Below are 55,167 nucleotides of genomic sequence, written 5' to 3'. Positions count from 1 at the left end.
AACAGTCGCTTCGTCTACACCGGCACCCAGTATTTCGACACGCTGTCGCCCCGGCGCCAGCTTCCCGAGTGGACGCGCTTCGATCTCGGTGTGCGCTATGCCTTCGATAATCCGGGCGCCGCCGGGAAGCTCCTGGTGGCCCGGCTCAACGTCGAGAACGTGCTCGATCGCAGCTACTGGGCCGGCGGCACGAACACCCTCCTCAACCTCGGCGCCCCGCGTTCGTTCCGCCTGTCGCTGACGGCGGACTTCTGACGGCGGCTTACGACTCGCCGGTGGCGCTCGGTGCGGCGCTGCCGTCGTGCGGCAGGCCGATCGCGTGGTAGCCGGAATCGACGAAGTGGACGGTGCCGGTGACGCCGGCGCTGAGGTCCGACAGGTAGTAGAGCGCGGCGCCGCCGACATCGCTCAGCTCGACGTTGCGGCGGAGCGGCGCCGCGTCGCGCGACACGCGATAGACGTAGCGCGCGCCGCCGATCACCGCGCCGGCCAGGGTGCGCATCGGACCGGGCGAGATCGCGTTCACGCGCACGCCCTGCGGGCCGAGATCGGCCGCTAGGTAGCGCACGCTGGCCTCGAGCGCGGCCTTGGCCACGCCCATCACGTTGTACGACGGCATCACGCGCGTCGAGCCTTCGTAGGTCAGCGTGATCATGCTGCCGCCCTCGGTCATCAGCGGCAGCGCGCGGCGCGCGATCTCGGTGAAGGAGTAGCAGGAGATGGTGAGGCTGCGCTGGAAGTTGGCCTTGCTCGTGTCGACATAGCGGCCTTTCAGCTCCTCCTTGTCGGAGAAGGCGATGGCATGGACCACGAAATCGAGGCGGCCCCATTCCTTCTTCAGCGTCTCGAACAGCCGGTCGAGGCTCGCCTCGTCTTCGACATCGGCCTCGACGATCACCTTGGCCCCGAGCTTCTGGACCATCGGCAGCACCCGCTTGCCGAAGGCCGCACCCTGATAGGTGAAAGCCATCTCAGCGCCCGCGGCGTGCAGTGCCTGGGTGATGCCCCAGGCGATCGAATGACTGTTGGCCACGCCCATGATCAGGCCACGCTTGCCGGCCATGAGTTTGGGGACGTCAGGCAGCGACCTGGCGACGGGATCGTTGGGCATGTATCCGCCTCAGTGATCGTAGCGGGAGAACAGGAGGCAGGCGTTGGTCCCGCCGAAGCCGAAGCTGTTCGACATGACGGTCTGAAGACCGGCCTTGTCGATACGCTGGCGGGCGATGGGATAGCCTTCCGCACCGGGGTCGAGATTCTCGATGTTGGCCGACGCGGCGATGAAGTCGTGCTTCATCATCAGCAGCGAATAGATCGCCTCGTGCGCGCCGGTCGCACCCTGGCTGTGGCCGGTCAGCGACTTGGTCGAGCTGACCGTGGGCAACTTGTCGCCGAACACGGAACGGATGGCGTCGAGTTCGGTGATGTCGCCGACCGGCGTCGCGGTGCCGTGCGTGTTGATGTAGTCGACCGGCATGTTGCGCCGGGGCGAGCCGGGGAAGCCTGCAAGCGCGAGCCTCATGCAGCGCAAGGCGCCTTCGCCGGAGGGCGCCACCATGTCCGCACCGTCGGATGTGGCGCCGTAGCCGATCACCTCGGCATAGATCTTCGCACCACGCGCCTTGGCCGTCTCCAGCTCCTCCAGCACCACGATGCCGCCGCCGCCGGCGATGACGAAACCGTCGCGGTCCCTGTCATAGGCACGGCTCGCCCGCTGCGGCGTGTCGTTGAATTTCGACGACATGGCGCCCATGGCGTCGAACAGGACCGACAGGGTCCATTCCAGCTCCTCGCCGCCGCCCGCGAACATGCGGTCGGCCTTGCCGAGCTGGATCGTCTCCACGGCATTGCCGATGCAGTGCGCCGAGGTCGAGCAGGCCGAGCTGATCGAATAGCTCGGGCCCTTGATCTTGTAGGCCGTGGCGAGGTTGGCCGAGACGGTGCTCGACATGGCGCGCGGCACCTGGAAGGGACCGACTCTCTTGGGGCCCTTCTCCCTGGTGGTGATCGCCGCCTGCACGATCGCGCCGGTCGTCGGTCCGCCCGAGCCCGCGATCAGGCCGGTGCGCTCGTTGGAGATCTCGGCTTCGCCGAGACCGGCGTCGGCGATCGCTTCCTTCATCGCGAGCCAGGCATAGGCTGCGCCGTTGCCCATGAAGCGCATGAGGCGGCGGTCTACCAGTTCCTCGACATTGAGCTTGAGCGTGCCGGCGACCTGGCTGCGGAAGCCGAGCTCCTTGTATTGCGGCATGAACTCGATGCCGGACTTGCCTTCCTTCAGCGACTGCGTGACCTCGGCGGCGTTGTTGCCGATCGGCGAGACGATGCCCAGGCCCGTGACGACGACGCGCTTCATCAGACCGCCGCTCCGGCCGGCATCGGGCCGTCCTTGACCAGGCCGACCTTCATGTCGGTCGCCTCGTAGACCGGCTGTCCGTCGGCCGTCACGAACCCGTCGCCGACGCCCATGACCAGGCGGCGCAGGATCAGGCGCTTGGGATGCACGTGATAGGTCAGCTTCTTCACGGTCGGCACGATCATGCCGGTCAGCTTGACCTCACCCACGCCGATGGCCCGGCCGCGGCCGGGGGCCTTCATCCATCCCAGGAAGAATCCCAGCATCTGCCAGAGCGCATCGAGGCCCAGGCAGCCCGGCATCACCGGGTCGCCCTTGAAGTGGCAGGCGAAGAACCAGAGGTCCGGCTTCACGTCCAGTTCGGCCACGATCTCTCCCTTGCCGTACTTGCCGCCGGCGGCGTCGATCTTGACGATACGGTCGAACATCAGCATGGGCGGCAGCGGCAGCTGGGCGTTCCCGGGGCCGAAAAGGTTGCCCTTGGCGCATTCGATCAGGTCTTCGAAGGTATAACTATGCTTCTGCTCGTGCTCGCTCACATTCACCGTCCCACAGGCCGCCCCGAAGGGGCTTCGGGGCCAGAATAAGGATGCCGGACGCCCGGCGCAAACCGGCGAATCGAGCCGGAGAAGCCCTTTCCTTGTCTTCTTCTCCTGCTTACATAAGATTGTCACCATGTCAGGCAATAGCCCCGATTTTACCGTCAGCCTCCGCGCAGCAGGCCTGCGGCCGACGCGGCAGCGCGTGGCGCTGGCGCGCGTGCTGTTCGAGGGCGGTCACCGTCACGTCACTGCAGAGAGCCTGCATGCCGAAGTGAAGGCGACCCGCATGCCGGTCTCGCTGGCAACGGTCTACAATACGTTGAACCAATTCCGCGATGCCGGGCTGTTGCGCGAGGTCGTCGTTGCACCCGGCCGATCCTATTTCGACACCAATACCGGCCACCATCATCACTTCTTCGTCGAGACCGACGGCGAATTGCATGATTTTCCGTCCGATGAGGTGACCGTTGCCGGCCTTCCGGCTCCCCCCGAAGGCACGAAACTCTCGCGGGTCGACGTCATCGTCCGCGTCCGCCGTTAGTGGCGATTGCGACGCGTTTGCAATAACTTAGAACGTTTCTAAGGTTCTTGACGCCGCCGCGCGCGGCCTCCTAAATCCCCCCCGTGAGATTGGCGGATGGGCCGATCGCAAAGGGAGTAAGAACCATGGCGAACCTCAAGGGATCCAAGACCGAAGACAACCTCAAGGCCGCTTTCGCCGGCGAAAGCCAGGCCAATCGCCGCTATCTGTATTTCGCCCAGAAGGCCGACGTCGAAGGCTACAACGACGTCGCCGTCGTCTTCCGTTCGACCGCCGAGGGCGAGACCGGCCACGCGCACGGCCATCTCGAATTCCTCGAGGTGAGTGGCGACCCTGCCACCGGCCTGCCGATCGGCCCGACGGGCAGCAACCTCAAGGCCGCGATCGCCGGCGAGACGCACGAGTACACCGACATGTACCCGGGCATGGCGCGCACCGCGCGCGAGGAAGGCTTCGCCGAGATCGCCGACTGGTTCGAGACGCTGGCGAAGGCCGAGAAGAGCCACGCCGGCCGCTTCCAGAAGGCCCTCGACACGATGGGCTGAGCCCGACAGGCTCGTTTGAAGGGGACCCCGCGCGGGTCCCCTTTTTCTTCCGCTCCTCTTCACAAAGCGAACGACCATGCGCGAAGGCAGCCTCGAAGCACCGATCCGCCACGACCTCGACTGGCAGAATCCCTGGTTCTGGGACGAAAAGGCCCTCGAGAAGGAGATGGAGCGCGTCTTCGACATCTGTCACGGCTGTCGCCGCTGCTTCAATCTCTGCGATTCCTTCCCGCGCCTGTTCGACCTGATCGACAACGGTCCGACCGGCGAACTCGACGGCGTGAAGAAGGAAGACTATGCCCAGGTCGAGGAAGCCTGCACGCTCTGCGACATGTGCTTCATGACCAAGTGCCCCTACGTGCCGCCGCACGAATGGGCGCTGGATTTCCCGCACCTGATGCTGCGCCACCGCGCGGTGCAGGCGCGAAAGAAGGGCGTCAACTTCGTCGACAAGCAGCTCGCCGACACCGATCGCAGCGGTCGCCTCGGCACCTTCCTGGCCTCGGCGGTCAACTGGGCGAGCGATGAGCACAATACGGTGACGCGCCACAGCATGGAGCGCTGGACCGGCATCCATCACGGCGCCCGCCTGCCCCGCTATGCCGGCGAGACCTTCGAGATCCGCGCCCGCCGCGAAGGTGTGGAGCTGAACGAGGCGGCGCCCGCCTTCGGCAAGCGCAAGGCCGTCCTCTATGCGACCTGCTTCGTGAACTTCAACAACACCGACATCGGCGCCGCCGCGCGCGCCGTGCTGGCCAAGAACGGCGTCGAGACCGAGGTCGTGCACCCGGCCTGCTGCGGCATGCCCAAGCTCGAACTGGGCGACATCGAATCGGTCGCCAACGCGGCCAGGGAGGTTTCGGCCGCCCTGCTGCCGTGGGTAGACAAGGGCTACGACATCATCGCGCTTACGCCCTCCTGTGCGCTGATGCTCAAGTTCGAATGGAAGCTGATCTGCCCGAAGGATCCGGCGATCGAGCGCCTGTCCAACGCCACGTTCGACCTTTCCGAATATGTCGTCGACATTGCCAAGAAGCATGGCCTGGCGCCGGGCCTGGAGCCGCTGGAGGGCGGCGTCAGCGTCCATCTCGCCTGCCATGCGCGGGCGCAGAACATGGGCGCCAAGGCTGCCGAGATGCTGCGCCTGGTGCCGAAGACGCGTGTCGCCGTGATCGAGCGCTGCAGCGGCCACGGCGGCATCTGGGGCGCCCGGACCGAGAATTTCGAGACGGCGGTGAAGGTCGGCAAGCCCGCCGCACAGGCCGTACTCAAGAACGACACCAGCTTCGTCGCCTCGGAATGCCCGCTGGCGGCCGATCACCTGATGCAGGTGATGGAGATGACGGCGGGCGACACGGCGCCGAAGCCCTCGCGGGCCAGTCATCCCATCGAACTTCTGGCGCAGGCCTACGGGCTTGCCGGGACGGACAAGTGATGCCGCGCAAGATCGACGCCTCCGACATCATCCCGATCGGCGAGTACGCCAAGCTGCGCGCCGAGCGGCGCCGGCAGATCTCGGAGATCAAGAAGAACCGCCGGCTCGAGGTCGGGCCGTTCGCGACGTTCTACTTCGAGTCCTTCGATACGATGCTTCACCAGGTGCACGAGATGCTCTTCATCGAGAAAGGCGGCGCCGAGCAGCTCCCCGACGAACTCGCGGCCTACAATCCGCTGATCCCCACCGGCAGCGAGCTGGTCGCCACGGTGATGTTCGAGATCGACGATTCGCTGCGGCGCGCGCGCGTGCTCGGCATGCTGGGCGGCGTCGAGAACAAGGCCTTCATCCGGGTGGGCGGCGAGACGATCCGCGGCGTGCCGGAAGACGACCAGGAACGCTCGCGCGAGGACGGCAAGGCTTCGTCCGTGCAGTTCATCCGCTTTCCCTTCACGCCGGCGCAGGTCGAGGCGTTCAGGAGTGGCACCGGCGATGTCGTCGTCGGCTTCGATCACGCCAACTACGGCCACATGGCCGTGATGCCCGCTCCCGTGCGCCAGGCGCTTTCGGCGGATTTTGCCTGAGCCCCGGCGATTGAGCTCTTGCGGCCTTCGTCAGTAATTCATCGGCAGGACCAGCACGACCGGATCGCCGCGCATGCCGTCCGGCACCGGCGGCAGCGGCATGGCGCGCCGGATCGCCGCCATCTCGGCATTGTCGATCAGCGGCCAGCCGCTCGAACGATCGAGCCTGATGTCGAGCAGTTCGCCGGCCCGGTTGATCGTGACGCGCGTGACGACACGACCATGCTGCCGGGCGGCGCGGGCGGCAGCGGGATAGTTGCGATGGGGATCGATGTGGCGGTAGACGCGCGACAGATAGTCGTTGCGGGCGCCGCCATCGCCCATCGCCTGGTCGAAGGAACTGGTCGAGGGTCCACCGAGGCTCGAGGTCTGCGGCGGATAGTCCTGTAGCCGCGCGCCCGGCGCCTGGGCCGTGCGCGGCGTGGTCGACGGGCGGGGGGCCGGGCGGACCGTACGAGGCGGCGGCGTCGCCAGTGAACGCTCCACGGTCACCTGCGGTTTCCACGAAGAGGCATCGGTCTGCCAGGCGGCCTCGGCCTCCGCTTCGGAGGGTGGCTCCGGGGCGTCCGCTGTTTCGGCCGGGGCTGGTGCGGGCTCTGGTGCCGGCGCTGGCTCCGCGACCTCCTCGCGGCGAGGCGCGGGCGCGGGAACGGGCGCCGGGGCCGGCTCGGCGCTGCGGGGCGGCGGCGGAACCGGTGCTGGTTCGAGAGGCGGCGAGGGTTCGGCGGGCGCGACGGTAGCCTGCTGCGAGGGCTCGGGCGCCGTTTCGGTTTCGGCCGGAGCCGGTTCGACGAGCCTCGTTTCGGCTTGCACGGGCTCCGGCGGTACGGTCTCGGCCGCGGGAGGCGCGGGCGCCGCCGCGCTGCCGGCCGACAGGGGCTGCGATTCGATCGAGACCATGATCGGCGTTTCCGCATGGTCGAGACGGCGCGACGGCGCGGCCCACCACAGGGCTGCGGCGACGAGCACATGCAGGCCGATCGCCAGGGCAAGCGCCGCCGGCGACATCCGCCCGGACTGCGACCGGAGGAAGCTGTCGTGAATCACGGCACCGCAAGTTCTACGTCCGGCCGGCACCCTCGGCCAGCCGGATCGGCGGTGGAGCCGGCGCCCTCAGCGTTGCTCGTTGTAGCGGAAGCTGACGGGAAGCTGGAACGTGTGCTGGTCGCCCGGGATGTCGGCGGGCAACGGCGGATAGGGGCTGGCACGCCGGATCGTTTCCACTACGCCGGCATCGAGCGAGGCAAGGCCGCTCGATTTCTCCAGGACCACGTTGAGCAGCTGTCCCTGGCGCGAGATCGTCACGCGCGTCAGCACAGTGCCTTCCTCGCGGATCGTGTTGGTGTTCTTCGGGACATAGGGGAACTGCGCGATCCGGCGCATCACCTGCCAGAGATACTGCTCCTGCGCCCGCCTCTGCCCGTAGCTGTCGGCGGGATTGCGGAAGACGGGCGCGGGCTGAGCGGCCGCCTGCGAATCCGAGCCCCGCGGCGCCGGCTTCTGCGGCTGAGCCGCGAGCGGGGAAGGCCGAAGCTGCTGCTGCTGCTGGGGCGGCGCGGGTTGTGGCGGCCGATGGGCTGGGGCGGGCGCTGGTGGGGGCGGCGCCGGCCGCGCAGCCTGTTGTTGCGGCGGTGCCGGGCGGGGAACCGGCAGAGGCTTCGGTATGTCCCGCTCCGTCACGGGGGGTGGTGGCGCGTCGAGCGGCGGCAGGGCCTGCTCCAGCGACGGCGGAGGCGGGGGCGGCGGCTCGGGTTTGGCCAGCGCCTGTTGCTGGGGCGGTGGAGGAGGATCCGGCTGGGCGAGCGCCTGCTGCTGCGGCGGCGGCTCCTTCGGCTCCTCCTTGGCCTCCTGCGGCTTGTCCTGCTCGGGCTTCGGCTCCTCGGGCTTGGGCTCCTCCTTCGGGCCCGCCTCCTGCACCTTGTCGGGGGTGGGCATGTCCGGCGCTTTCGGCTCAGGCTTCTCGACGCCGGCGACGTCGCGCGGGTTCGTGCTCGGCTCGGCGGGAGGCGGCGGTAGGCCGAGACGCGTCGGCGGCGCCGAAGGCCGCGGCGTGGGCGTCGGCGCGCTGGCCACGGGCGCGGGCGCAGGCGGCGGTGGAGCGGGTGTCGCGGCGGGCTCCGGCGTCGGCGCGGTCTTCTCCTCGGCGACCGCGGGCGCAACCTCGGGTGCATCCATCGTGACCTCGATGGCGTCCTCGAAGCGATCGACCGGTCGCAGCGGCGAGATCCAGAACAACGCCAGCGCCGCCCCGACATGCAGCAAGGCCGCCAGCGCCAAGGCTGACGGCGGCATGTGCTCGAAGCGGGAGTAGGTGAGACTGACGTCGTGGGTCACGGTGACCCCGTTCTACGGGGCGGCCGGGCGGGCCGCTAGTTGATCGGTTCGGATTTGTAGACGCCCCACATGCCGCTCCGTTCGATCCAGCCGCTGACGCCGGAAACCCTGACCCGGCACCAGTCGCCGGCACAGGAGCGGATCTCGCCCATGACCTCCGGCTCGAGCTTCGCAACGACCTCGGCCGACGCAGCCGGCGTCTTGTGGAGGCTGGCGGTTTTTGCCGAGATGATGAAGCTGCGCTTGCCGCTGAGCAGGCTCTGGTGGACCCAGCCACTGGCTCCCTGCCAGTCGCGGATTTTGCGCCAGTTCTCGTACTCGGCGACGATCTCGACCGGCATGGCCTTGCGTTTGAACATCCAGTCGACGGGATAGCGCGCGCCCGGCCCGGTGCGGACATTGACCTCGTCCGACCGCAGGGATGCGAAACGCGGGATCGGCAGGCCGGAGCCCTTGCGCTGGGTGGAGGTCGGCTTGTCCGGGGCGGCGAGGGCTGCGCCGCCGCCGGCCGGAGGCAGGGAAAATGCCGCCAGAGCAACAGAGAAGCCGCAAAGCAGGACGGACGATCGAATTCCCATCGCCGCCTATATACCTGAAATCTTCATATCGAGCGACAAGCAGCTGAAAAGGCGCGACTTTCCGACATGTGAGCAGACGGGGCGGTTTGCTGGACAAAATGCGCGCGGACTTGGTAATCGGGCTTAGTCCCTGTCTCGAGCCAGCGCCGGTCCCAATATCACATGCCGTCCACTCCCAAGACTAAGCCGCTGGTGATCGTCACCCGAAAGCTTCCCGACGCCATCGAGACGCGTCTGATGGAGCTTTTCGACACGCGCCTGAATGCTGATGACAAGCCGCTGACCGGCGCCCAGCTGGTCGAGGCCGTGAAGGCCGCCGACGTGCTGGTGCCGACGGTGACCGACCGGATCGACGCCCGCGTGCTGTCGCAGGCGGGGCCGAAACTGAAGCTGATCGCCTCGTTCGGGACCGGCGTCGACCATATCGATCTCGACACCGCCCGCCAGCGGGGCATCACCGTCACCAACACGCCGGGCGTGCTGACCGAAGACACGGCCGACATGGCGATGGCGCTGGTGCTGGCCACGGCGCGTCGCGTGGGCGAAGGCGAGCGGCTGGTGCGCAGCGGCAAGTGGTCCGGCTGGAGCCCGACCTCGATGCTGGGCGCCCGTCTGCAGGGCAAGCGCATGGGCATCGTCGGCATGGGCCGCATCGGCCAGGCGCTGGCACGTCGCGCGCGCGGCTTCGGCCTCGCCATCCACTATCACAACCGCAAGCGCGTCCACGGCGAGATCGAGCGCGAACTCGAGGCGACCTACTGGGAGAGCCTCGACCAGATGCTGGCGCGCATGGACATCGTGTCCGTGAACTGCCCGCACACGCCCGCGACGTTCCACCTTCTCTCGGCTCGTCGCCTCAAGCTGATGAAGCCGACATCGATCCTCGTGAACACCGCGCGCGGCGAGGTGATCGACGAGAACGCGATGGTGCGCATGCTGAAGGCCGGCGAAATGGCCGGCGCCGGCCTCGACGTCTACGAGAACGAGCCGCAGGTGAATCCGAGGCTGCTCGAAATGGATCGCGTGGTGCTGCTGCCGCACATGGGCTCGGCCACGCTCGAGGGCCGCATCGAGATGGGCGAGAAGGTCCTGATCAACATCAAGACCTTCGCCGACGGCCACAAGCCGCCGGACAGGGTGCTGGCTACGATGTTCTAAAAGAAGCTCCGTCGTCTCGACCGGAGCACCGAAGGTGCGGAGTGGAGAGACCTTCTCTCCACCAAAAGCCAGCAAATAGCTGAAAGAAGGTCTCTCCACTCCGCGCTACGCGCTCCGGTCGAGACGACGGAATTTTTTGTTCCAGATCATAAATCCCCCTCGACCATCTCTCTCGCGCGGTTGTCGATCAGGACGTCGCGCGTCGCGCGGCCGACCTGGGCGCCGATCAGGATGGTGAGCGAGGTCCAGTACATCCAGACCATGATGGCGGCGAAGCCCGCCGTGGCGCCGAACGCCGAGGTGAGCTGGGTCACCTCGAAGTAGAAGACCAGCGCGCGGTTGCCGGCCGCGAAGAGCAGGGCGTTCACCAGGCCGCCGACCAGCGCGTACCGCCAGGGCACATGGCCCGTCGGCAGCCATTTGTAGATCAGCGTGAAGAAGCCCGAGAGCAGGCCGTAGTGCACCGAGGTCGAGATCGCCGGGCCGATCCAGACGCCCAGGATGGGAAACCTTTCCAGCACGCCGGCATAGGCCGAGATCAGCACGCTCGCCAGGATCACGGCGATCAGCAGGACGCCCAGCACGATCATCAGCAGCACGGCGAGCAGCCGCGACTTCAGGCCGGCCAGGACCGGATGCACCGTCGGGTTTTTGCCGTCCCGCCAGATCGCGTCGATGCCGTCGTCCAGTTCCACGAAGACGCGGGTGCCGGTGTAGAGCAGCACGGCGGCACCGGCGAGGGCGGCGATGCCGCCGCCGCGGAACAGGTCCTCCGAGGCGAAGCGGCGGATGGTGCGCAACTGGTCCTGCGCCACGACGGTACCGAGCGCGTCGAAGATCGCCTCCTGCGCCATGAACCTGCCGACGAACGGCTCGGCGATGGCGATCGTGAAGATCATGATCGGGCCCAGCGCGAACATCGTATAGAACGCCATCGCCGCGGCCGAGGTCGAAAGCCGGTTCGCGAAGTAGCCGTAGCCGGCCTCGTAGGCGATACGCCAGAGCATTTGGATCATGGGTCAGCGCAAATGGGCGATGGCGTTGGCATAATACGCGAGGACCGGCCGTTCGGTTGCCACGACCGAGAAGAGCCCCGCGCCGCTCTCTTCTACCAGATGGCGCAGCGACAGCATGCGCAGGCCGACATGGAAGGCATAGTCGCGGTCGCCGCGCGGCAGGTAGAGTTTTGCGCCGCGCGTCTCGAAATGCACGATCAGGTCCGACGCCCGGACCTTGAGTTCTAGTTCGTCGAGCGGCCCCTCGGCTTCGAGCAGGATCGTCGCCATCAGCGACACCGGCAGAACGGGAACGAGACGGGCGATCTCTCCCATCACGTCGCTCGCCAACCGGCCGATCACCTCGAAGCGCCGCTCCTTGTCGAGCGTGCGGAGGTCGCCGCCGTTCGGCCCGCCATGGGCGGCCAGCCAGCCGCGTGCCGAGATGGGGCCGCCGAAATTCACGCAGGCATAGCCGAAGCGGTGCCATTGCCCACGCAGCATCAGCCCGAGCTGGCTGGCCCAGAAGATCAGCGCCGTGCGCACGGCGAACCACGCGCTGCGCCGGCCCGCCTCGCGGTCGAGCGAGCGCAGCAGCGTCCGATCCTCCAGCACGCGGTCGTAGTTCAGCGCCACCGGCACGAAGACGATGTCGTGCGTGCCCTTGGGATCGAACGATTTCAGCATGTAGTCGAACAGGCCGAGCTTGGGTTCCCGCAGACGGCCATCGCGCGACAGGCCGCCTTCGGGATACATCGCCTGCGCGACGCCAGCTTCTGTCGCCATGTGGACGTAGCGTTCGAGCACGCGCCGGTAGATCGGGCTGTCGGAATTGCGGCGCACGAAATAGGCGCCCATCGACCGGATGAGCTGCTGCAGCGGCCAGATCCGCGCCCATTCGCCCACCGCGTAGGACAGGGCCGTGCGCTCGGCCGCGAGGAAGGCCACCAGCACGTAGTCCATGTTGCTGCGATGGTTCATCACGAACACCACGGTCGTGTCGGGCGACACGCCGGCAAGGGTGCGTTCGTCGGCGTAGCCCAGGCGCACGCGATAGAGAAACCGCGCGACGGCGCGGGCGATCGAATAGCCGACCCGGAAATAGATGTAGGCGTTGAAGGTCGGCACGATCTCGCGCGCGTAGCGATGGACTTCCGTCATCGCGACCTCGCGCGGCACGTCGTGGGTGCGCGCATGCTCGTTGGCGGCGGCCACGACCTGCGGATCGTAGATCAGGCGGTCGATCAGGACCTGCCGCTTGGTGAGCTGGAACGGCTTGATCTCGACGGCGAGGCGGCGGTTGACCCGGTCGATCAGCCGGTTGAGCCGGCGCCGCAGGAACCAGCGGCCGCTCGGAATCAGCAGCCGGTCGAGCAGCGACCACAGCGCGAAGGCTGCGATGGCGACGAACAGCCAGAGCGGGAGGGTGACGGGTTCGCCCATTTCCGTCTTCCCGCGGACCCCCGTCAGTACTGCTTGAGGCCGACGCCGGCGATCGCGAGCAGGATCGATGCGACGCCCAGGATGATACAGGAGGCGACTGTCCCCACCAGGCGACCCTTCGGAATCAGGCCCAGCATGCCGCCGGCATGCAGGACGCGCGCGGCCAGCAGCAGCACCGAAAGCGCCGCCACGGTGCGGAAGCCGTAGAAGTCGCTGGCCATGTAGATCATCAGCAGGGTGATCGGCGCGAACTCCATCAGGTTGCCGTGCGCCCGCACCGCCGCCTGCATCTCGGCGTCATCGCCGTCGCCCAGGTTGATCCCCTTGCGGCCGCGCATCAGGCCGACATGCACCGTCAGCGCAGCCGCCAGCAGGCCCAGCAGGCCGGCGCAGACGAAAAACACGGGCACGGGCGGCCTCCCCTCGATCTGTCGGCATTCTATGGCCATATTGGGCGGAGACCAGCGGGCGAAAGCAAGAGGAGCCGGACCATGTGGCGAATTCTGCGCCGGAAGACCGGGATGCCGACGGCCGACCGGGCCCTGCCGGGCCGTCCGTTGCCGGACTTCGAGATTCCCGTCATGCATTACGTCAACGGCAATCGCATCCAGGCGCCGTTTCCCGGCGGCCTCGAGCAGGCGATGTTCGGACTGGGCTGCTTCTGGGGCGCCGAGCGCGCGTGCTGGGAGGCGCCGGGCGTCTACGCGACCGCCGTCGGCTATGCCGCGGGCCTCACGCCCAACCCGACCTACGAGGAAGTCTGCTCGGGATATACCGGCCACAACGAGGTGGTGATGGTGTGGTTCGATCCGCAGAAGACCTCCTACGAGGCGCTGCTACGTCTCTTCTGGGAGAGCCACGACCCGACCCAGGGCATGCGCCAGGGCAACGATGTCGGCACCCAGTATCGTTCGGGCATCTACACCTTTTCGGACGCACAGAAGATTCAGGCCCAGGCGTCGCGCGCGGTCTTCCAGAAGGAACTCGCCCGCAAGGGCTACGGCACGATCACGACCGAGATCGTCGATGCCCCGGTGTTCTTCTACGCCGAGGACTACCACCAGCAGTATCTCGCCAAGAACCCCGGCGGCTATTGCGGCTTGGGCGGCACCGGCGTGTCCTGTCCCATCGGTCTGGGCGTCGCAGCGGAGTAGGGAAGTGACCTCATCACTCCTCTCCGCCACGAAGTGGGGGAGAGGAAGGGGCCCATTGCGCAGCAATGGGAAGGTGAGGTGGTGCGCGATACGGACTCGGCGAAGCGATTGAGGGGACACCTCTCCCTCCCCACGCTTCGCGCGGGTCCCCTCCCTCTCCCCACGCTGACGCGCGCGGAGAGGGCGCTTCAACACGGACGGCTACACCGGCATCGCCTTGTTCTCGTAACCGAACTCCTTGTCCAGGGCGGCGATCTGGCGGCGGAAGTCGATGCGCATCCTCGCCTTGTCGCTTTCGTCGAGCCACGAGCCTTCGAGCGAATTCAGGCTGAACAGACGGGCCTTGTCGGGGCCCCAGCCGATCGTGCCGAACAGGGTCGTGAAGCCGTGGCCGAGATTGGTGCCGAACATCGCCGGATCGTCGGTGTTGATCGTGACGTTCAATCCGGCCTCGACCATGCGGCGGATGCGCTGCGGCCGGTGGGGGCGGTTGTGCAGCAGGCTGGTCCAGGCGCAGGGCGTGAAGTAGAGCCCGTCCTTGCGCGCCTCGTTCATCACATAGTCCGAAGCCAGCATGTTGTAGCCATGGTCGATGCGGTCGCAGCGCAGAACGTCGCGGCAGATCAGGTAGTTGGTCGGCGGCGCTTCGAGCGGCGTGAGATAATCCTCGCAGCAATGAGCCGTGCAGCGCAGCCCGGCCTTGCGCGCCAGCGCATAGGCCTCGGCGAACGTCGCGGGCGGGCCGACGCTTTCGTTGCCGTCCAGCCCGATGCCGATCACCAGCTCGTGGCGGTGCGCCAGCGCCGTCTCCACGATCTCGACGGCCTGGGCGGGCGAGTTGATCGAGCGGTCGATGCAGCAGATCAGCCGGGCGGAGATGCCGAAGGAGCGGCCGACCCGCTCGACGCCGTCGGCCATGCCAGCCACCATCGACGGATAGTCGATGCCGTTGGGATAGAAGTAGTCGGGATTGAAGAAGAACTCGACGTGCCGGAGGTTGCCGTCGCGGCTGGCGTCCTCGCAGTATTCGTAGATGGCGCGGCTGAAATCCTCCGGCGTGCGCAGCACCGAGGCGGTGAGGCGCAGGATTTCGAGGAACCCGTCGAAATTGGGCCACTGGTAGAGCTGCTCGGCCGGGCGCGGCAGCGGCAGGCCGTATTTCTTCGCGAGCTCGGCCACGGTCGTGGCACGCAGGGTGCCGGCGAGATGGCAATGCAGCTCGGCCTTGGGAATGCGCCGCAGGTAATCGTCGGCAACCGCTTTCGCCATGGGGGCGATCCTCACTTCTTCTCGATGTTGTAGAGCAGCATGACCGGCGACTTCAGGACGCCTTCGAGGTTGTTGCGCCAGGCCGACGGAGTCGTGAACTGCGCCAGCGGCAGGTAGAGGACCTGTTCGTAGGCGCGGGCCTGGATCTCGTTGGCGATGGTCTTTCGCGTCGCCTCGCCCGGCGCGGTGGCGAAGCGCAACCGCAGCTCCTCGGTCTTCTCGTCCTTCGGCCAGCCCCAGGCGGAAGCCGGCGGGCCCGAGGCGACAAGGAACGGGTTGCTGAGCGGATTGCCCTGGTCAGGCACAGAGTTCGTCGTGTGGGCGAGATTCCAGCCGCCCTTGTCGACCGGTCCGGTGTTGAGCCGGCGCGTCGCGAAGGTCTGGAAATCCATCGACACCATGTCGACCTTGAAGCCGAGATCGACCAGCACCTGGCGCGTGACGTTGCCCAGCGCCGCGATGCCCGGCGCGTTGGCGACATGCAGCATCACCAGCGGCTTCGAGAAGTCGACATTGGCTTCCTTCAGCATCGCCTTCGCGGCGGCCATATCGAAGGAGGGGATGCCGGCCTTGCTCTCGTAGGGCATGTCGCAGCCGAACACGGCGGCGCAGTCGGTGGCGAACTTCGGATCGCCCGCGACGACGGCGGCGTACATCGAACGGTCGACGGCGCGGGCGATCGCCTGGCGCACCTTGAGATTGTCGAACGGCGGCTGCAGGTGGTTCATGCGCATGATGGCCTGGAAGCCGTACTTGCTCACGACCTCCGCCTTCGCCCCGGATTTCGCGTCGAACAGCGGCAGCAGGTCGGCGGGCACGCGTTCGAGGTAGTCGACCTCGCCGCGAATGAGGGCGCTCACCTGCGTCTGGGCGTCGGGCATGCCCAGCATCTCGACCCTGTCCATCTTCGCGATCTTGCCGCCCGAGGCCCAGTTGGGCGGCTCGCTGCGCGGCTTGTAGTCGGCGAACTTGTCGAGGACGATCTTGACCCCGGGCTCGTGCAGGTCGGCGCGGAACTTGTAGGGACCGGAGCCCACGATCTCCTTCACCTGCTCACTGCCGGGGGTCCTGGCGATGCGCTCCGGCATCATGAAGGGCACGGGCGCGCCGATCTTGGCCAGGCTGTCCAGCACCAGCCCGTAGGGCTCCTTCAGCACCAGCTTGATCGTATTGGCGTCGGTCGCCTCCAGCGAGGCGGTGAACTTCGCCAGGGTCTGGCCCATGCTGTCGCGCGAGCCCCACCGCTGGATCGAGGCGACGCAGTCCGCCGCGGTGACCGGCTGGCCGTCATGCCATTTCAGGCCGGGCCGCAGCACGAAGGTGTAGGTGAGCTTGTCGGCGCTGATCGTGTAGCGCTCGACCATCTGCGGCTTCGGCTCGAATTTGTCGTCGACCGCAAACAGCGTGTCGTAGATCAGGTAGCCCAGGTCGCGCGTCGTGAAGGACGTGGTGAAATGCGGGTCGAGGACGCGGCTCAGCGTCTCTGGCGCCACCTTGAGAGTCTTGGCTTGTGTCTGCGCCTGCGTGGGAAGGGCGGCCAGAAAGGTGGAGGCGGCAAGTGCCGCCAGCGACCAGGAGCGAAAATGGGTCATGCAGAGGTTCCTCGATTCGGACGCCGGCGGTGCACGCGTCATGCCACGCCGGTGGTCCCGTTCGGCCCGTCAGCATGAAGGCCAGGCCGCGGTGCTGAAAAGCATTAGATTCGGGACGGAGTGTGCGGTTTTTTCGTACGGTCGGACGCCGCCGGCATCAGCCGCGGCCGCGTCCCGTCCTTGTGGCGCCGACTTCCCGCAGGCTGCCGGTCCAGGCGCGGCGTACTGGCAGGCCCTGCAGTTCTTCGCGCAGGAATTCCGCCAGCATGATTGCGACCGGAGACGGCTTGGCATGGCGCGGCGCGATCAAAGAGAGGTGCGAGCCGCGGACGTGGCGGTCCGTCAGCGGGATGTGCACGAGGTCGCGGTCGGCCAGGTCCGCGCCGATGTCGGGCAGGCTGAGCAGCGCGATCTGGCGGTGCTCGCGTACCAGCATTTTCATCACCTCTACCGAGTTCGTCGTCACGACGCCGGCGAAATGGACCTTGGCGCGCTCCAGCGCGGTTTCGAGGATGCGGCGCGAGGTGAGCGAGGAATCGGGAAAGACGAAGCTGTAGTTGGCGCACTCGGCGAGCCGGATCGACTTGCGGCCCGCCAGCGGATGATCCCGCGCCACGACGATTCCGGAGCTCGGCGGAATGGAGGCCAGCACGCGGATCTCCGGCAGCTTCGGCACGGCGTAGCAGATGGCGAGGTCGAGCTTTCCCGCGACCAGCCGGTCGACGATCTCGGCCGTGCCGCCCATCAGCACGTCGAGCGAGACCAGGGACTGGCGTTCGCGCATATGGCTCATCAGGCGCGACACGACGGTGCGCGAGAAGCTTTCCATGAGGCCGAGCGAGGCATGGCCGCGCACCATGCTGCGCAGCTGGCCGATATGCTGCACCAGCTGGGCATGGTCGTGCTGCCAGCGCTGGATCTCCGCCGCCACCATCTGGCCGGCGGGCGTCAGCCGCATGCCGCGCGGCAGGCGCTCGAACAGGGCCGCGCCGTACTCGGCCTCGAGGTTCAGGATCTGCCGGTTCACCGCCGAGGGCGAAAGATTGAGCCGCGTCGCCGCGCGCCGGATCGAACCGGTCTCCGCGACAACGAGCAGCCACGATGCCGCCGGCGCGATGATCGGCACGGCGCCGCCTATCCGGCCGCGAGCGGTCGCAACGCCGCGACGAAGCGGTCGAGTTCCTCGTCGGTGTTGTAGATGTGCACCGAGGCGCGCATCACGTCCTTGAGGCCGCGTCCCTTGAGGTCGAGGCGGGACGAGAACTGCGTCGAGACCGAGACGTTGATGCCCTGGTCCCGCAGCAGCTGCTTCAGCGCGACATGCTCCTTGCCGGCGACGGCGAAGGTGACGATGGCGCCCTTGGTGACGCCGAGATCGGCCAGGGTCACGCCCGGCACCGACTTCAGCCGCTCGCGCAAGCCATCGGCCAGGTGGCGCAGGCGCGCCCAGATGGAAGGCATGCCGAGTTCGTTGGCCTGGTCGGCGGCGACCTTGAGGCCGATGACGCCGGCGAAATAGCGCTCCCAGTTCTCGAACCGCTTGGCGTCGCCCATCACCGTGTAGTCGTTGTCGCCGGTCCAGCGCGCCGCGTGATTGTCGAGGAAGATCGGCTCGATGTGGGAGGTGCTGCGTGTGCGGGCGTAGAGGAAGCCCGTGCCGCGCGGGCCGCGCATGTACTTGCGTCCCGTGGCCGAGAGGAAGTCGCAGCCGATCTTCTTCACGTCGATCGGCATCATCCCGACCGACTGGCAGGCGTCGAGCAGGTAGAGGATGCCGGCATCGTTCACGATCTTGCCGACCGCTTCGGCCGGCTGCACCAGCCCGCCCTGGGTCGGGATGTGCGAGATCGAGACCAGCTTCGTGCGCTTGTCGATGGCACGTTCGAGCGCGGCGAGGTCGATCTGGCCATGCCTGTCGTCGGGCACGACCACGATCTCGGCGCCGGTCTTCTTCGCCACCTGCAGGTAGGAGATGTAGTTCGACGAATATTCGCTGACGCAGGTCAGGATGCGGTCGCCCGGCTTGAAGTCGAGCGAGTAGAAGGCGAGGTCCCAGGCCCGCGTGGCGTTCTCGACATAGGCGATCTCCCCGGGCTCGGCGCCGATCAGCGTGGCGATCGACGGATAGAAGCCGTCGAGCACGGGGCGCGCCCGGTCGGCCGCCTCGTAGCCGCCGATCTCGGCCTCGAGCCGCAGATGGTCGAGGGTGGCGTCCAGGGTGCGGCGGCTGGGCAGCGAGGAGCCCGCGGCGTTGAGGTGGAGGACGTGGGCGCAGCCCGGCGTCTCGGCGCGGATGCGCTGGACGTCAAGAGGGGCGACGTCGAGCCTGGGGGTGTCGGGGCCCATGTCAGAACTTTCCCTGTTCCTTCAGGACTTCTTCGGCGACGCGCAGCGCGTCGATGGCGGCCGGAAAGCCGCAATAGGCGATGGCGTGGGTGAAGATCTCGCGCAACTCGGTCTTGGAGCAGCCATTGTTCAGCGCACCCACCAGGTGGATCTTGAGCTCGTGCGGGCGATTCAGCGCGCAGAGCATGGCCACGGTGATCATGCTGCGCTGCTTGCGGTCGAGCCCGTCGCGGGTCCACAGCGAGGCATAGGCGAACTCCTCGGAGAAAGCGCGGACCGGCCCCCAGAAATCGTTGTTGGTCGCATCGCGCCTGGCGAGATAGGATTCGCCCAGAACCTCGGACAGGACCTTTCGTCCTGTATCGCTGAGCGTCTTGTGAGCCTGCTGTTCGGTCATGCCGTCATCCTCCTGGTTCAGCCGTTTCCTGCCTAAAGCGACGCCGGAGCCCGAGCAACTGACCATTGCTCATGATGGCGAGATGCTTTCCGTCACCTTCGTGCGCAACGCGCGTGCGCGTCGCGCCTCGCTGCGGGTCGATCCGGCCAACCGGCGCATCGTGCTCACGGCGCCGCTGCGCATGGCGCGGGGCACCGCCGTGGGATTCGCCGAGACGCAGGCCGGCTGGATCGCCGCGCGTCTCGACCGACTGCCGGCCCGGCGGCCCTTCGTCGACGGTGCGGAAATCCCGCTGTTCGGCGTGCCACACCTTCTGCGCCACCGGCCCGACCTCCGCGGCACGGTCTGGCGCGACGGCGGCGAGATCCATGTCGCGGGCCGGCCCGAACACCTGTCGCGCCGGGTGAAGGACTGGCTGGTCGGCGAGCTGAAGAAGGAGCTGGTGCCGCGGGTCCATGCCAAGGCCGCGCGGGCCGGGCGGCCGGTGAAGCGCATCTCGGTGCGCGACACGCGTTCGCGCTGGGGAAGCTGCGGGCCCGATGCCTCGCTCTCCTTCTCCTGGCGGCTGGTGTTCGCGCCGCCCGACGTGCTCGACTATCTGGCCGCCCACGAGACGGCGCACCTGGTCCACCTCAACCACAGTCCTCGCTTCTGGGCGCTGGCGCGGGCCCTGTCCGACGGGCCGATCGAGGCGCCGCAGGCCTGGCTCCGGAAGAACGGCGAGACATTGCTGCAGTACGGCGGCTGAGCCCCCCCCCCCCGCAGAGCCCGGCGCGCTTCAGGCGTCAGGCGGGCGACCGGTCGCGAAAGACATAGATCGGGCTCGACCAGATCAGATGGCCGTCCTCCTGCGTCAGGCACGCGTAGAGGGCATTGTCACCGGTAGGCTTGAGGGCGATGCGACGGGACAGCTTGACCTCGCGATATGGGTTCTCATCGGGCAGTCGGAAAATGCGGATGCGCCGCCGGATGCCGCCGGCATCGAACACCATGTCCTCGTGGCCGATGTCGGCGACGGAGATCTCGCACTTCACCAGCGGCGTTTCGATGCGCAACGTGCCGGCACGCGGGTCCGTCAGCCAGGCATCGAAGCCGCCGAACCCGCCGGTCGTCAGCGCCGTCCATGACAGGGCACCGGGGGCCGTCTGTTCGATCTTCCGGTCGAGATTCCACATGTTGATCGGCACGAAACGCTCGAAGCTGTTGCCTTCGAGCGTGCAGCCGCCGTCCCAGATGGTCTGGCGCCCGCGTCCGCGATACTCCGAGCCTTCCCAGATCACCCGGATGCGCCGGCCGAGGGCCGTAGCCTCGTAGGGCCGCCATGTCTCCAGGACCTCGAGTCCGTTGCGGATTTCCAGCCGCTCGATCGGGGCCGACGCGTGGGCCTCGATGGTGAATTCGACGGCCGCGTCGGTCGATTGCACGATGTCGCCCATCATCGCCTCTCGGCCGCGCGTGTGCTGCGCTGCGCCGAGATTCGGATCGTCAGTGTAGAGCATCGCCTCGGAGTCGAATGCGGCGCGGACGTCCAGCACCATGCGGCAGCCGGTGGTGGCGTAGTGATGACGCCGGCGCAGCGCGTCGAACAGGCCGGCACGCGTCAGGTCGGTGGCGAGCAGGCACGACAGGCCACCATAGGCGCCGAACAGCGAGGCACCGGGGTGGCTTGCGCCTTGGCGCCCCTTGTGGCCGTCGGAATTGGCGAGAATGCCGATGCGGTAGCCCTGCTCCAGCGCGTCCTGGACGAGCCATTCGAAAGTGCCCCAGTCCGAGTGGACCTCGACGGAGCGTTCTATCCGCGCATCATGGGCCATCTTGATGTCGGCGTAGCGGCCGCCGATGTGGGCGAAGACGACGCAATCCTCGTCCTTGAGCGCCTGGAAGAGCTGCTCGGCGCTGTTGGAATCGCTCTTCAGGTCAGAGGTGTCGTCCACCAGCGCGTGCGACGAGCGATGGATCTGCCGGCCCTCGTGCATGAACATGACGTTGCGGTCGCCGCCCAGGCCAGTGTTGCCCGACCATTCGTAGCCCGGGAAGATGATGAAGCGGCCGTCTTCGTTGTATTCGCGCGTCAGCTTGTTGAGCTCATTCCAGAACGGCGTGGTGATCTGGAAGTCGTTGCCCTGATGGCTCATGCCGTCGAGGAATGCCCGGTCGCGCGCAAATTCGATCAGCTCGCGGGCCGAATTCGTGCCGATGGTCTCCTCGGACTGGCCATGCAGGTCGCACCAGTACGATCGGAGCGGCGCGTCGGCCGCGATGCGCAGCGGGTTGCTCCGGCAAAGCACGCGGCCGGCCGAGTCGAGCACGTCGATCAGCAGGTCGCCCGGCTTTTCCATCGACAGACCATCGATCGACTTTGCCGCCTCGCCGCGGCTCATCGAGAAGCGCTCCGGCAGGCCGCGGACCGGGAGATTGGCGCGCAGCGAGAAGGTGCCCTCGACCTGGTCGCTGGGATTGCCCCATTTGTCCTCGCCCTTGAAGCCCAGCCGGAAGGTCTCGCCGCTCCTGCGCAAGGTCGGCAGCAGGGCCTTCCATGTCACCGCGGGCCCGGCCACGACGGGGAAGGTCGGCTGGATCGGCAGCTCGACGTAGTTATAGGTCGCGAAGGCATCGACCAGGACGCGGAATTCGAATGTCGATTCGACGAAGGTCTGCATGCGCATGCCCGGCGAACCCTGTCGGCGGTCGCCGAAGCGGACAGTGATGGTGTCGCCTTCGTTCAGGAAGCCGCGAATCACCCGAATGAAGAGGGTCTTGTCCCACGGCCGGATGTTCATTTTGGGGTCGTAGCGCACGTCGAGCACCGCGCCGTTCGATGCTTCCACGGTGGTGTAGTTCGCTGCCGTCGGATCGCTCCACTGCGGCTTGCCTATGTCGCCCGCGAAGCGCTGGACGATCTTGATCGAACCGGTGTCGTCGATGCCGAAGTATCCCGCCGTATAGACCAGCGTGAACGACTGGAAGCTGCCGGCCTCGACCGCGTCGGTGGGCGAAAGGATGGCCGAGCCCATGCGCTCGGGCTGATAGGTTGAGTGCGGCATGTTGATCCTCGGCAATGATGGACCGGGCAGCCGCCCAGCCGGTTGTCGCGGGAAACTACAATCTCGAGTTCATGGATGACAAGACGTATTAAGTCGTCTTATAGTTAATCTGAAGAGGTTCCATGCGCCCCCAGCCGACCCGACCATTTTCGTGGATCAAGCCCGAGCGGAACAGCCCCGTGCCGCTGCAGACGCAGATCGCGCGTTGGCTCGAGCATCTCATCGTGTCGGGCAGCCTCCGCGCAGGCGATCGATTGCCCGCCGAAGTCACGCTCGTCGAGCGCCTCGGCGTAAGTCGTGTAACCGTACGACTGGCGATGGACGAACTCGTGTCGCGCGGTCTCGTCTCGCGCGCCCATGGAAAAGGAAGCTTCGTGTCACCGGCCGTGGTGCGGCACGACATTCTTTCGGAGCAGGGCTTCTTCGACATTCTGCTGACGAAGGCGCCCAGGCCGGAAGTACGGTTGATCGCCTTCGAATCCGCTGTGCCGCCGCCAAAGGTGGCGAATCTTTTCAGGCTGGCACCGGGCACGCACGCCGTGAAGCTCGATCGGCTCTACTTGTCCGCTGGTCGTCCGATCGTGCTTGCCGCCAACTGGCTCACCCCTGACGCGGCATCGCTGGTGCCCGCCGACATAGAGTCGATGTCCACCGCCGCCGTCCACAGCGTCTTGCTGCGCCATCCGATCGCATCCTCCACCAGCGCCATCGGCGCAGAGCTTGCGGGAGCCACCGTCGCGCGCTGCCTGGGCGTGGGCGCCAGGAGCGCCGTCCTGGTGCTGACGCGTACGCGCTTCGACGCCCAAGGCCAGGCGCGCGAACACAATCGCTTCACGGTCGATCCGTCGTCCTACGAATTCACCTTCACGACCAAAGGCGACGTCTCGCTGGCAGCTGAATTGCGGGCCGTTGCGGCCTGACTGGCAAAAAACGCAAAGGGGCAACGATATGGAGATGCGCATGCGCTGGACACGGTTGCTCCCCATCCTGCTGTCGGCGGCCGCCTTGCTTATGGGGCAGGGTGCTGCGGCACAGTCCACCTCTTCGCAAGTCACGGCACTGGTGGTGCCTTTTGCTCCGGGCGGCGGGCATGACAGCACAGCCCGGATCCTCGCCCCGCGCCTGGCCGAGCGTCTCGGGCACTCCGTCATCGTGGAGAACCGGCCCGGCGCTAACGGAATGGTCGGCGCCGACTACGTAGCCCGCGCCAAACCCGACGGCAGGACGATCCTGCTCGCCTCGCCCGCCGAGATCGTGATCGCGCCGAGCGTCTACAAGAAGATGAACTATGATCCCATGAAGGATCTTGCGCCGGTGACACTGGCCGCCACGACGCCGGTCGTCATCGTGGCGAACCCCTCGCTCGGTGTACGCACGCTGGCCGACGTGATTGCGCTGGCCAAGCGCAAGCCGGAAGGGCTGGCCTACGGCACACCGGGCGAAGGCAGCTCGCAGCACCTGGCCGGCGCCTGGCTGGCGCATCTGGCGGGCATCAAATTGCTGCACGTCCCCTACAAGGGTGCCGGCCCGGCTACCAACGACGTCGTGGCAGGCCACATCCCGCTGGCCATTGTCGGCATGGCGCCCGTGCTTCCCTTCATCCGTGACGGCAAGCTCGTGGCGATCGCCGTCACCTCGCCGGAGCGCGTCTCCTGGGCAAAGGAGGTCCCCGCGGTGGCCGAATCGCCCGGCATGAAGGACTTCGCGGCGTCGCATTGGATGGGCATCATGGTGCCGGGGCGCACGCCGGCCGACATTGTGCAGCGCCTGCAAGCGGACTTCGCCGCCGTGCTCAAGCTGCCCGACGTGCGCGACCGTCTGGCGGCGCTGGGGGTCGATCCCGTTGGAGATTCCACGGCCGCATTCCGCGACTATCTTGCCGCCGAGCGCTCGCTTTTCGCCCAGATGTACAAGTTCTCCGGACTTACACCCGAATGAGCGATCGTCCTCAGTCCACTCGCCCTGCTTACACTGAAACGGTGAACCATGCTGGATGATCCTCCCTTCGACTTCGTGCCCGTCGATGCACGACGCAGTACAAAGCCCCGTCGAACCGGGCTCTCCATGGTGATCGACGACGGCCTGCCCCTCGCCTACCTGCGCGGGGTGTTCGAGCTGGCCGCTCCCTACATTGACCTGATCAAGATCAAGACCGGCACGGCGCGGCTCTATCCACGCGACCAGCTCATGCGCAAACTCGCCATGTGCGAGGAGTTCCAGATACGGCCCTTTCTCGGTGGGCAGTTCCACGAGTATGTCTTCGCGATGCTGGGTGAGGCGGCGCTGCCGAGGTTCTATGCCGAAGCAAGGGCGCTTGGAATCCGGACCATCGAGATCTCCGACAACACCGTGCCGCTGACGCCCGAGCAACGCCGCGGCCAGATCTCGGCCGCGGTCGCGAGTGGCCTCTCGGTATTCGGCGAGGTCGGCTCGAAGGAGACGCTCAGCAATCCGGCGCTGCTGGTGGAGCAGGCAGAAGTCTGCCTGAGCGCCGGTGCCGAGCTCGTGCTCGTGGAAGCCGCCGAGCTGGTCGAAAATGGCCGCGTGCGCCGCGACAGTCTCGAAGTCCTCAAGCGCGGCCTGCCTCAGGACCGTATCATGATCGAGCTGCCGGGGCCGTGGATCTCCGGCGTCAAAAGCTGCGACATCGAAGAGATGAAGAAGATCCTCTTCACCGAGTTCGGTCCCGACGTTAACCTCGCAAATATCGGGGTGACGACCATCTACGACACCGAAGCGCAACGCGTGGGCTTGGGAACGGGCGGCCCCCTGCACAGCTGAGTGGAGCGTGCGAGGCGACCGATCGTTCTGGTTCTTGCGCAGTCTGCGCGGGCCCGAGACATTGCTGGAGTACGGGACCTGACGGGCGGGCGATGTTCGCGGGGCTGTACGCGCACGCTCAAAGCGTGGGGAAGTTCAACGGTCTGAGGGCACGAAGATCCCTAGGGCTGATTGGGTCGACGCCATAGTGAGTAAACCGGTGTCGAAGTGGATTTGAAGTCGATTCTGGCGAATCCCATCTCCCTCAGGAGTTCCTCTTTTTGCCACCATTCCATATTCCCGGACGTTGCTTCCGATACCAATGTCTTCCCATCCGCTCCCTGCGCATGGTGCATCATGATTACATAGTCGGCAGCCTCGATTTCCCGAAGCAAGGGCTGGAGGCGTTTGGCGTCCCACTTGACGGCGTCAAACTCCAGGACAGAGGTCCTTCCAGCGTAACCTTTCGCCATCAACGCGATCGTCGGATCGTCGGGAGACACGACTTTGCCTCGAAGGTCGCGCGCTTCGGCGACGATCAGAGAGCGTTCCGATGTCCCATGCCCGGCATAGAGCGCGGAGGGGGCAAGAGTCGCTAACACTGGATAGGCGTGCCCAAATAAAAGGGCAGCGAGCAAGAGTCCGGCGCCAACTCGAAAGGAAAGTCGACGATCGTCATCCTGCAGAATGGCCAATGCGGGGGCTGCCTGCGAAGCACAGAAGGCTCCGATGCATAGAAACGCGGGAATCAGCGAATTCGCGGACCCTCCATCTTTTGCCATGGCAGTGATGCCGCTTGGGATGGCAAAAAACATCGATGCCATTAACCAGCGGATGCTGGGATCGTCGCTTCCCTGCCTGTCGACGAGAAGCCAATACATCAGGGCCAGCAAGAAAATGGGCACGCCAAGAAACAAGGCCCAGCCGATACTTGCGGCTCTGCGAAGGGGGACGCCGTATTGCGCGGGAACTTCCACCATGAAATGCCAAAGTCCCGGCTTGTAATAAAATACCGCGGCCGAAAGGAGGGCGGTAGCGAGAATCGGCACGATCGACAGGGGAATGCGCGGCCAATACTTTCGGTTTGAAAGCGCCATCAGGAGCGGCACGAAAACAAAGGCCACCGCAGTCTGCTTGAACAACACTCCCACGATCAGTGAGAGGGAGCCGACCAAAGCAAAGGCGACACTCGCAAATCCTTTGGAAGATTCATTGGCGCGGTAGAAGAAGATCAAGAACAACAATCCGAACAGACAGGCGGTCATGTCGGGCCGGGTCTCGGTAAAATACTGCGTGCGACTGTTGGCAGCCAGAAGCAACGCCATCGCCACCATGAATACGAGGAAATTCCTGCGCCCATATATTGAAGCGAGGAGAGCGACGACGATGGTCGCGGAGACTGTGTTGACGAGGCGGCCTGCGACCAGTCCGGGGCCGAGGTAATCCAATATTTCAGCCAGGAAATAGGTCGTCAGGGGTCCGTACATATGAGTCGAATGTTCGGCGCCGATTGCGTAGGGATCCTGGCCCAGACCTATGCGCCAGGCTTCGACGACTATGCCCGCCTCCCAAGGGTTGATGGGATAAGGCAATAGAAGACGGACGCCGATGGCGAAGACATTGAGCGAGATAATCGCTGCTGCAACCATGGCGATCGGGAAAATGGGCAGCGACGTCAAGTGCGACCTGGCCATCCCGGTTCGCTTATCACAAATGAAATGGTTGTTTGTTGTCTTGAAGCGTCCCATGGGTTCATAGGTTTGTCTAGAAGCGCGCTTCTATTTACATTCCCGGGATGTCTAATCGTTTGGCGCCTGCGTGTCGATATGAAGGTCCGGATAATGATGAAGCTTTTCGTTGATACGACGCATGAATCGGACTGGGCTCGCGCACGATGGCTGGACATTACCGGTAACTGGCAGAACGCAGGCCATTTTGAGCTGGTTGGCGGGGCCCGTGAGGCCGATGCAGTGTTGATCACGTTGGCTGATTGTCGGTCGAGCTATCTCGAGATCATTGAGAACATCGCCCGTACCGGAGCCTATGCGGAGTATCCGGAAAAGTGCTTCGTATTCGATACTCAGGATTCTCCGATTGGACTTTACCCGGGCCTCTATGCTTCCTTGAGGCAATACCTCTTCAGCGCGCGCCGCCATCGTACCGGCTGCTACATGCAGTCGTTCAACGAGTTTGTCCGCGCAGACGGCGAGTCCAAGACCAGTATTCGCTGGCTCTTCAGTTTCCAGGGAAATCTGACATCTGCCGTCCGAGGCCGACTCTTTGCTGCGAATTATGGTCGTGACGACGTGCTCATTGAGCGGACGGAACCCTTTTGGGAGAACACCGGCGCCGAGCAGCAAATCGGCTTCAAGCAGCAATATGCATTGAATGTCAGGCAAAGCCGGTTCGTTCTCTGTCCGCGTGGCGTGGGTGTATCATCCTATCGGTTGTTCGAAGTCATGCAGAGCGGGCGCGTGCCGGTAATTCTGTCGGATCACTGGGTGCCGCCGCCCTGGTTCGACTGGAAGAGCTGCTCTCTTCGTGTGCCTGAGCGACACGTTGCTTCCCTGCCGGAGATTTGCCTCGAAGCGCTCCCGCGTTGGGAAAGCATGGCGCATCAAGCCCAGCAGCAATGGGAGCGCTGGTTCAGTCCCAGCGGCATGGGCGCGCTCGTGCACGTGTCGATCGATGATATCCGGCGGTCGCGGCGGTTCCCGGAGGCGGCGTATCGCCTTGGTTGGCCAGTGCGGCGGAGCGCAGTTGCCCTTCGGCAAGCGGCAGTACGCACGATTTCAAGGCTACGTTCGCGCTGAGGCCGAAGCCATTCCGCAAATCTCGCGGAAGAGAGGCCGCCCGTGGGGGGAAGAGACAATGGAAAATGGGAACCGGAAAATGCTGCGGCCTATAGTGAAGTTGGTGCGTGCCGGACTTGCGATGGCAGGGCTCGAGCTCATTCGACGCAAGAACGCCCCCTTTGGATACGCCCCCTGGACCGACGTTAGCCGGTTGAGCGTGCGACTGAAGCGGCCGATCCATTGCGTTTTCGACGTTGGCGCCAACACTGGCCAGATGACCACCGAGTTCGTCAAAGAGTTTCCGGACGCAACCATTCACGCCTTCGAGCCGCATCCCGCAACATACGCAAACCTGGCTCGACAGCCATGGCCCAGTCGAGTGACCGTGCATCAGCTGGCGCTCAGCGATACGGCAGGAAATGTTTCCTTTTACGAATACGATGGCGAAGAGTCTCATTCCAAGATCAACAGCCTCACTTCGCGGGCGAGGTACGCCACGGCGATCAACATCGAACCGCGAGAAATTCAGGTCCGCGCCACCACCCTCGACGAGTTTTGCGAGGCAAGGGGAATCGATGCGATCAACCTTCTGAAGATCGATACGGAAGGCTACGACTATTTCGTGCTCAAGGGCGCGACGCGCATGCTGTCTCAAAAACGCATCGACTTCATTTTTGCGGAGTTCAACGACTTCAAGGAAAAGCCTGGAACAGTCGGAGGGTCGCTGAACGCCATCTCGGAATTCGTCGCGCCCTTTGGGTTCAGATTCGTCGCCACCTACACGGATTTCCTGTTCACCGACGGAGACTTTCTCGCCGTGGCCTCAGTCCTCATGGCGAGGAGCGACCACTAGCGACCCATCGGGATGAGACCATTTTCGGATCGGCCCAATGATCAGGACGTCACGTGCCCTTCGTATTGCGGCAGGTCGTCGGTGATGGCGAACCACGGTGCCTTCGAGCCGACGAAGATATGGGCGCCCGGCCGGATCGACGGCGGGTCGACCAGGGTGCCCAGCGTGACGTGCACCCAGGCGGCATCGCGCACCAGCGAATAGAGCATCGAACCGCAGCGGGCGCAGTGCGCGTCGTGATTGGTCTCGGAGCCATGGATCAGCAACCGGTCACGGCCGTGCGTCACCGTCAGCGCCGAGCGCTTGATGCCGGCGAACGGTTTGAACGCCGCGCCGGTCGCACGCCGGCAATTCGAGCAATGGCAGTTCAGCGCATAGGCGAAGGCATCCATCACCTCATACTGCACCGTGCCGCAGAGGCATTTTCCGCGCAGCGTCGCCGGCGCGGTCATCCGAAGCGGCCGGGATCGCAGGCCTGAAGGGCACTGGGCAGCTGTTCGCCTTCCATCAGGCGCGCGATCAGGCGACCCGTCGCGGTGGCCAGCGTCAGGCCGAGATGCTGATGGCCGTAGCCGCAATAGACGTTGGCGAGGCGCGGCGCGCGGCCGATGGCGGGGCGATAGTCGGGCAGAGTGGGACGCTCGCCGATCCAGCGGCTCTGCTCGACGCCGCCGACATCGGGGAAGATGTCCTTGAGATGCTTTTTCAGGAGATCGGCACGATGCCAGGAGGGCGGCTGGTGGGGCGCCGCCAGCTCGACCGTGCCGGCAATGCGCAACCCCTCGGCCATCGGCGTGAAGAACAGGCCGCGATCGGGCGGACTGACCGGCAGGTCGAACTGCACATTGTCCGACGCCATCATCACATGATAGCCGCGCTCCGCGACCAGCGGCGCGTTGAAGCCCAGCAGCCGCGTCAGCTCGCCCGAGGCGCGGCCGGCCGCGATCATCACGGCGCTGGCCGGCAGTTCGGAGTCGGTGAGCTGCACCGCCGTCACGCGGTTGCCGTCGCGCCGGAAGCCGCGCACGCGGCCGCGCGTCACGGTGCCGCCCTCGGCGGTGAAGCGTTCGACCAGTGTCGCGACGACCTTGTGCGGATCGATCGTGTGGGTGCCGTTGGGATAGTGGATGCCGCGCACGATGGTGCGGCTGAGGCCGGGCGCCAGCTCGCGCGCGCGGTTGCCGTCGACGATCTCGAACTCCGTGCCCTTGCCCGACTGCAGGCCGCGCATCTCGTCGGTGCCCTGGAACGACGCCTCGCTCTCGTAGACGTAGAGCGCGCCGCGCGTGCGGAACAGCTCGCCGAGGCCCGAGGCCTGGATCTCGGCCTTCCAGGCGATGTCGGCCTCCAGCATCAGCGGCCTGAACATCTCCTTGCCCTTCTGGACCTCGGCCGGGCTCAGGGAGGCCAGCGCGAAGCGCGCCATCCAGGGCAGCAGCCAGGGCAGGCTGGGCGGATGCACCGTGAGCGGCCCGTCCCGGTCCATCAGCATCTGCGGCACCTTCTTCAGGGTGGCCGGTCGCGCCAGCGGGATCAGGCTGTCGACCGACAGGAAGCCGGCATTGCCGAACGAGGTCGCGTTGCCGGGCTCGGCGCTGTCGAGCAGGGTGACCTTGTGGCCGGCGCGCTGCAGGGAGCGGGCGGTGGCGGCGCCCACGATGCCGGCGCCAATGATGATGATCGGGTCGCTCGCGACGGAGTCGTTCAACTGTTCGCTCATGGCGCCGACGTTAGCACGACACCTGCGCGAGCCCGAGGCGGCGATTGATTTGTTGCTGTGAATCCCTATTTAGGGCGCATGTCTTCCGCACAATCAGACAGTTCCTCCGGTCCCGGCTGGCATGCCACGACCATCCTCTCGGTCCGCAAGGACGGCCAGGTCGTCATGGCCGGCGACGGCCAGGTCTCGATGGGCCAGACCATCGTCAAGGGCAACGCCAAGAAGGTCCGCCGCATCGGCAACGGCCAGATCATCGCGGGCTTCGCCGGCGCCACGGCCGACGCCTTCACGCTGTTCGAACGGCTCGAGGCGAAGCTGGAGCGCCATCCGGGGCAACTCCTGCGCGCCGCGATCGAGCTCGCCAAGGACTGGCGCACCGACCGCTACCTGCGCAAGCTCGAGGCGCTGATGGCGGTGGCCGACAAGGACGTGTCGCTGCTGTTGTCGGGCACGGGCGACGTGCTCGAGCCGGAGGGCGGCATCATCGCCATCGGCTCGGGCGGCAACTACGCGCTCTCCGCCGCGCGGGCGCTGATCGACGTGGACGGGCTCGACGCCGAGGCGATCGCCCGCAAGTCGATGAAGATCGCCGCCGACATCTGCGTCTACACCAACCACAACATCGTCATCGAGAAGCTCTGACATTTCCCATGAGTAACGACTTTTCCCCGCGCGAGATCGTCTCCGAGCTCGACAAGCACATCGTCGGCCAGCAGGAGGCCAAGCGCGCCGTCGCCATTGCGCTGCGCAACCGCTGGCGCCGCCTGCAGCTTTCCGATTCGCTGCGCGACGAGGTGCTGCCCAAGAACATCCTGATGATCGGCCCGACCGGCGTCGGCAAGACCGAGATCGCGCGCCGCCTGGCCAGGCTCACCAATGCGCCGTTCCTCAAGGTCGAGGCGACCAAGTTCACCGAGGTTGGCTATGTCGGCCGCGACGTCGAGCAGATCGCGCGCGACCTGATGGAAGCCGCCATCGAGATGGCGCGCGAGAGCCTGCGCAAGGACGTGAAGGCCAAGGCCGAACTGGCGGCCGAGGACCGCGTCATCGAGGCGCTGTGCGGCGCCAATGCCAGCGAGGAGACGAAGCTGCGCTTCCGCCACAAGCTGCGCGCCGGCGAACTCGACGATCGCGAGATCGAGATCGAGGTCGCCGATTCGGGCGGACCGATGCAGTTCGAGGTCCCGGGCCAGCCCGGCGCCTCGGTCGGCATGATCAACATCGGCGACATGCTGGGCAAGGCGTTCGGCGGACGCACCAGGAAGCGCAAGATGACCGTGGCCGAGAGCCACCAGACGCTGCTGCGCGAGGAGAGCGACAAGCTCCTCGACCAGGAGAGGGTCGTGCGCGAAGCGCGCGACATGGTCGAGCAGAACGGGATCGTCTTCATCGACGAGATCGACAAGATCACCGCGCGCAGCGAATTCCGCGGCGGCGGCGACGTGAGCCGCGAGGGCGTGCAGCGCGACCTGCTGCCGCTGATCGAGGGCACGACGGTGAACACCAAGCACGGGCCGGTGAAGACCGACCACGTGCTGTTCATCTGCTCCGGCGCCTTCCACCTCGCCAAGCCTTCGGACATGCTGCCGGAGTTGCAGGGCCGCCTGCCGATCCGCGTCAGCCTGGCCTCGCTCAGCCAGGAGGATTTCCGCCGCATCCTGACCGAGCCCGAGGCCAGTCTGGTCAAGCAGTACAAGGCGCTGATGGCGACGGAGAAGGTCGAGCTCGACTTCACGTCCGATGCGATCGACGAGCTGGCGCGCCTGTCGGCCGACATCAACGAGACGGTCGAGAACATCGGCGCGCGCCGGCTGCACACGGTGATGGAGAAGCTGCTGGAGGAGATCAGCTTCACCGCCTCCGACAAGCCGAACACGAAGATGGAAATCGACGCGGCCTACGTCCGCGCCCACGTGAGCGAGCTGGCGAAGAACGCGGATCTGTCGAAGTTCGTTCTCTGAGAATCCCTCCCCATCCGAGGGAGCGGCAAATGCTGCAGGCTACAAGCCGCGACGAGACGATCGTCGCGGGCACGACCAGGCGGCGGAAACGAAACAAACGAAATATACGAAACAATCGAAAGGAAAAAGCCTCCCGCGGGCAGCGACCCCCGGGGCCGTGGCTGCCGGAATTGCGCATGATGCGTGCTTGATGATCCGGTTCGCCCTGCGCAAAACGGCCGTAAACGAAACGAACGAAACGAAAAAAACTTCCCGGCCGCGCCCGGGGTGTTTTGCGCGCATCGTGCTTGAAGACTACAGGCAATAGGCCGCGATCAGGTCGACGAGGTAGGCGGGGCCGTTCAGGCCCCACAGGATGAACGACACGATCGTCGCAGCCACGACCAGGCTGGCCAGTCCCCACAGCAGCACGGGACGCCAGCCGATGGTCATGCTGGGGGTCGTGCCGGGGGTCATGCCGGCTGCGGGATCGAGGTCGACCGGACCAGCCGCTCCTCGACGATCGGGTAGTGCAGCGCCGCCGAGACGAGGCCGAGCGCGATCGAGATCCACCACATCATGTCGTAGTTGCCCTGCAGGTCGAACAGCCGCCCGCCGCCCCAGCCGCCGAAGAAGCTGCCGACCTGGTGGCCGAAGAAGACGATGCCGTTCAGCATGGTGACGTGCACCGGGCCGAAAATGTAGCCGACCAGCGAGGTGGTGAGCGGCACCGTGCCCAGCCACAGGAAGCCCAGCGCGCCAGCGAAGATCAGCACCGAGGCGGCCGAGAGCGGGGCCAGGACGAAGCCCAGGAAGACCAGCGAGCGCAGCAGGTAGAGCGTCGACAGCAGGTTCTTGCGCTTGAACCGGTTGCCCATCGAGCTCCACAGGATGGCGCCCGCGATGTTGAACAGGCCGACCATGCCGATCGCCCAGCCGCCGAGTTCGGCCGGCGACAGCTCGATCCCGAACAGCGACAGGCCGATCCCCTTGTCGGAGATGTAGGCCGGCAGGTGTCCGCCGACGAAGGCGACGTGGAAGCCGCAGACGAAATAGCCGACCACCAGCAGCACGTAGCTGCGCTGCGCGAAGGCCTCGGAGAGCGCCTCGCCGGTGCTCTGGTTGCCGCCGCTGCCGCGCTTGGAGGCCGCGATCTCCTTGCGGTCGTTGAGGCCGAGCGGCAGCACGATCATGATCAGCGCGAGGAGGGTCAGCGCCCACATGGTCGGGCGCCAGTCGCCGAAATAGTTCTGCAGTACGGCGGCCAGCGGCACGATGAAGAACTGGCCGAACGAACCGCCCGCCGAACAGATCCCCACCGCCAGCGCCTGCTTGGCGGGCGGGGCCACGCGCAGGATGACGCCCAGGACGGGGCCGAAGGTCGCCGCCGACAGGCCGACGCCGACCAGTACGTTGCCCACGATCAGCATGAAGCCGTCGTGCATGGTGGCGGTGACGATCATGCCTAGGACGTAGATCGCGCCGCCGCCGGCGATGGTCGGCGCGGAGCCGAAGCGGTCGGCGAGCCGGCCCGAGAAGGGCGCGATGGCGCCCATCAGCAGCATCGAGAGCGCGGTGCCGAAGGAGAACAGCTCACGGCCGACATGGAGCTCGGCGGAGATCGGCTTCAGGAAGATGCCGAAGCTCTGGCGGACGCCGAGGCCGATGGTGAGGACGAGGAAGCCGCACCAGACGGCGGTCCAATAGGAGCGTTGGGTCATGGCCGCAACCTGAGGCGGCATGCCCGAACTGGCAAGATGTCCTGCCTTATGGTTTCCATAGAATTACTTCATGCCGTCACAAGCTTCGATGTGGCAGAAGATGTCCATGGTGCGACTGGGGTTCCTGTGCGGCTTGGCAGCATTCCTGACGGTTTTGGCAGGAAGCGCCGGGGCGACGCCGCGACTGGACCGCGAGCGCTGCAGCTTCAAGCCGCCACGCGGCGACCGGGTCGAATGCTACGTCCTGACGGTGCTGGAGAACCGCGAGCAGCCGCAGGGCCGCGAGATCAAGCTGAAGGTGGCGATCCTCAAGGCCAAGCGCACCGCCGGTGTCGAGCCGATGATCTACCTCTCGGGTGGGCCCGGCGATTCGCCGCTGGTGGCCTCGACGCCGGGGGCGGATGCGCTGAGCGAAGGCGACTGGTGGAACGAGACGGCCGCCATCCGCCGGCGACGCGACGTCGTCATCCTGAGCCAGCGCGGCGCCGGCGGATCGAACCCCAACCTCGACTGCTTCGACACGCGCAGCTCGGACCCGGGAAAGGCGCGCCGCCGCGCCGTCACCGAGCAGCAGGAGCGGGAGATCCTGTCGCGGTGCCGGGCCGGGCTGGAACGCCGCAAGATCGATCTCGGCATGTACACGACGCCGGCGCTGGCCGACGACGTGGCCGATCTCGCGGCGGCGCTGGGCCAGAGCAAGATCAATATCTACGGCGTCTCCTACGGCACCCGGTGGGCGCTCGAGGTGATGCGCCGGCATCCAGACCTCGTGCGCGCGGCGGTTCTCGACGGAGTCTATCCGCCGCAGGTCAACGGCGAGCAGAACGAGCCGGCCATCGTCCGCCGCGCCTTCGAGCAGCTCTATGCCGACTGCGCCGCCGATGCCGTGTGCCGCGAACGCCATCCGGCGCTGCGTGCGACCCTCGAGGGCCTGATCGAGGCGGCGGAGCGCACGCCGATCGAACTCGCGCTCACCCTGGAGGACGGTCCGCATCCGGTGCAGCTCGATGGCACCCAGGTGATGATGGTGCTGCTGAATATGATGCGCGAGGGCGAGGTCGCCGCAATTCCCGAGACGGTGGCGGCGGTGCAGCGCGGTGACTTGCGGCTGCTCAAGCTCTACGCCGAGGATCTCGAGACCAACGACGGCGGGCTGCTCGAACAGAACGCCCAGCAGTTCGACGGTCTCTACAACAGCGTCGAATGCCGCGAGACATGGCCGATGGTCGACCGGACGGCCCGGCGCAAGGCGATCGAAAACAACGGGGTCTACGGGCTGAACGCCAAGTCGAGCAAGTCGCCGACCTTCTGTCCGGTCTGGCGGGTCACGCCGGCGCCGGCCACGGAGCGGCAACCGGTGAAGTCCGACGTGCCGACCCTGCTGCTGAGCGGCGGCTACGACTGGCTGACGCCACCCGCCTGGGCGCGCGAGGCCGCGAAGACCTTGTCCGCCTCGCGCAACGTCGTCTTCCGGGCGCAGGGCCACGGCGTCGTCGTGCAGGACGCCTGCGCCGCTCGTCTGCGCGACGTCTTCATCGAGGATCCGAACCCCAAGCGCGCGCTGCCCTGCCGTCCCGACAAGGCACCGAACTTTACCGCCGTCTGGGACCGCGTGCGCAACATGCCGTGAGGGCGCCCGGCTACTTCAGCAGATCCGGCGCGATCAGCCGGGGCAGGAAGAGGGCAATGTCGGGCCACACGATCATCGCCGCCAGCACCACGATCATCGGCACCAGCATGATCAGCGTGTCCTTCAGCGCGAAGCGCAAGGGAACGCCCGCGACGGCGCAGGAGATCATGAGGCAGAGTCCGTAGGGCGGTGTCACCAGCCCGAAGGCCAGGGCCACGATCGAGACGATGGCGAAGTGCACCGGATCCATCGAGACCGACCTGGCGAGCGGCTCGAGCACCGTGCCGACGATGATGATCGCGGGAATGGCGTCGAGGAAGCAGCCCACCACCAGGAACACGAGGGCGATGAAGAAGCCGACGCCGATCGGGCCCATGCCCCAGGTCGTGACGTTGGCCAGCAGTTCCTGTGGGATCCTGTAATAGGCCAGCAGCCAGCCGAAGGCCGAGGCGGTGCCGATGCAGAACAGCGCCACGGAGGCGAGCTTGCCCGTATCGACCAGCGCCTTGTAGAGCTCCTTCGGCCCCATCTCGCGATAGACCACGATCGACAGCACGGCCGAGTAGAGCACGGCCACGCAGGCCGACTCGGTCGCCGTGAACCAGCCCGCCAGGATGCCGCCGACGATGATGACCGGTGTCATCAGGGCCGGGATCGAGACCCAGATCGAGCGTAGGAGCTGGCGGAAGGTCCCGCGCGGATAGGTCGGATAGCCGCGCTTCACGGCATAGACGTGCACCGTGGCCATCTGGGCGCCGGCGATCAGCAGGCCGGGCACGACGCCCGCGAGATAGAGCGCGCCGATCGAGGTCGAGATCAGGCCGCCCCACACGATCATGAGGATCGAGGGCGGAATGACCACCGCCAGCACGGCGGAGACCGCGGTGATGGCGACCGAGAAGGAGAGGTCGTAGCCCTCGCGCGTCTGGGCATCGATGAAGATCTTGCTCTGGCTGGCGGCATCGGCGGTCGAAGAACCGGAGATGCCGGCGAAGAAGACCGAGAGCACGACGTTGATCTGGGCCAGCGAGCCGGGGAAGCTGCCGACGATGGCGCGCGACAGCGCTACCAGCCGGTCGGTGATGCCGCCGACGCTCATCAGGTTCGCCGTCAGCAGGAAGAATGGCACGGCCAGCAGGATGAAGGAGTTGTAGGCGTTGAAGGTTTCCTGCGCGAGCATCATCGTCCCGAGGCGTGGCTCGAGATAGAAGAGCGGCAGGCAGGCAAGGCCGAGCGCAAAGGCCACCGGCACGCGCAGAATCAGCAGGACGAAGAAACAGCCGAACAGGATCGAGGCCGCCTCGCCGGCGGAGAAGAGCGCCCCCGTCATGTCGCGCTCCCGCCGAACAGGATGCGCGTCTCGTCGTAGAATTGCTCGCCCAGGAAAACGATCCAGGTCACGGCGGCCGCTGGCCAGGCGATGTGGATCATCCAGAGCGGCAGGTCGGCCAGCTCGGAGGTGCGATACCAGGCGAAGCGCGTGAACTCGATGCCGCCGATCAGGAACACCATGGCGAAGGCCAGGATGCCCAGGCGAGCGACGATGCGCACGGCGGCCTCGCCGCGGCGCGGCAGGGTCGGCCACACATCGACTTCGAAGTGCGAGGCTTCGCGCACGCCGATCATGGCGCCGATCATGATCATCCAGATGAACAGGAAGCGCGCCATCTCCTCGGTCCAGATATAGGCCGGGATCAGCGCGGTGTAGCGCGAGATCATCTGCAGGGTGACGGGGATGATGATGACGGCGACGGAGAAAGCGAGGAGGCCGGTCAGGAATTTGGCATAGGCGGCCGTGAACCGGCGCCACAGGCCGGGCGGCGCAGAGACAGAGGAGGGCATCGGGAATCCGTTCAGGGAGGGCGCCGGCGGAACCGGGAAAACGCGCAGCGGAGCGACGTGCCCCGCTGCGCGCGCAACTCAGTTGGTGGCGACGATCTGCGTGAAGATGCCATCGGCGCCGATCTCCTTGGCGTAGGCGGCCATCACCGGGTCGACAAGCTTCTTCATCTCGGCGCGGTCCTTGAACGGGATGCGCTTCAGCTTGCCGGCTTTCTCCAGCGCGACGAGCTTCTGCTCGTCCTCGCTGCTCTCGACCTGGCGACCGTAGGCGCCGGCCTCCTTGCCGGCCTTGACGACGGCGTCCTGCAGGTCCTTGGGAAGGGCGTTGAAGGTCTTCGACGAGAAGCAGACGGGACGGATGGTGATGGCGTGCTCGGTCATCGCGAGATTGGGCGCCACTTCGTAGAACTTCATCGATTCGACGCCGGCCGCTTCGTTCTCGCCGGCCGAGATGACGTTGTTCTGGATGGCGTTGTAGACCTCGTTGTAGGCGATGACGGTCGGCGACATGCCGGCGGCGGCGAAGGTCTTGGACCAGATCGGCGCACCCTGGACGCGGACCTTGAGGCCCTTGATCTCGGCCAGGTTGCTCACCGGCTTGTTGACGAAGATGTTGCGCACGCCGCCCCCGGCATAGCCGATCAGCATGACCTGGGCCCTTTGGGCGACCTCGTCGGCCACAGGTTTCAGGAGATCGAGGTCGAGCACCTTGTTCCATTGCGCGAGGTCCCGGAACAGGAACGGCGCATCGATGAACGGCGCAGCCTTCGAGAAGGTCGACATGTGGGCCGGCGAGACGACCGCATAGTCCACCGCCTTGCCCTGCGCCATGTACTCGAAATACTGCTTCTCGAGGCCCAGCGACGAATTGCGGTGGAGCACGAAGTTGATCGGCTTGCCGTAATACTTCTTCACCAGCTCCTCGAACTTGAGGAGAGTCTTGTTGAAGGCGTGGTCGTCGTTGAACTGCACGGCGCCGTTCAGCGTCAGCGGCGCCTGTGCGTTGGCAATGAACGGTGCGGCGAGAGTCGAGGCGGCGATACCGCCCATCAGCAGTCTGCGCTTCATGTCGTTTCCTCCAAAGGCCCTGTTTTGGTTCTGCGACCGGGACCGTGCGCGGACTATGCATGGGTTTCGGGCCGGGTGCGACCGGGTTGTCAGACAACATGCCGTCTTTCCGGAAACCCTGGTCCGGACCTTGCGTCGGGTTGTGCTGACCGGCGTTATTCGATATCATGATAACACATAAAATTATTGTATTATGTCACTCAGTACCCCTTCCTCGACCTTCCTGGCGAGATTCGACGGCCCCTTCGTCCCCAAGCTCGTGTCGGTGTTGCGCGAGGGCTACGGCTTGGCCTGGCTGCGGGCCGATGCCATCGCAGGACTCACGGTGGCGATCGTGGCGCTGCCACTCTCGATGGCCATCGCCATCGCCTCGGGCACGACGCCGGAGCGCGGCCTGTACACGGCGATCGTCGGCGGCTTCCTGATCTCGGCGCTGGGCGGCAGCCGGTACCAGGTCGGCGGCCCCGCCGGTGCCTTCATCGTGCTGGTCGCCGCGACGGTCGCGCGCCACGGGATCGAAGGCATGCTGCTCGCCACCCTGATCGCCGGCGTCTTCCTGGTGGCGGCCGGGGCGCTCCGGCTCGGCACCTTCGTCAAGTTCATCCCCTATCCGGTGACGGTCGGCTTCACGACCGGCATCGCCGTCATCATCTTCGCCAGCCAGATCAAGGACCTGTTCGGCCTAACCCTGCAGGGCAAGGAGCCGGGCGAGTTCGCCGCCAAGCTCGAAGTGCTCGCCGGCGCGGCCGGCACCGTGAACGCGGCGGCCGTCGCGCTGGCCGTCGTGACCGTCGGCCTCATCCTCGGCCTCCGCAAGCTGCGGCCGCACTGGCCGGGCATGCTGGTCGCCGTGGTGGTGACTTCGGTCGCGACCTTTGCGCTCGGACTGCCCGTCGAGACGATCGGCAGCCGTTTCGGCGGCATCCCGTCCATGCTGCCCGCACCCAGCCTGCCCGACATGTCGGTGGAGAAGATGCTTGCCGTGCTGCCGGATGCGCTCTCCTTCGCGCTGCTGGGCGCCATCGAGTCGCTGCTGTCCGCGGTGGTGGCCGACGGTATGACGGGCCGCCGCCACCGCTCGAACTGCGAGCTGGTCGCCCAGGGTGTGGCCAACATCGCGTCGGCGCTGTTCGGCGGCATCTGCGCCACCGGCACGATCGCCCGCACCGCCACCAACGTGCGCGCCGGTGCGCATGGGCCGGTTGCCGGCATGCTCCATTCGACTTTCCTGCTGGGGTTCATGCTGCTGGCCGCGCCGCTCGCTGCCTATATTCCGCTTGCGGCACTCGCGGGCGTGCTGGCGGTGGTCGCCTGGAACATGGCCGAAAAGCATGAGTTCGCGACCCTGCTGCGCTCCTCGCGCGGCGATGCGGTCGTGCTGCTCTCGACCTTCCTCCTCACCGTGTTCCGCGACCTGACGGAAGGCATCGTGGTCGGTACGGTCCTGGGCGTCATGCTGCTCATCCAGCGCATCACCGCCACGGCGGGCATCGTGGCGCAGCCGGTACGTGCGCCCTTCGCCGCCGATCTCGTGACCGACCCGCAGGTGATCGTCTACCGGCTGTCCGGCGCCTTCTTCTTCGGCACAGCCTCGACCGTGGGCGCCGTGCTCGACCGCATCGCCGACCAGCACAAGGCCTTCATCATCGACTTCAGCGCCGTGCCTTTCATCGATTCGACGGCGGCCAACGTCATCGCCGGCATCGGCCGCAAGGCGCTGCGTCACGGCGTGCGCGTCTATGTCACCGGCGCCGCGCCGTCGGTGCGCCACCTGCTGCTGCGGGCGGGTGCCGGCCGGCCCCAGGTGCGCTACCTGCCCTCCATCGACCATGCCGTGCGCGAGGCCCATCTCCTGTAGGATGGGGCATGGCTTTTCCCACCGTCTCGATCTCCACCACCGCGCTCAGCGCTGAGATTTCCGCCATCGGCGCCGAACTTGTGCGTCTGCAGGATCGCGCGGGTGCCGATCTCCTCTGGGACGGCGATCCCGCGGTCTGGAACGGTCGCTCGCCACTCCTGTTTCCCATCGTTGGCGAGGTGAAGGGCAACCGGCTCAAGGTCGCCGGGAAAGCCTACGAAATCGGCCGTCACGGCTTCGCCCGGACCTCGACCTTCGCCCTGATCAGGTCCGACGCCGCGTCCTGTACCTGGCGCCTGGAGTCGAGCGAGGCGACGCGGCGCCACTATCCCTTCGAATTCAGGCTGGACGTCACCTACAGGATCGAAGACGCCACGCTGCACATGGAAGCCGAGGTCACGAACATCAATGCCGTGGTCATGCCGGTCTCGTTCGGCTTCCACCCGGCGCTGCGCTGGCCGCTGCCCTACGGCAAGCCGCGTGCGGCCCACGAGATCGTCTTCGAGCGGGACGAGCCGGCGCCGATCCGCCGGCCGATCGACGGCCTGCTGAGCGCCGCACAGTTCGCGACACCGGTGCGCGCCCGTCACCTCCTGCTGCACGACGACCTGTTCGAAGAGGGCGCGCTGGTCTTCGATACGCTGGCGAGCCGCAGCGTCCTCTATGGCGAAGCGGTCCGCGTCGACTTCCCGCGCATGCCGCATCTCGGCATCTGGACCAAACCGGGTGCCGGCTATGTCTGCATCGAACCGTGGCAGGGCCATGCCAGTCCCGAAGGCTTCGACGGCGAGCTGGCCGACAAGCCCGGCGTGATTGCCATCACGCCGGGCGCCACCGAGAGCTTCGCGATGTCGATCAGCGTCGAGCGCTGACCCGGCGTCACTTCAGCACGGCGGCCAGCGCCGCCGCGCTGCGCCATACCTGCTTCTGGCAGATGAACAGAACGCAGCCTTCGATCGTCAGCGTGTCGACGGTCGGCCGACGCAGCGTCGCACGATAGGTCTGGCCGTCCTCGGGATTGTAGATGCGCCCCTCCCAGACGCCGCCAGGGGTGCGGGCGAGCCCGGACAGGATCGACAGACCGACGACGGGCCGCGTGCGCAGGGAAGCGTCACCATTCTGGGTATCGAGGCGCGGCCGGCCCTTGTCGTCCAGGCTGTCCCACAGCCAGCGGACGGTGCCGCACAGGCCCGGTGCGTCGCTGCAGGGGACGATCTCGACGATGGCCGCCGCGCCGGGTGTCACCCAACGCCCCACCGGGCCGTCGTCGGCGCGGACTGGGTCGGCACCCAAGGCAAATCCTCCGGCCAGGATACAGGCAAGCGCCCGCGCGAGCATGCGCGCCGCTCTGCCCCGCGCTGTGCTTCCCGCAGCCGGCGAGACGATCGCCTCGAACTTCCGCCGGTAGTCGGGATGCTCGGTGCCCATCAGTTTGTCCCACCAGCGGAAGTAGAGGCCGTAATTGTAGCGTCCGGCTTCGTGATGCAGGTCGTGATGGGTCGTGGTGTTGTTCCAGCCCAGCCAGCGGCCGGGGCCGAAGGCGGCGGGATGAACCTCGGCGCCGGCATGCCCCATGACGTTGCGGAGGATCTGCACGATGCCGAAGGCCAGCAGGGCGATTCCGTGCATTGGCACGGCGAGCAGGAAGAGCGGGACGAAGGCGCCATGCACGACGGCCTCGGGGACGGCGAATGAATAGGCGGCCCACGGCGTCGGCGTCCGCGACAGATGATGGGTGCGATGGAACAGCCCGAACAGCCGCCTGTGGTGCATCGCGCGGTGCGCCCAGTAGAAATAGGCGTCGTGGACTACCAGCATAAGCGCGAGCGACAGGACGAGGTAGAGCGGTCCGGCCTGCCGGAAGTCCTTGTAGATCGTGATCCAGCCCTGATGGTCGCCCACTGCCACGACGGCGCCCAGCAATGAGAAGATGAAGGCCGTGCGCAAGGACGCCAGCAATTCGCGCCGCCGCTGGCCCCGGGCGGGATCGCGGGTCTGCAGCCTGCGGCGGGCCAGCCCGGCACGCCAGAACAAGGCGAGGATCGTGGCCATCAGCGTGGCGGCTACGAGGTAGCGGGCGGTGTCCATGACCCAGACCGTGGGCCAGGCAGACAGATAGACGTGCCAGAGTTCGTTCATCGATCGCCCCTCCATCGGGCGTGTCCAAGGCCTAGGAGGAGGGGGCGGACGGATCGCGCCGAAGGTGAAAGCCGACGATTTGCTCCGGAAATCGGCTCGCCGATTCCGGAATCGGCAGGAAATCAGGAGCCGTTGCGGCCTTCGGCGGCTTTTCTGTACTCGGTCGGAGTCATGCCGGTATCGGCCTTGAACGCCCGGTTGAAGGGACCGAGCGACTGGAAGCCCGAATCGAGGGCGATGGTTAGGACCGGGACCGTGGCCTGTCCGGGATCGGCAAGGGCCTGCTTGGCATCGGCCAGGCGGTGACGGTTCAGGTACTCGTTGAAGTTCCGGTATCCCAGCCCGCGGTTGATGGCGCGCCTCAGCCGGTATTCGGGCAGCCCGAGTCGGCTGGCCAGGACGCCGATGGTCAGTCCCTCCTGACGATAAACCCTGTCGACCGACATCAGCCGCTCGAGCGTGGCGAGCAGTGCCGGGTCGGCGGGCTCGTCCTCCGGCGCCGCCGCCGTCGTGGGCGGATGAGGGGGCGGGCTGGCGGACGAGGGGGCGCCGACGGCCGGCTCGACAGTCACCGTGCCGAGGACGGAATCGAGGTCCGCCGACAGCAGTAGCAGGGCGACGATGGCTGCGATCGCGACCAACGCGCCCGAGTTGAGCAGGTGCAGGCTCATCGGGACCTTGTCGGGGCCGATGACGAGTTCGGCCGTGACGGTCACGGCGATATGGAGGGCGACGGCGATCAGGATGAACAGGCGCAGGCGCCGCCTCCCTTCCACCAGATCGCTGCTCCAGCCCCGAACAGTCTGCACCAGCGCCAGCAACGCCAGCACGATCACCGCGCCGCGCACGAGAACGCCCAGCAGCCAGTGCGACGTGAAGCCCGCCCCCAGCAGATGGACCAGCGGCCAGATGACAAGGCCCAGCCAGACGAGCGCATGCCAGGGCTTCAGCCGGAACGAATCGTCGAACATCGCCTGGGCGAACAGCCAGAAGACGGCGGCATTGCCGGTGCAGAGCATCAGGACGGGGGCGAACCAGAGGGGCGGATCATGGGGGCCGGGCGAGGAGCAGACGGCGTAGGCCGCGGCGCCCCCGGCCAGGAGAGCGCCGAGCCAGGCGGCGGGCCGGCCCTGGGCCTGGCGCAGCGTCGCGGCCGCGACGGTCAGGAGCAGAGCGATGCCCGCGCCGCGCAGGGCGATGTCGAGGGTGACGAGGATGTCGGGGCCGCCCATGTCGGCGCCGTGATTAGCATTTTGCAGAGATCACGCCACCCGCAACACGCTGCCGGCAGGCCGGCCCTTCAGCGCCGGGCGGCGAGGCTCCTGAACAGCGCGTCGCTGCGGTCGTCGGCGGGGAAGAAGCTCTCGACGCGGACTTCCTGCAGGGTGATGTCCTGCGGGGTGCCTAAAGTGGCGATGGTGGTGAACACCGAGAGCGCCTTGCCGCCCACCAGATAGTCGACCGTCAGCACCGGCCCTGGCCGCTCCTCGAAGCGAAGCTTGCGGAACGAGGCGGGCACGTCGGGATAGGCCATGATCTCCTCGATGAAGGCGAGCGCCCTGGGCTCGCCGCCGGCTGCCAGGATCTCGGCATAGGTCGTCGACACGAGATAACGCGCCACCTCCTCCCAGTTAGAGATCTTCGAGCGCAGCGCCTTCGGGTCGAGAATCCAGCGCAACAGGTTCGGCGCCTTGCCGGCGGGTGGTGGCGGCGGCATGCCCTCGAACAGGAACATGGTGAAGGCGTTGGCCGCCTCGTTGGCCTGCAGCAGGTTCCACAGCCGGTCGATCACGACGGCGGGGTAGGGCTCCTGCTGCTTCAGCATGAAATCGATGGCCTGGCGCACCGGGGCGAGTTCTGGCGCGGCGAGGTTGCTCTCGCGATAGGCCGGCGCGAATCCGGCCGCCAGCAGCATCTCGTTGCGCTGGCGCAGGGGCACATCGAGCGCGGTCGAGAGCTGGACCACCATCTCGCGGCTGGGGCGGGCGCGGCCCGATTCGAGGAAGCTGACATGGCGCTGCGAGACGCCGGACTGCAGCGCCAGGGAGAGCTGGCTGGCGCCGCGACGGCGGCGCCAGGCGCGCAGCATGGGACCGAACGTGTCGACCGGAGCCGTGGGTGCGGAAGCGGGATGGGTGCTCATGATGGAGCGAAACCTAGCACCGGCCCTCGGGTCCGCCGATTACCTGCTGCGTAATTGAGGAAGCGGTGGGCCGATGCGATTTCCAGATCGTCCGCAACCAAAGGAGGACGACATGACCACTTCATCAGACCGCCTGCTCCGCCGCACCCTGTGGGGCAACGCCGCCTTCTCCGTGCTCTCCGGCGCGATGCTGGTGGCCTTCGCCGAGCCGTTTGCCCGGTTCGCCGCGCATGGCCCGGTATCTGTCGCCGGCCTCGATCTCGCCATCCTGTTCGAGCTTCTGGGCGTGGGCGTCGTGGCCTTCGGCGGCCTTTGTGCCTGGGTCGCCTCGCGAGCCGAACTGCCGCGCGGTCTCGCCCGCTTCATCTTCGCCGCTGACATCGCGTGGGTGGCGGCCAGCGCGCTGGTGCTGGCGCTGCCGGCCTCGTGGACCACGGCCGGCGTCGTGGGCATCGTCGTGGTCGCGCTGATCGTGGCCGACTTCGTGATCCTGGAGTATCTCGGCCTGCGCCGGCTCCATACCGCTGCTTAGGAGGAAACGACCATGGACAAGCTCCAGCACCTGAACGCCATCAAGCTGCCCTTCGCCGAGGTGCTGGGGCTCAGGTTCACGGAAGCGAGCGAGACCGGGGTGAAGGCCGAGATGGTTGTGCGCCCCGAACTCTGCACGCGGCCCGCGATCCTGCACGGCGGCGCCGTCATGGCGTTTGCCGACACGCTGGGCGCCGCCGCCACCGTGCTCAACCTGCCCGAGGGTAAGGGCACGACGACGATCGAGAGCAAGACCAACTTCGTGGGGCCGGCGCCGGTCGGCAGCACGGTGATCGGCGAGACCACGCCGATCCATCGCGGCCGCCGCACCATGGTCTGGACCACCCGCATCACCACTGCCGAGGGCAAGCTCGTGGCCGTGGTGACGCAGACGCAGATGGTACTTTAGCTCTTCGCCAGCCGGTGACGCTCGGTTGCCGGGATCAGGGTCAGGTTTCCCAGGATCCTGTGCTGCGGGTCGGCACTCGCGGCCAGCCGGGGCTGCAGGTCGAGCAGCGCCTTGCCGAACAGCGTCTCGTCCCACAGCCACGCCTTGCGCTTCTTCGCCGTGCCGGGATCGGGAAAGGCCGAGGCCGCCTCCAAGTAGTAGGCCCGCAGGTCGTCGATCGCCTCCTTGAGCGCCTGGGCCGGCGGCAGGTTCCCGGTCAGGGCGGTGGACAGAAGGGCGCCGGCCGCCGGCATGTCGAGACCGGAAACGCCTATGGTGGTGCGGCCGGTTCTGGCGACGCTCTGATCGTGCCAGGTCGCCAGACGGTCGATCTCGGCCGCCAGCGTGTCGGTGGCTTGGGGCGCCAGGTTGATCGGGCAGGCCCAGCCGGTGAAGTCGGCCTCTTCGGCAATCTCTTCCGGATAGTCGGCGATCAACGGCCCGTCGGTGCGCTCCAGCAGCTCCGCCGTTGCGCGCAGCACGCGGCGCTGGAAATCGGGATCGTCTGGAATGCCGAGCGGCCGGCCGAGCTCGAACGTGACCCAGAGCGCCCGCGGCGGACGGATGGTTTCGGTGTGTTCACGCACCAGGCTGATGCTGGCGGTCGGAATGCCCTGACGCTCGAGGAAGTGGCCCAGCGCGCCCACGGCGCGCGTGCAGGCGGGTCAAACGGGAACGAGCAGGGCCGCATCGACGGCATCCTGTTTCAGCAGGCCGGCGAGATGCTGGGCATGCGGTTCGGCCGCATCCGGCGGAAACGCGCCCATGAACGAATAGTGCATTGAGGCCATCGAGCCGATGACACCCTCTTCGACCAGCTCGCGCAGCCGGTCGATCGGGAAGGCGACGTTGTGGTCCTGCTGGAAGCCCGTGCGGTCGAAGTTCACCGAGATGTGACTCATGACCAGGTCGCGCGCCGGAGTCTCGGCCGGAATGACGCGATAGCTGCCGTCGCCGGGGCGGAACGGCCGGTCGCCGCGCCGATGCAGGCCAGCAGTCGAGATCAGCGCGACGCGGCGCTGGGCGAGCGGCTTGCCCGGCAGCGCCGGCGTGTCGTCGAGGGTCGGACATTCGATGCGGCGGAGGTGGTGGGCCTCGACCTCGGGCATCTCGCTCAGACGTTTCACCATGGCGACGTGCTCCTCATGTGAATTTCCGATAGGTCTCGCGCGTGGCGATGATGGCGTGGTCGAGGCAGCCGTTCTCGCGCTCGACATTGGCCTCCGCGTATTCGGGCGACGTCATCATGGCGAGGAATGCGGCGCGCGAGGGATAGCTGACCAGCGCCGCGTAATCCCAGCGATGCCGTTCGGGTTCACCCAGCGCCACCGCTTCGGCATCGCCCGTCCAGATGATCGTGCCGCCCCGCGCCTTGATCAGCTTTATGGTGAGCGCGCTGTAACGGAGGTAGGCGTCCCAGCCGCTGCCGTTGCCGTCGAGCGAGCGCTCGCGGAAGCGCATCAGGTTCAGCATGACCACCGGGACGTCGTCCGGCAGCGCGCTCAGGGCGGCATGGTTCAGATGATCGATCATTGCGGACTCCCCAGAAGGTCGAGCGCCGGCCGGACGACCGCTTCGAGCGTGTGCCGGCGGGCGCCGGTGCGCGCCAGGACGCGCATGCCCATCAGCACGCCCAGCAGGTGGATCGACAGGGCCTCGGCGTCGGTGCCGCGTGGCGTCTCGCCGGCCTCGATCGCCGCCTCGACGTTGCGGCGGAAGAACGCGCGGATCTCCTCGAGATAGGCCGTGACCGCGCGGCCCAGTCCTGCGTCGTGCGGCGCGACGTCGAGCGCGGAATTCACCAGCAGGCAGCCCTTGCAGTCGCGATCCTTCAGCGAACGGTCGATCACCTCGGCCAGGAACGCGCGGATCGCCTCGCTGGGACGATGACCGGCCTCGAGTCGCGCGATGCGCTCGCGGGTCGAGCGATTCGCGTAGCGTTCGAGGACACGCACGAACAGCGCGCGCTTGCCGCCGAAGGCATTGTAGAGGCTGGCGCCGCCGATCCCCATCTCGCGCGCGAGGTCGCGCACCGACGTGGCCTCGTAGCCGCGACTCCAGAAACAGTCGACAGCGGCATCGAGCGCGCGGTCCTCGTCGAATTCCCTCAGGCGAGCCATTGAGGGAATAAGAGCGTAATTCTGGAGCGATTGCACCAAAATTCATGTGCGGCTGGCCCGCTCCGTGCTAGCGAAGGGCATGGCCGAAGGGACACCCGTGCGGATCACGCGCGACCACTGGGGCTTCCTGTGCGGCTCCATCATGGCCCTCGGGGCGTCGCTGTCGTTTGCCTCAGCGCGCGCCGGCATCCTGGATGGTCTCGGTGCCGTCGACATGATCTTCGCCCGCTATATCGTGGCCGGCGCGATCATGTTTCCGCTGCTGCTGCGCTACGGCGTGCGCGACTTCGCCGGCATCGGCTTACGGCGATCGCTGATCCTCACCCTGCTGGGCGGCGCACCTTTCGCCTTGCTGCAGACCGGCGGCTACGGTTTCGCGCCGCTGGCGCACGGCGCCGTCATCGCGCCCTCGACCGTCACCATCGTCAGCACGATCGGCGCCGCCCTGTTCCTGCGCGAGCGCCTCAGTCGCACCCATCTGGTCGGCGCCGCGATCGTGCTGACAGGCATCTTCCTGATCGGCTGGGACGGACTCACCCAGCCATCGGGCGAACAGGCCTGGCTGGGCGATCTTCTGTTCTTCGCGTCGAGCGTGCTTTGGGCCGGCTTCACTTTGCTGCTGCGACACTGGCGCTTGCCGGCGCTGCCGGCGACGGCGGTCGTGGCCGTGCTGTCCTTTCTGCTGACCACACCAGTCTATCTGGCGGTGATGGGTGTCGCCCACCTGCAAGCATTGCCGCTCGGCATGCTGGCCTTCCAGGGGCTGGTGCAGGGCGGCTTGCAGGGCGCCGTCACCATGGTGGCCTACAGCCAGGCAGTGATCTTCCTCGGCGTCAGCCGAGCCGTGCTGTTCCCGGCCATCGTTCCGGCCCTGTCGGTGCTGGTTGGCATCCCGATCGTCGGTGAATTTCCCGGCGTGTTGCAGATCGGTGGGCTCAGTCTGGTCACCCTGGGCCTGATGACGACGGTGGGATTGTTCCGGCGGCTCGGCCTACGGTAACCCGGGTCGCTGGCGCTCAGCGCATCAGGGCGGGCACGAAGGCCTGCAGCGCGGCATCGGCGTCGGCCGCAGTCTGCTGGTGCGACTGCATCCAGTCGACGCGGATCTTGACGAAGTGGTCGCGAAAGCCGGTCAGCAGCAGCTTGCTGTAGACCCGCGAGTTCGCCTGGGTGAGGCCGCTGTAAGTGAGGCAGCGGAAGGTCACCGCCCCATAGGCGCAGCTCGAAGGCACCGACGGCTTTTGGAAGCTCGTGTAGCCGGCGTGCTTGAACTGCTGCTCGGCCGAGGCGACCTCGACGTTGAACTGGCTGATCACCGTCGGATTATCACTGCCGGGCGGCACCCGGCGGCCGAGATCGTAAACCTGCACGCTGATCGTCAGCCGCCTCGGCGTCGAGTAGTAATAAGCCATCCCCTGGCCGGGATTGTTGGCCGGGGGCGCAGCATAGTTGATCGAGCGCTCGAACGTGGCGCCGCCCAGGCTCGATGGAAAGCTGAGCCTGGTGCCGGTGTTGGTCGTCGGCGTCGTCGACTGGGTCTGCGCCGATGCCGGGCCTGCGCTGGCCAGAAGCACAGCGGCGACCAGAGCCTTTCCGACCCTAGACATCGAGGTTCGCCACCTTCAGTGCATTTTCCTGGATGAAGTCGCGGCGCGGCTCGACCACGTCGCCCATCAGGGTCGAGAAAATCTCGTCGGCCTCGTCGGCATGGTTGATCCTGACCTGCAGCAAGGTGCGCGCCTCCGGATCGAGGGTGGTCTCCCAGAGCTGGTCGGGATTCATCTCGCCCAGGCCCTTGTAGCGCTGGATCGTGACGCCCTTGCGGCCGGCCTCGAGAACGGCGGCGAACAGCTCGGTCGGCGAGGAGATCCGGGTCTCCTTGTCCTTCACCGCGAAGATGCCGGGCTTCTGGTAGACGGCCTGCAGCTCGTCGGCCAGGGCATCGAGCTTGCGCGCCTCGGCGCTGCGGGTCAGCGGTCCGTCGATCACGTGCCGCTCGGTAACGCCGCGCAGGCGACGCGTGAAGGCGAGACCGCCGTCGGCGATCGGCTCGCCGGTCCAGCCCTTCTCCAGCAGCGGACTGACGACGTCGAGACGCTTGGCGATGTAGTCGGCCGTCTGCTTGGCCAGCTCCGGATCGGCCAGCACGTCGGGTTTGAGGGCGCCCGCGATCGCCGCCTGCTCGATCACCGCCTGGTTGGTGACGCGGCGCGACAGGGCCAGCGGCTTCACGAGGTTGGTCACCGAGCGGGCGATATCCACCGTGTTCCGCAGATCTTCCTTGGCGAGCACGCTGCCGCTGCCGAGCTGCAAGGTGGCGCCCTCGAGGCCGGTCTGGATGAGATGATCGTCGAGTGCGCGCTCGTCCTTGAGGTAGATCGCCGACTTGCCCTTCGCCGCTTTGAACAGCGGCGGCTGGGCGATGTAGAGGTAACCACGCTCGATCAGGTCGCGCATCTGGCGATAGAAGAACGTCATCAGAAGCGTGCGGATGTGCGAGCCGTCGACATCGGCGTCCGTCATGATGATGATCTTGTGATAGCGCAGCTTGTCGAGGTTGAAGTCGTCATGGCCGATGCCGGTGCCCAGCGCCGTGATCAGCGTGCCGATTTCCGCCGAGCCCAGCATCTTGTCGAAGCGCGCGCGTTCGACGTTCAGGATTTTTCCACGCAACGGCAGGATCGCCTGGTTGGCGCGGTTGCGGCCCTGCTTGGCCGAGCCGCCGGCCGAATCGCCCTCGACGATGAAGAGTTCGGAGAGCGCCGGATCGCGTTCCTGACAGTCGGCGAGCTTGCCGGGCAACGACGAGACGTCGAGCGCGCCCTTGCGGCGAGTGAGCTCGCGGGCCTTGCGTGCGGCTTCGCGCGCGGCGGCCGCCTCGACCACCTTGGTCAGGATCTTCCTGGTCTCGGCGGGATGTTCCTCGAACCACTGGCCGAGCTTGTCGCTGACCACCGATTCGACGACCGGACGCACTTCCGACGAGACCAGCTTGTCCTTGGTCTGCGAGGAGAACTTCGGGTCGGGCACCTTGACCGAAAGCACGCAGGTCAGGCCCTCGCGCATGTCGTCGCCGGTGAGGCCCACCTTCTCCTTCTTGGAGATGCCGCTCTCGTCGGCGTACTTGTTCAACGTGCGGGTCAGCGCGCCGCGGAACCCCGCGAGATGGGTGCCGCCGTCCCGCTGCGGGATGTTGTTCGTGAAGCACAGCATCGTCTCGTGATAGCTGTCGTTCCACTGCATCGCGACTTCGACGGCGATGCCTTCCTTCTCGCCCCGGATCGACACTGGCGGATCGTGCAGTACCGACTTGTTGCGGTCGAGATACTTGGCGAAGGCCTCGACGCCGCCCTCGTAGTACAGCTCGGAAACCTTCCGCTCGGCGCCGCGCTCGTCGGTCAGCACGACCCGCACGCCGGAGTTCAGGAAGGCCAGTTCGCGCAGCCGGTGCTCGAGCGTGGCGAAGTCGAACTCGGTCTTGGTGAATGTCCCGGTCGAGGGCAGGAAGGTCACTTCGGTGCCGTGCTTGCCCTCCGGGGCATCCCCCACGACCTGGAGGTCGCCTTCCGGCTCGCCATGCCGGAAGCGCATGTAGTGTTCCTTGCCGTTGCGCCAGATGCGCAGGTCGAGATGCTCCGACAGCGCGTTGACCACCGCGGCGCCGACGCCGTGCAGGCCGCCCGAAACCTTGTAGGAATTCTGGTCGAACTTCCCGCCGGCATGGAGCTGCGTGAAGATCACGTTGGCGGCCGAGATGCCCTCTTCCCGGTGGATGTCGGTCGGCACGCCGCGGCCGTTGTCGCGGACGGTGGCCGAGCCGTCGCCGTGCAGGACAACGTTGACCTGGTCGCAATAGCCCGCCAGTGCCTCATCGATCGCGTTGTCGACGATCTCGTAGACCATGTGATGCAGGCCGGTGCCGTCGTCGGTGTCGCCGATATACATGCCCGGGCGCTTGCGGACCGCTTCGAGGCCGCGCAGCACTTTGATGGAATCGGCGCCGTAGTCCTCGGCGCCCGGCGTCATGTCATTGTCGCTCATGGTCCTGGCTTTCGAAAAGGGTTCAGATCGCCGCGATCGACCCGTCGGCGACACGCAGGATTTGCGCGCGGCCGCGGAGCGGCGCAAAGAGTTCGGCATCGGTGCCGGTCATCCAGCTCTGGACGCCCAGCGCCACCACCTCGTCGAACAGCGCCCGCCGGCGCTCCTCGTCGAGGTGGGCCGCGATTTCGTCGAGCAGCAGCAGCGGCGGCCGGCCGCGCGACAGCGCCACCAGCCTTGCATGCGCCAGCGCGATCGAGACGAGGACCGCCTTCTGCTGGCCGGTCGACCCCTCGGCCGCCGGCAGGTCGAGATCGAGGTGGCGCACCGCGAGATCGCTGCGGTGCGGTCCGCAGGAAGTGGTGCCGGCTTCGGCGTCGCGCAAGCGGCTGGCCGCCCATTCGCCACGCAGCCGGTCCTCGACGTCGATCGCAGGCATGGTGGCCACCCAACCGTCGACTTCGCCCGCCATGGCGAGCGAGGCACGGGGGAAAGGTCCGACGCCCAGCCGTGCGGCGGCATCGAGGCGCTGCACCGTGTCGGCGCGCGCCGAAGCCAGCGCAACGCCGTGGCGGGCCATCGTGTCTTCCAGCGCCGCGAACCAGTGCGGGTCGCGGTTCCCTTCGCCCAGAAGGCGGCTGCGCTGGCGCTGAGCGTTCTCGTAGGCCGCGACGTCGCCGGCGTGTTCGGGATGCAGCGCCGTCACCAGCCGGTCGAGGAAACGCCGGCGCTCGCTCGCGCCGTCGAGGAACAGCCGGTCGAGCTGCGGCGTCAGCCATACCGCCGCGACATGCCGACCGAGCGCGGTCTGGCTCTGCATCGGCCGGCCGTCGATGCGCACGGCGCGGCGCGGCAGGCCGCTCTCGCCGCGCCCGGCTTCGAGGCCGGTACCGATGGCCAGCCGGCCTTCGGGCGTGTCGAGCGTCGCGGCGACCGCCCAGCCGGCGGCCGAAGGCTCGTCGCCGCGGGAGCGGCGGCAGACATCGTCGAGCTTGGCCCGCCGCAGGCCGCGGCCGGGCGCCAGGAAGGAAAGGGCTTCCAGAAGGTTGGTCTTGCCCGCGCCGTTGGCGCCGACCAGGACGACCGGCTCGTGGCCGCACTCGAGGCGGAGCTGGCGGTAGTTGCGGAAGTCGGTCAGGCGAAGCTGGCGCACGGCGAGGAGTGCCGGCGCAGCGCCCGATACGGCGTCGGAAGAGTAGGCGAGGTTGCTAATGGCCTGTGCGTTCATACCCGCATCGGCATGAGCACGTAGAGCGCGCTCTCGTCGGCACCGTCACGCACCAGGGTGGGCGAACCGGCATCGGCCATCAGGAAGCGCGCCTCGCTGCCCGCAATCTGCTCGGTGATGTCCAGCAGGTAGCGCGAGTTGAAGCCGATCTCGAGCGCCGTATCCTTGTACTCGACCTCGATCTCCTCGCTGGCGCTGCCCGCGTCGGGGCTGGTCGCCGAGAGCGTGACGATGCCCTTGCCGACCGCCAGCTTGATGGCGCGCGACTTCTCGGTGGAAATCGTCGAGACGCGATCGACGGCGTGCGCGAATTCCTTGCACGGCACGTTCAGGACCTTGTCGTTGCCGGTCGGGATGACCCGCTCGTAGTCCGGGAAGGTGCCGTCGATCAGCTTGCTGACCAGCGTGACGTTGCCGCTGGAGAAACGAATGCGGGTGTCGCTGAGCTCGACGTCGACCGAACCGTCGCCCTCGTCGAGCAGCTTGCGGACCTCGCCCACGGTCTTGCGCGGCACGATCACGCCTGGAATCTCGCCGGCGCCCTTGGGCAGCGGCACCTCGACCCGAGCCAGGCGATGACCGTCGGTCGCCACGCCGCGCAGCACCTGGGTGCCGGCCGCGGTCGCGGCATGGAAATAGATGCCGTTCAGGTAGTAGCGGGTCTCCTCGTTGGAGATCGCGAAGCGGGTACGGTCGATGATGCCCTTGAGGTCGGTCGCCGGGAGCTGGAAGCGATGCGGCAGGTCGCCTTCGGTCATGGCCGGGAAATCGGCCGGCGGCAGGCACTGCAGGGTGAAGCGCGAGCGGCCGGCCCGGATCACCAGGCTGCTGTTGTCGGAGGCGGCTTCCAGCTCGACCTGGGCGCCGTCGGGCAGCTTGCGGACGATTTCGTACAGCGTGTGGGCCGGCGCCGTGGTCGATCCGGTCTTGGAGGCGCTGGCCTCCACCGATTCGGTGATGGCGAGGTCCATGTCGGTCGCGGCAAGGCTCAGCCGGCCCTTCTGGGCGGTGATCAGCACGTTGGACAGGATCGGGATGGTATTCCGACGCTCGACGACACTCTGGACATGGGCCAGGGCCTTCAGGAGGGCCGCCCGTTCGATCGTCAATTTCATGTTTTGGTCGCCGTAGTCAGGGCCGGATTGGGTCTGGTTCATGGCCCGTTCCCAAGGCTGCGAAGGGCGCCGGAGGAACGGTTGAAAAGTATATCACGCCGACTGTCCGCGGGAAGCAATTTCGCTGTTTCTAGAGGCATTTAGGGGCTTTGGCGCAATGCAAAACAGGCCCTGAGCGGCCTGTTTCACAGTCATAAATTGTGATTTTCTAGCCCTGTAGCTGGCGCTTGAGCAGTTCGACGTCTTCGGCGATCGACAGATCGGAAACCTTGAGTTCCTCGATCTTGCGCACGGCATGCATGACCGTCGTATGGTCGCGGTTGCCGAAGCGCTTGCCGATCTGCGGCAGGCTGAGGGTCGTAAGCTGCTTGGCGAGGTACATCGCTACCTGGCGCGGCCGGGCGACCGAGCGGGCGCGCCGCGGCGAGCTCATCTCGGCGAGCTTGATGTTGTAGTGGGCGGCGACCCGCTGCTGGATCTCGTCGACCGTGACCTTGCGGTCGGCCTGGCGCAGCAGGTCGTGCAGCACGTCCTGCGCCATCTCGACGGTGATCTCGCGGCCGATCAGCTGGCCGTGCGCGACGACGCGGTTCAGGGCGCCCTCGAGCTCTCGGATGTTGGTGCTGATCTTGTGCGCGAGGAACTCGAGCACGTTGGCCGGTACCGGGACCCGGGCGTTCTCGGCCTTGGTCTGCAGGATCGACAGGCGCAGCTCGTAGGTCGACGAGTGGATGTCGGCCACGAGGCCGCTGCCCAGCCGCGAGCGCATGCGCTCCTCGATGTCCTGCAGCTCGCTCGGCGGCTTCTCCGAGGACAGGATGATCTGCTTGTTCTGCTCGACCAGCGAGTTGAACGTGAAGAAGAACTCGTCCTGGCTCGCTTCCTTGCCGCAGATGAACTGC

General features: G+C 66.6%; 56 protein-coding genes (1 of these 56 only partly in view). 21 read left to right on the top strand and 35 right to left on the bottom strand.

Annotation, left to right across the window (positions count from 1 at the left end; all coding sequences use genetic code 11):
* Positions 1-255: the 3' portion of a TonB-dependent receptor gene (locus tag EPO41_RS12500; protein ID WP_296325450.1), read on the top strand. 2,124 nt of this gene lie to the left of the window's left edge; 255 of the gene's 2,379 nt are visible here — the last part of the coding sequence; its start codon lies off the left edge, out of view; it ends in the stop codon at positions 253-255.
* Between the two features lie 7 nt (positions 256-262).
* On the opposite strand, the gene EPO41_RS12495 is transcribed toward EPO41_RS12500, so the two are convergent.
* From EPO41_RS12495 to fabA, 3 genes are read right to left on the bottom strand one after another with little or no spacing between them, the layout of a single operon-like run.
* Positions 263-1,111, bottom strand: coding sequence for an SDR family oxidoreductase (locus EPO41_RS12495; RefSeq protein WP_296325445.1), 849 nt, complete (start codon positions 1,109-1,111; stop codon positions 263-265).
* Positions 1,112-1,120: 9 nt separating this feature from the next.
* Entirely contained in the window at positions 1,121-2,356 is a 1,236-nt protein-coding gene (fabB, locus tag EPO41_RS12490) for a beta-ketoacyl-ACP synthase I (protein WP_296325443.1), read from the bottom strand.
* Positions 2,356-2,895: a 3-hydroxyacyl-[acyl-carrier-protein] dehydratase FabA gene (gene fabA / locus EPO41_RS12485; RefSeq protein ID WP_296325440.1), complete on the bottom strand. Its 540-nt coding sequence runs from the start codon at positions 2,893-2,895 to the stop codon at positions 2,356-2,358. The genes fabB and fabA overlap by 1 nt, the downstream gene beginning before the upstream one ends.
* Positions 2,896-3,031: 136 nt before the next feature.
* On the opposite strand from fabA, the gene irrA reads away from it, so the two are divergent.
* The 4 genes from irrA (at position 3,032) to EPO41_RS12465 (ending at position 6,003) form a co-directional block, all read left to right on the top strand.
* Positions 3,032-3,439 (top strand): iron response transcriptional regulator IrrA, encoded by a 408-nt coding sequence (gene irrA, locus EPO41_RS12480; RefSeq protein WP_296325437.1) that lies wholly within the window; start codon positions 3,032-3,034, stop codon positions 3,437-3,439.
* Positions 3,440-3,564: 125 nt separating this feature from the next.
* Positions 3,565-3,984 carry a rubrerythrin family protein gene (locus EPO41_RS12475; protein WP_296325434.1) on the top strand — a complete coding sequence of 140 codons (420 nt, stop codon included), beginning with the start codon at positions 3,565-3,567 and terminating at the stop codon, positions 3,982-3,984.
* A 76-nt stretch (positions 3,985-4,060) separates the two neighbouring features.
* Positions 4,061-5,419 (top strand): heterodisulfide reductase-related iron-sulfur binding cluster, encoded by a 1,359-nt coding sequence (locus EPO41_RS12470; RefSeq protein WP_296325431.1) that lies wholly within the window; start codon positions 4,061-4,063, stop codon positions 5,417-5,419.
* The gene (locus EPO41_RS12465; RefSeq protein ID WP_296325430.1) at positions 5,419-6,003 is read left to right on the top strand and encodes a DUF3501 family protein; all 585 of its coding nucleotides are present in this window, start codon (positions 5,419-5,421) and stop codon (positions 6,001-6,003) included. Before EPO41_RS12470 ends, EPO41_RS12465 begins: the two co-directional genes overlap by 1 nt.
* Positions 6,004-6,033: 30 nt before the next feature.
* Here the strand turns inward: EPO41_RS12465 and EPO41_RS12460 are convergent, their stop codons facing one another.
* The 3 genes from EPO41_RS12460 to EPO41_RS12450 form a co-directional block, all read right to left on the bottom strand.
* Positions 6,034-7,050 carry an energy transducer TonB gene (locus tag EPO41_RS12460; protein ID WP_296325428.1) on the bottom strand — a complete coding sequence of 339 codons (1,017 nt, stop codon included), beginning with the start codon at positions 7,048-7,050 and terminating at the stop codon, positions 6,034-6,036.
* Positions 7,051-7,116: 66 nt separating this feature from the next.
* Positions 7,117-8,337 (bottom strand): energy transducer TonB, encoded by a 1,221-nt coding sequence (locus tag EPO41_RS12455; protein WP_296325425.1) that lies wholly within the window; start codon positions 8,335-8,337, stop codon positions 7,117-7,119.
* A 35-nt stretch (positions 8,338-8,372) separates the two neighbouring features.
* Entirely contained in the window at positions 8,373-8,915 is a 543-nt protein-coding gene (locus EPO41_RS12450) for an SH3 domain-containing protein (RefSeq protein ID WP_296325421.1), read from the bottom strand.
* Between the two features lie 162 nt (positions 8,916-9,077).
* Here EPO41_RS12450 and EPO41_RS12445 point away from each other — a divergent pair, with 162 nt between their 5' ends.
* On the top strand, positions 9,078-10,073 hold the full coding sequence (locus EPO41_RS12445; protein ID WP_296325420.1) for a D-glycerate dehydrogenase: 996 nt from the start codon (positions 9,078-9,080) through the stop codon (positions 10,071-10,073).
* Positions 10,074-10,219: 146 nt separating this feature from the next.
* On the opposite strand, the gene EPO41_RS12440 is transcribed toward EPO41_RS12445, so the two are convergent.
* From EPO41_RS12440 to EPO41_RS12430, 3 genes are read right to left on the bottom strand one after another with little or no spacing between them, the layout of a single operon-like run.
* Entirely contained in the window at positions 10,220-11,080 is an 861-nt protein-coding gene (locus tag EPO41_RS12440; RefSeq protein ID WP_296325417.1) for a YihY/virulence factor BrkB family protein, read from the bottom strand.
* 12 nt (positions 11,081-11,092) lie between these two features.
* Positions 11,093-12,511 (bottom strand): 1-acyl-sn-glycerol-3-phosphate acyltransferase, encoded by a 1,419-nt coding sequence (locus tag EPO41_RS12435; RefSeq protein WP_296325414.1) that lies wholly within the window; start codon positions 12,509-12,511, stop codon positions 11,093-11,095.
* 23 nt (positions 12,512-12,534) lie between these two features.
* Positions 12,535-12,921: an MAPEG family protein gene (locus tag EPO41_RS12430; protein ID WP_296325411.1), complete on the bottom strand. Its 387-nt coding sequence runs from the start codon at positions 12,919-12,921 to the stop codon at positions 12,535-12,537.
* Between the two features lie 81 nt (positions 12,922-13,002).
* On the opposite strand from EPO41_RS12430, the gene msrA reads away from it, so the two are divergent.
* Positions 13,003-13,665, top strand: a complete 663-nt coding sequence (gene msrA / locus EPO41_RS12425) for a peptide-methionine (S)-S-oxide reductase MsrA (RefSeq protein ID WP_296325408.1) — start codon at positions 13,003-13,005, stop codon at positions 13,663-13,665.
* 201 nt (positions 13,666-13,866) lie between these two features.
* Here msrA and add read toward each other — a convergent pair whose 3' ends face one another.
* The 5 genes from add to EPO41_RS12400 form a co-directional block, all read right to left on the bottom strand.
* On the bottom strand, positions 13,867-14,934 hold the full coding sequence (add, locus tag EPO41_RS12420) for an adenosine deaminase (RefSeq protein ID WP_296325405.1): 1,068 nt from the start codon (positions 14,932-14,934) through the stop codon (positions 13,867-13,869).
* An 11-nt stretch (positions 14,935-14,945) separates the two neighbouring features.
* The gene (locus EPO41_RS12415) at positions 14,946-16,526 is read right to left on the bottom strand and encodes an ABC transporter substrate-binding protein (protein ID WP_296325397.1); all 1,581 of its coding nucleotides are present in this window, start codon (positions 16,524-16,526) and stop codon (positions 14,946-14,948) included.
* A gap of 157 nt (positions 16,527-16,683) precedes the next feature.
* Complete coding sequence (locus EPO41_RS12410; RefSeq protein WP_296325394.1) at positions 16,684-17,652, bottom strand: LysR family transcriptional regulator; 969 nt, start codon at positions 17,650-17,652, stop codon at positions 16,684-16,686.
* Between the two features lie 8 nt (positions 17,653-17,660).
* Positions 17,661-18,872 carry an aminotransferase class V-fold PLP-dependent enzyme gene (locus EPO41_RS12405; RefSeq protein WP_296325391.1) on the bottom strand — a complete coding sequence of 404 codons (1,212 nt, stop codon included), beginning with the start codon at positions 18,870-18,872 and terminating at the stop codon, positions 17,661-17,663.
* Between the two features lies 1 nt (position 18,873).
* The gene (locus EPO41_RS12400) at positions 18,874-19,269 is read right to left on the bottom strand and encodes a carboxymuconolactone decarboxylase family protein (protein WP_296325388.1); all 396 of its coding nucleotides are present in this window, start codon (positions 19,267-19,269) and stop codon (positions 18,874-18,876) included.
* An 82-nt stretch (positions 19,270-19,351) separates the two neighbouring features.
* On the opposite strand from EPO41_RS12400, the gene EPO41_RS12395 reads away from it, so the two are divergent.
* Positions 19,352-20,017 carry a SprT family zinc-dependent metalloprotease gene (locus tag EPO41_RS12395; protein ID WP_296325385.1) on the top strand — a complete coding sequence of 222 codons (666 nt, stop codon included), beginning with the start codon at positions 19,352-19,354 and terminating at the stop codon, positions 20,015-20,017.
* 37 nt (positions 20,018-20,054) lie between these two features.
* On the opposite strand, the gene EPO41_RS12390 is transcribed toward EPO41_RS12395, so the two are convergent.
* The gene (locus EPO41_RS12390; RefSeq protein ID WP_296325382.1) at positions 20,055-22,313 is read right to left on the bottom strand and encodes a DUF3604 domain-containing protein; all 2,259 of its coding nucleotides are present in this window, start codon (positions 22,311-22,313) and stop codon (positions 20,055-20,057) included.
* 179 nt (positions 22,314-22,492) lie between these two features.
* On the opposite strand from EPO41_RS12390, the gene EPO41_RS12385 reads away from it, so the two are divergent.
* Genes EPO41_RS12385 through EPO41_RS12375 form a run of 3 tightly spaced genes read left to right on the top strand, consistent with a single transcriptional unit; the run spans position 22,493 to position 25,094 of the window.
* Positions 22,493-23,233, top strand: a complete 741-nt coding sequence (locus EPO41_RS12385; RefSeq protein ID WP_296325379.1) for a GntR family transcriptional regulator — start codon at positions 22,493-22,495, stop codon at positions 23,231-23,233.
* 40 nt (positions 23,234-23,273) lie between these two features.
* Positions 23,274-24,251 (top strand): tripartite tricarboxylate transporter substrate binding protein, encoded by a 978-nt coding sequence (locus EPO41_RS12380; RefSeq protein ID WP_296325375.1) that lies wholly within the window; start codon positions 23,274-23,276, stop codon positions 24,249-24,251.
* Positions 24,252-24,299: 48 nt separating this feature from the next.
* Positions 24,300-25,094, top strand: coding sequence for a phosphosulfolactate synthase (locus EPO41_RS12375; protein WP_296325372.1), 795 nt, complete (start codon positions 24,300-24,302; stop codon positions 25,092-25,094).
* A gap of 161 nt (positions 25,095-25,255) precedes the next feature.
* Here EPO41_RS12375 and EPO41_RS12370 read toward each other — a convergent pair whose 3' ends face one another.
* Positions 25,256-26,821, bottom strand: a complete 1,566-nt coding sequence (locus EPO41_RS12370; RefSeq protein WP_296325369.1) for a hypothetical protein — start codon at positions 26,819-26,821, stop codon at positions 25,256-25,258.
* Between the two features lie 93 nt (positions 26,822-26,914).
* Between EPO41_RS12370 and EPO41_RS12365 the strand changes: the two genes are divergently transcribed.
* The gene (locus EPO41_RS12365; protein ID WP_296325367.1) at positions 26,915-27,886 is read left to right on the top strand and encodes an exostosin family protein; all 972 of its coding nucleotides are present in this window, start codon (positions 26,915-26,917) and stop codon (positions 27,884-27,886) included.
* A 58-nt stretch (positions 27,887-27,944) separates the two neighbouring features.
* A complete protein-coding gene (locus EPO41_RS12360) occupies positions 27,945-28,721 on the top strand; it encodes an FkbM family methyltransferase (RefSeq protein ID WP_296325365.1) in 777 nt (258 codons plus the stop codon).
* A 41-nt stretch (positions 28,722-28,762) separates the two neighbouring features.
* Here EPO41_RS12360 and EPO41_RS12355 read toward each other — a convergent pair whose 3' ends face one another.
* Together EPO41_RS12355 and EPO41_RS12350 are read right to left on the bottom strand one after the other, a co-directional pair.
* Complete coding sequence (locus EPO41_RS12355; protein WP_296325362.1) at positions 28,763-29,173, bottom strand: GFA family protein; 411 nt, start codon at positions 29,171-29,173, stop codon at positions 28,763-28,765.
* Positions 29,170-30,441, bottom strand: a complete 1,272-nt coding sequence (locus EPO41_RS12350; protein WP_296325359.1) for an FAD-dependent oxidoreductase — start codon at positions 30,439-30,441, stop codon at positions 29,170-29,172. Before EPO41_RS12350 ends, EPO41_RS12355 begins: the two co-directional genes overlap by 4 nt.
* Before the next feature lie 78 nt (positions 30,442-30,519).
* Between EPO41_RS12350 and hslV the strand changes: the two genes are divergently transcribed.
* Positions 30,520-31,083 (top strand): ATP-dependent protease subunit HslV, encoded by a 564-nt coding sequence (hslV, locus tag EPO41_RS12345; RefSeq protein ID WP_295142441.1) that lies wholly within the window; start codon positions 30,520-30,522, stop codon positions 31,081-31,083.
* A gap of 8 nt (positions 31,084-31,091) precedes the next feature.
* Positions 31,092-32,402, top strand: coding sequence for an ATP-dependent protease ATPase subunit HslU (hslU, locus tag EPO41_RS12340; RefSeq protein WP_296325355.1), 1,311 nt, complete (start codon positions 31,092-31,094; stop codon positions 32,400-32,402).
* Between the two features lie 294 nt (positions 32,403-32,696).
* On the opposite strand, the gene EPO41_RS12335 is transcribed toward hslU, so the two are convergent.
* A complete protein-coding gene (locus EPO41_RS12335; protein WP_296325352.1) occupies positions 32,697-32,858 on the bottom strand; it encodes a hypothetical protein in 162 nt (53 codons plus the stop codon).
* The gene (locus tag EPO41_RS12330; protein ID WP_296325350.1) at positions 32,855-34,102 is read right to left on the bottom strand and encodes an MFS transporter; all 1,248 of its coding nucleotides are present in this window, start codon (positions 34,100-34,102) and stop codon (positions 32,855-32,857) included. The genes EPO41_RS12335 and EPO41_RS12330 overlap by 4 nt, the downstream gene beginning before the upstream one ends.
* A gap of 70 nt (positions 34,103-34,172) precedes the next feature.
* Here EPO41_RS12330 and EPO41_RS12325 point away from each other — a divergent pair, with 70 nt between their 5' ends.
* On the top strand, positions 34,173-35,732 hold the full coding sequence (locus EPO41_RS12325) for an alpha/beta hydrolase (protein WP_296325347.1): 1,560 nt from the start codon (positions 34,173-34,175) through the stop codon (positions 35,730-35,732).
* 10 nt (positions 35,733-35,742) lie between these two features.
* Here the strand turns inward: EPO41_RS12325 and EPO41_RS12320 are convergent, their stop codons facing one another.
* From EPO41_RS12320 to EPO41_RS12310, 3 genes are all read right to left on the bottom strand, one after another.
* The gene (locus EPO41_RS12320) at positions 35,743-37,062 is read right to left on the bottom strand and encodes a TRAP transporter large permease (RefSeq protein WP_296325344.1); all 1,320 of its coding nucleotides are present in this window, start codon (positions 37,060-37,062) and stop codon (positions 35,743-35,745) included.
* Positions 37,059-37,574: a TRAP transporter small permease subunit gene (locus tag EPO41_RS12315; protein WP_296325342.1), complete on the bottom strand. Its 516-nt coding sequence runs from the start codon at positions 37,572-37,574 to the stop codon at positions 37,059-37,061. Before EPO41_RS12315 ends, EPO41_RS12320 begins: the two co-directional genes overlap by 4 nt.
* 78 nt (positions 37,575-37,652) lie before the next feature.
* Positions 37,653-38,642: a TRAP transporter substrate-binding protein gene (locus EPO41_RS12310; protein ID WP_296325339.1), complete on the bottom strand. Its 990-nt coding sequence runs from the start codon at positions 38,640-38,642 to the stop codon at positions 37,653-37,655.
* 193 nt (positions 38,643-38,835) lie between these two features.
* On the opposite strand from EPO41_RS12310, the gene EPO41_RS12305 reads away from it, so the two are divergent.
* A complete protein-coding gene (locus EPO41_RS12305) occupies positions 38,836-40,500 on the top strand; it encodes a SulP family inorganic anion transporter (protein ID WP_296325336.1) in 1,665 nt (554 codons plus the stop codon).
* Between the two features lie 8 nt (positions 40,501-40,508).
* The gene (locus EPO41_RS12300; protein ID WP_296325333.1) at positions 40,509-41,372 is read left to right on the top strand and encodes an aldose 1-epimerase family protein; all 864 of its coding nucleotides are present in this window, start codon (positions 40,509-40,511) and stop codon (positions 41,370-41,372) included.
* 7 nt (positions 41,373-41,379) lie between these two features.
* Here the strand turns inward: EPO41_RS12300 and EPO41_RS12295 are convergent, their stop codons facing one another.
* The 3 genes from EPO41_RS12295 to EPO41_RS12285 all read right to left on the bottom strand — a co-directional run bounded on the left by EPO41_RS12295 (position 41,380) and on the right by EPO41_RS12285 (position 44,782).
* A complete protein-coding gene (locus tag EPO41_RS12295) occupies positions 41,380-42,639 on the bottom strand; it encodes a sterol desaturase family protein (RefSeq protein WP_296325329.1) in 1,260 nt (419 codons plus the stop codon).
* Positions 42,640-42,761: 122 nt separating this feature from the next.
* The gene (locus EPO41_RS12290; RefSeq protein WP_296325326.1) at positions 42,762-43,871 is read right to left on the bottom strand and encodes a helix-turn-helix domain-containing protein; all 1,110 of its coding nucleotides are present in this window, start codon (positions 43,869-43,871) and stop codon (positions 42,762-42,764) included.
* A gap of 68 nt (positions 43,872-43,939) precedes the next feature.
* Positions 43,940-44,782 carry a helix-turn-helix transcriptional regulator gene (locus tag EPO41_RS12285; RefSeq protein ID WP_296325323.1) on the bottom strand — a complete coding sequence of 281 codons (843 nt, stop codon included), beginning with the start codon at positions 44,780-44,782 and terminating at the stop codon, positions 43,940-43,942.
* A gap of 112 nt (positions 44,783-44,894) precedes the next feature.
* Here EPO41_RS12285 and EPO41_RS12280 point away from each other — a divergent pair, with 112 nt between their 5' ends.
* Positions 44,895-45,314, top strand: a complete 420-nt coding sequence (locus tag EPO41_RS12280) for a hypothetical protein (RefSeq protein WP_296325319.1) — start codon at positions 44,895-44,897, stop codon at positions 45,312-45,314.
* A 12-nt stretch (positions 45,315-45,326) separates the two neighbouring features.
* Complete coding sequence (locus EPO41_RS12275) at positions 45,327-45,722, top strand: PaaI family thioesterase (RefSeq protein WP_296325316.1); 396 nt, start codon at positions 45,327-45,329, stop codon at positions 45,720-45,722.
* Here the strand turns inward: EPO41_RS12275 and EPO41_RS12270 are convergent.
* From EPO41_RS12270 to EPO41_RS12255, 4 genes are read right to left on the bottom strand one after another with little or no spacing between them, the layout of a single operon-like run.
* A complete protein-coding gene (locus EPO41_RS12270) occupies positions 45,719-46,408 on the bottom strand; it encodes a hypothetical protein (RefSeq protein ID WP_296325312.1) in 690 nt (229 codons plus the stop codon). The two genes, EPO41_RS12275 and EPO41_RS12270, sit on opposite strands and share 4 nt — an antisense overlap.
* Before the next feature lie 18 nt (positions 46,409-46,426).
* Positions 46,427-46,891, bottom strand: a complete 465-nt coding sequence (locus EPO41_RS12265; RefSeq protein WP_296325311.1) for a glycine/sarcosine/betaine reductase selenoprotein B family protein — start codon at positions 46,889-46,891, stop codon at positions 46,427-46,429.
* A 13-nt stretch (positions 46,892-46,904) separates the two neighbouring features.
* Positions 46,905-47,294: a DUF1330 domain-containing protein gene (locus EPO41_RS12260; RefSeq protein WP_296325310.1), complete on the bottom strand. Its 390-nt coding sequence runs from the start codon at positions 47,292-47,294 to the stop codon at positions 46,905-46,907.
* Positions 47,291-47,881 carry a TetR/AcrR family transcriptional regulator gene (locus EPO41_RS12255; protein ID WP_296325307.1) on the bottom strand — a complete coding sequence of 197 codons (591 nt, stop codon included), beginning with the start codon at positions 47,879-47,881 and terminating at the stop codon, positions 47,291-47,293. Before EPO41_RS12255 ends, EPO41_RS12260 begins: the two co-directional genes overlap by 4 nt.
* A 79-nt stretch (positions 47,882-47,960) precedes the next feature.
* Between EPO41_RS12255 and EPO41_RS12250 the strand changes: the two genes are divergently transcribed.
* Positions 47,961-48,881 carry a DMT family transporter gene (locus EPO41_RS12250; protein ID WP_296325304.1) on the top strand — a complete coding sequence of 307 codons (921 nt, stop codon included), beginning with the start codon at positions 47,961-47,963 and terminating at the stop codon, positions 48,879-48,881.
* A 16-nt stretch (positions 48,882-48,897) separates the two neighbouring features.
* Here the strand turns inward: EPO41_RS12250 and EPO41_RS12245 are convergent, their stop codons facing one another.
* The 5 genes from EPO41_RS12245 to EPO41_RS12225 form a co-directional block, all read right to left on the bottom strand.
* Positions 48,898-49,488, bottom strand: coding sequence for a hypothetical protein (locus tag EPO41_RS12245; protein ID WP_296325301.1), 591 nt, complete (start codon positions 49,486-49,488; stop codon positions 48,898-48,900).
* Entirely contained in the window at positions 49,481-51,922 is a 2,442-nt protein-coding gene (gyrB, locus tag EPO41_RS12240; protein ID WP_296325299.1) for a DNA topoisomerase (ATP-hydrolyzing) subunit B, read from the bottom strand. The genes EPO41_RS12245 and gyrB overlap by 8 nt, the downstream gene beginning before the upstream one ends.
* Before the next feature lie 22 nt (positions 51,923-51,944).
* A complete protein-coding gene (recF, locus tag EPO41_RS12235; RefSeq protein WP_296325296.1) occupies positions 51,945-53,150 on the bottom strand; it encodes a DNA replication/repair protein RecF in 1,206 nt (401 codons plus the stop codon).
* On the bottom strand, positions 53,147-54,265 hold the full coding sequence (gene dnaN / locus EPO41_RS12230) for a DNA polymerase III subunit beta (protein WP_296325292.1): 1,119 nt from the start codon (positions 54,263-54,265) through the stop codon (positions 53,147-53,149). The genes recF and dnaN overlap by 4 nt, the downstream gene beginning before the upstream one ends.
* A gap of 208 nt (positions 54,266-54,473) precedes the next feature.
* Positions 54,474-55,167: chromosomal replication initiator protein DnaA (locus EPO41_RS12225; RefSeq protein WP_296325289.1), on the bottom strand; the 694-nt coding region annotated here is incomplete at its 5' end.

The organism is Reyranella sp., from assembly GCF_004297265.1.
In the GTDB taxonomy this organism is placed as follows: domain Bacteria; phylum Pseudomonadota; class Alphaproteobacteria; order Reyranellales; family Reyranellaceae; genus Reyranella.
Note: the sequence above shows the minus strand (reverse complement) of the source record. Positions and strands in the feature narration are given on the sequence as shown.

Bases quoted from the DNA above. Each gene is read 5' to 3' on its own strand.
- EPO41_RS12495 (WP_296325445.1), bottom strand. From the start codon at position 1,111: ATGCCCAACGATCCCGTCGCCAGGTCGCTGCCTGACGTCCCCAAACTC.
- fabB (WP_296325443.1), bottom strand. From the start codon at position 2,356: ATGAAGCGCGTCGTCGTCACGGGCCTGGGCATCGTCTCGCCGATCGGC.
- irrA (WP_296325437.1), top strand. From the start codon at position 3,032: ATGTCAGGCAATAGCCCCGATTTTACCGTCAGCCTCCGCGCAGCAGGC.
- EPO41_RS12475 (WP_296325434.1), top strand. From the start codon at position 3,565: ATGGCGAACCTCAAGGGATCCAAGACCGAAGACAACCTCAAGGCCGCT.
- EPO41_RS12470 (WP_296325431.1), top strand. From the start codon at position 4,061: ATGCGCGAAGGCAGCCTCGAAGCACCGATCCGCCACGACCTCGACTGG.
- EPO41_RS12465 (WP_296325430.1), top strand. From the start codon at position 5,419: ATGCCGCGCAAGATCGACGCCTCCGACATCATCCCGATCGGCGAGTAC.
- EPO41_RS12450 (WP_296325421.1), bottom strand. From the start codon at position 8,915: ATGGGAATTCGATCGTCCGTCCTGCTTTGCGGCTTCTCTGTTGCTCTG.
- EPO41_RS12445 (WP_296325420.1), top strand. From the start codon at position 9,078: ATGCCGTCCACTCCCAAGACTAAGCCGCTGGTGATCGTCACCCGAAAG.
- EPO41_RS12440 (WP_296325417.1), bottom strand. From the start codon at position 11,080: ATGCTCTGGCGTATCGCCTACGAGGCCGGCTACGGCTACTTCGCGAAC.
- EPO41_RS12435 (WP_296325414.1), bottom strand. From the start codon at position 12,511: ATGGGCGAACCCGTCACCCTCCCGCTCTGGCTGTTCGTCGCCATCGCA.
- msrA (WP_296325408.1), top strand. From the start codon at position 13,003: ATGTGGCGAATTCTGCGCCGGAAGACCGGGATGCCGACGGCCGACCGG.
- add (WP_296325405.1), bottom strand. From the start codon at position 14,934: ATGGCGAAAGCGGTTGCCGACGATTACCTGCGGCGCATTCCCAAGGCC.
- EPO41_RS12415 (WP_296325397.1), bottom strand. From the start codon at position 16,526: ATGACCCATTTTCGCTCCTGGTCGCTGGCGGCACTTGCCGCCTCCACC.
- EPO41_RS12405 (WP_296325391.1), bottom strand. From the start codon at position 18,872: ATGGGCCCCGACACCCCCAGGCTCGACGTCGCCCCTCTTGACGTCCAG.
- EPO41_RS12400 (WP_296325388.1), bottom strand. From the start codon at position 19,269: ATGACCGAACAGCAGGCTCACAAGACGCTCAGCGATACAGGACGAAAG.
- EPO41_RS12395 (WP_296325385.1), top strand. From the start codon at position 19,352: ATGCTTTCCGTCACCTTCGTGCGCAACGCGCGTGCGCGTCGCGCCTCG.
- EPO41_RS12390 (WP_296325382.1), bottom strand. From the start codon at position 22,313: ATGCCGCACTCAACCTATCAGCCCGAGCGCATGGGCTCGGCCATCCTT.
- EPO41_RS12380 (WP_296325375.1), top strand. From the start codon at position 23,274: ATGCGCTGGACACGGTTGCTCCCCATCCTGCTGTCGGCGGCCGCCTTG.
- EPO41_RS12375 (WP_296325372.1), top strand. From the start codon at position 24,300: ATGCTGGATGATCCTCCCTTCGACTTCGTGCCCGTCGATGCACGACGC.
- EPO41_RS12370 (WP_296325369.1), bottom strand. From the start codon at position 26,821: ATGGGACGCTTCAAGACAACAAACAACCATTTCATTTGTGATAAGCGA.
- EPO41_RS12365 (WP_296325367.1), top strand. From the start codon at position 26,915: ATGATGAAGCTTTTCGTTGATACGACGCATGAATCGGACTGGGCTCGC.
- EPO41_RS12360 (WP_296325365.1), top strand. From the start codon at position 27,945: ATGGAAAATGGGAACCGGAAAATGCTGCGGCCTATAGTGAAGTTGGTG.
- EPO41_RS12355 (WP_296325362.1), bottom strand. From the start codon at position 29,173: ATGACCGCGCCGGCGACGCTGCGCGGAAAATGCCTCTGCGGCACGGTG.
- EPO41_RS12350 (WP_296325359.1), bottom strand. From the start codon at position 30,441: ATGAGCGAACAGTTGAACGACTCCGTCGCGAGCGACCCGATCATCATC.
- hslV (WP_295142441.1), top strand. From the start codon at position 30,520: ATGTCTTCCGCACAATCAGACAGTTCCTCCGGTCCCGGCTGGCATGCC.
- hslU (WP_296325355.1), top strand. From the start codon at position 31,092: ATGAGTAACGACTTTTCCCCGCGCGAGATCGTCTCCGAGCTCGACAAG.
- EPO41_RS12335 (WP_296325352.1), bottom strand. From the start codon at position 32,858: ATGACCCCCGGCACGACCCCCAGCATGACCATCGGCTGGCGTCCCGTG.
- EPO41_RS12330 (WP_296325350.1), bottom strand. From the start codon at position 34,102: ATGACCCAACGCTCCTATTGGACCGCCGTCTGGTGCGGCTTCCTCGTC.
- EPO41_RS12325 (WP_296325347.1), top strand. From the start codon at position 34,173: ATGCCGTCACAAGCTTCGATGTGGCAGAAGATGTCCATGGTGCGACTG.
- EPO41_RS12320 (WP_296325344.1), bottom strand. From the start codon at position 37,062: ATGACGGGGGCGCTCTTCTCCGCCGGCGAGGCGGCCTCGATCCTGTTC.
- EPO41_RS12315 (WP_296325342.1), bottom strand. From the start codon at position 37,574: ATGCCCTCCTCTGTCTCTGCGCCGCCCGGCCTGTGGCGCCGGTTCACG.
- EPO41_RS12310 (WP_296325339.1), bottom strand. From the start codon at position 38,642: ATGAAGCGCAGACTGCTGATGGGCGGTATCGCCGCCTCGACTCTCGCC.
- EPO41_RS12305 (WP_296325336.1), top strand. From the start codon at position 38,836: ATGTCACTCAGTACCCCTTCCTCGACCTTCCTGGCGAGATTCGACGGC.
- EPO41_RS12300 (WP_296325333.1), top strand. From the start codon at position 40,509: ATGGCTTTTCCCACCGTCTCGATCTCCACCACCGCGCTCAGCGCTGAG.
- EPO41_RS12295 (WP_296325329.1), bottom strand. From the start codon at position 42,639: ATGAACGAACTCTGGCACGTCTATCTGTCTGCCTGGCCCACGGTCTGG.
- EPO41_RS12290 (WP_296325326.1), bottom strand. From the start codon at position 43,871: ATGGGCGGCCCCGACATCCTCGTCACCCTCGACATCGCCCTGCGCGGC.
- EPO41_RS12285 (WP_296325323.1), bottom strand. From the start codon at position 44,782: ATGAGCACCCATCCCGCTTCCGCACCCACGGCTCCGGTCGACACGTTC.
- EPO41_RS12280 (WP_296325319.1), top strand. From the start codon at position 44,895: ATGACCACTTCATCAGACCGCCTGCTCCGCCGCACCCTGTGGGGCAAC.
- EPO41_RS12275 (WP_296325316.1), top strand. From the start codon at position 45,327: ATGGACAAGCTCCAGCACCTGAACGCCATCAAGCTGCCCTTCGCCGAG.
- EPO41_RS12265 (WP_296325311.1), bottom strand. From the start codon at position 46,891: ATGGTGAAACGTCTGAGCGAGATGCCCGAGGTCGAGGCCCACCACCTC.
- EPO41_RS12260 (WP_296325310.1), bottom strand. From the start codon at position 47,294: ATGATCGATCATCTGAACCATGCCGCCCTGAGCGCGCTGCCGGACGAC.
- EPO41_RS12255 (WP_296325307.1), bottom strand. From the start codon at position 47,881: ATGGCTCGCCTGAGGGAATTCGACGAGGACCGCGCGCTCGATGCCGCT.
- EPO41_RS12250 (WP_296325304.1), top strand. From the start codon at position 47,961: ATGGCCGAAGGGACACCCGTGCGGATCACGCGCGACCACTGGGGCTTC.
- EPO41_RS12245 (WP_296325301.1), bottom strand. From the start codon at position 49,488: ATGTCTAGGGTCGGAAAGGCTCTGGTCGCCGCTGTGCTTCTGGCCAGC.
- gyrB (WP_296325299.1), bottom strand. From the start codon at position 51,922: ATGAGCGACAATGACATGACGCCGGGCGCCGAGGACTACGGCGCCGAT.
- recF (WP_296325296.1), bottom strand. From the start codon at position 53,150: ATGAACGCACAGGCCATTAGCAACCTCGCCTACTCTTCCGACGCCGTA.
- dnaN (WP_296325292.1), bottom strand. From the start codon at position 54,265: ATGAAATTGACGATCGAACGGGCGGCCCTCCTGAAGGCCCTGGCCCAT.